Raw genomic sequence first — 56,176 nt, forward strand, 5'->3', positions numbered from 1 at the left:
CGTGAGCGTTTGTGCTGTGTTCAAACTAGCCCGTGCCAGGGGGCACAGGACAGGGTGGGTCAGGGATCCAGGGGCTTCCGAATGTGACTGGCAGCGTGGCGTCAGGCGGCCAAGGCCTCAGGGGTCGACCCAGCGGCCGTCTTCCTTGATCAGAGCGATCAGCGCTTCCACACCCTCCGCTTCCGGCACACGGCGGATCTCTTCGCGGCCGCGGTAGAGAGAGATGGTGCCGGGGGTTTTGCCCACGTAGCCGTAGTCGGCGTCGGCCATCTCGCCGGGGCCGTTGACGATGCAGCCCATCACGGCGATGTCGAGGCCGGTGAGGTGGGCGGTGGCGTTGCGCACCACGTGCAGCACCTCCTCCAGGTTGAACAGGGTGCGGCCGCAGCTGGGGCAGGCCACGTACTCCACCATCGTCTTGCGCAGGCCCAGCGCCTGCAGGATCGAGTAGCAGACTGGGATCTCCTTCTCTGGGGCCTCGGTGAGGGACACCCTGATCGTGTCCCCCAGGCCCTCGGCCAGCAGGGTGGCGATGCCGGCCGTGCTCTTGATGCGGCCGTAGTCGCCGTCACCCGCCTCGGTGACGCCCAGATGCAGCGGGTAGTGGAAGCCTTCGGCGTCCATGCGGTCGGCCATCATCCGGTAGGCCGCCAGCATCACCGGCGCCCGCGAAGCCTTCATCGACACCACGATGTTGTGGAAGTCGAGGCGGTCGCAGATGTGGATGAACTCCATGGCGCTCTCCACCATCCCCAGCGGGGTGTCGCCGTAGGTGAACAACATCCGCTCCGCCAGGGAGCCGTGATTCACGCCGATGCGCAGGCCCTTGTCCTGATCTTTCAGCAGGCTCACCAGCGGTTCGAGCGTCGCCTGGATGCGCTCACCGATCGCGGCCACCTCCTCGGGGGTGAACTCCGTGCGGTTGGGGTCGGGTTTGTCGAACACATACAACCCGGGGTTGATGCGCACCTTGTCGACGTGCTGGGCCACCTCAAGGGCGATCTTCATACCGTTGTGGTGCACGTCAGCCACCAGCGGCACGGGGCGGTAGCTGTCTTCGAGGCGCTTGCGGATCTCTCCCACCGCCTTGGCGTGGGCCAGGCTCGGCACCGTGAGCCGCACGATCTCACAGCCGGATTCATGGAGGCGACGGATGCCGGCGGTGGCACCCGCGATGTCGAGGGTGTCCTCATTGATCATCGACTGCACCACCACCGGGTGGTCGCTGCCCACCCACACATCGCCCACCCGCACGCTGCGGGTCTTGCGGCGGCGGATCACCGTGTCGTAGCGCGGGTTGCTGGCCCAGTCAGTGGGCAGACCTGCCGGGGCGGTCTGGGGACGGGCCACGGTGCCGGTCATCGGAGCTGGAAGCCGGGGAACTGGCCCCAACACTGCCACAGACAGGCGTGCAAGCGGGGTGCTCAGTCGGCGGTAATGTCCGCTGCCGGAGTGGTCGCGGGGGTCGCCCCAGCTGAGGCCCCGTCTGCATCCAGATAGGGAGAGCCTGCCTCCAGCTGATTGAGACGGCGGCGCACGTCCTGGAGGTCCTGCCAGGTGAGCCATTTGGGGGTGCCGCGCTCGCGCGATGGGTTGCGCAGCAGATAGGAAGGATGAAAGATCGGCAGGCACCACAGCCCCCGCCACTGCCGCCACTGGCCGCGCAGCTTGGTGATCCCCCCCTTCAGGCCCAGCACCCCCTCCATCGCCGTGGCACCGGCCAGTACCAACACCTTGGGCTGCACAAGCTCGATCTGCTCCAGCAGCCAGGGCAGGCAGGCGGCCATTTCCTCCGGGGTCGGCTTGCGGTTCTCGGGTGGACGGCACTTCACCACGTTGCAGATGTAGGCGTCCTGGCGGGTGTCGATCGCCACGCTGGAAAGCATCTGATCGAGCAACTGGCCGGCGCGGCCCACGAAGGGCGAGCCGCTGGCATCTTCCTGGGCGCCGGGACCCTCGCCGATCACCATCAGCGAGGCGGCCGGATTGCCGCGGCTCACCACCACCTGCTGCCGTCCCAGGGCCAACCCGCAACGGCGGCAGGCTTCGCAGGCGCCGTGCAGAGCGGACAGGGCCGCCGTTGGATCGGGGGGCTCAGCGGCGGCATGACGGGGGGCGCTTGCAATCACGGCCTCAACCAACGGCATCCCGCCGGACACTTGCCCTCCGGCATCCACCGCCCTGCCGCCGAACAGGCTGGGTTGCACCACAGCTCCAGGCAGGGGTTCGCTCGGTTCCATCCCCGCCTAACCCCAGCGTGAACGGAATCCTATGGAACGGATGCAGGGGCCGCTGATGACAACCTGCGCGGGGACGAAGCCAAGCGGCCACTACGTCAGGCAGGATGTCTAATCCCCTTATCGAAGGCATTCCAACGCTGGAGTGCCCCGGCGCCCATGTCGCGGCCGATCGCACCGCCTCCGCTGATGACCAGCCCGTTGGCACTTTCAGCCCGGGCCCGGGCCCTGCAGCCGTCCCTGACCCTGGCGATCACCGCCCGTGCGCGCGAGTTGCGGGCCGACGGCCATGACATCTGCAGCCTCAGCGCGGGTGAACCGGATTTCGAAACGCCCGCCTTCATCCGCCAGGCCGCCAGCCGGGCGCTGGAGGAAGGTGCCACGCGCTATGGACCCGCCGCCGGCGAACCCCTGCTGCGGCAAGCCCTGGCCCAGAAGCTGAGCGAGGAAAACGGTGTGCCCACCGCGGCCGATCAGGTGCTGGTCACCAACGGCGGCAAGCAGGCGCTCTACAACCTCTTCCAGGTGCTGCTCGACCCCGGCGACGAGGTGCTGCTGCCGGCCCCCTACTGGCTCAGCTATCCGGAGATGGCGCACCTGGCCGGCGCCACGGTGCGCGTGCTGCCCACCGCACCCGCTCAGGGCTTCCGGCTCCAACCCGACCAGCTCGAGGCCGCCATCACGGCCAACAGCAAGCTGCTGGTGATCAACAGCCCCTCCAACCCCTCGGGTCTGGTGCTCAGCCGGCAGGAGTTGGAGCAGCTCGCTGCCGTGCTGCGCCGCCATCCGCAGGTGGCGGTGGTGAGCGATGAGATCTACGAATTCCTGTTGGCACCTGGCCTGGAGCACCACAGCCTGGCGGCCCTGGCCCCCGACCTCGCCGACCGCATCTTCATCGTCAACGGCTTTGCCAAGGGCTGGGCGATGACCGGCTGGCGGGTGGGTTACCTCGCCGGCCGCAAGGATGTGATCGCCGCCGCCAGTGCCCTGCAGAGCCAGAGCACGAGCAACGTCTGCACCTTCGCCCAGTACGGCGCGCTGGCGGCGATCACCGCCCCGCGTGACTGCGTTCATGCCATGGCCCAGGAGTTCAACCAGCGCCGGGCGCTGCTGAGTGCCGGCCTGATGGCTCTGCCCGGCCTCACTCTGCAGCAGCCTGAAGGGGCCTTCTACGCCTTCCCGGACATCAGCGGCCATGGGCTTGATTCCATGACCTTCTCCAACCGGCTGCTAGAGGACCAGGGGCTGGCGGTGGTTCCCGGGGTGGCCTTCGGCGACGACCGCTGCATCCGGCTCTCGTGTGCAGCGTCTCCAGCCACCATCGACGACGGCCTGCAGCGCCTCAGCCGTTTCCTGAACCGTCTCTGACTCTCCCGGCACCCGGCACTGCGGCCTCACCCCCGCCCCGCAAGCTGATCGTGCTGGGCGACAGCGGGGTGTACGGCTGGGGAGACCCCGATGGGGGCGGCTGGTGCGAGCAGCTGCGGCGCCACTGGATGGAGATCCCGGGCGGGCCCGTGCTCTACAACCTCGGCGTGCGCGGCGACGGCCTGGAGCGGCTGGCGGCACGGTTGGAGGCGGAAGTGCGCTGCCGCGGTGAGCTGCGGCGCCAGGGGCCCCAGGGGATCCTGCTGGGCATCGGGCTGAACGACACGGCCCGCGTGGGGCGCCCAGATGGGCGCCACCAACTGGCCCCGGAGGCGTTCCTGTTCGGCCTGCAGCAACTGCTGCACCAGGCCGGGCAGCTGGCGCCGGTGATGGTGATCGGCCTCACCCCAGTGGATGAGGCGGTGATGCCCTTCGCCGGCTGTCTCTGGTACGACCTGGCCACCGTGCGCCACTACGAGGGCCTGCTGGAGGAAGCCTGCCTCGAAGCGGATGTGCCGTTCCTACCGCTGCTCGATGGCCTGCTGGAGGATCCGCACTGGCTGCGGCTGCTCGACAGCGACGGGCTGCACCTCAACAGCGCCGGACACCGGCGTCTCTATGAGCGTCTGAAACACTGGCCGGCCCTGTTGCGCTGGGCCTCACTGGAGCCGCAACAGAGCCGCACCCCTGCCTGAGCGAGCTGCTCATCACCCGCCTGACTGCCCGCCAGAGCAAGCGGCAACCTCCTTGATCTCACCCCTACGGGGGAGGCGAAATCACCGGGAGTGGGGATGGTGGGGAAGGGCCACCCGGCGAGAAGGTGATTCCAAGGACTTCCCATTGGCACCTCCGGTTCCCCACCATGACGCTCACCATCTTTCAACGCCGCAATCCCGAGCTGCTGGCGCAATACCAGCGCAGCGGCCATCCACGCGATCGCAACAAGATCGTGGAATTCAACCTGCCCCTGGTCCGGCAGGTGGCCAACCGCCTCCGGCCCCACACCGCCGTGCCGTTCGACGATCTGGTGCAACAGGGCTCGATCGGTCTGATCCGCGCGGTGGAAGCCTTCGATCCGGCCCAGGGCACATCCCTCAGCAGCTTCGCCGTGCCCTTCATCCGCGGGGCCATGCAGCACCACCTGCGCGACAACGAACAGCCGCTGAAAGCCTCACGCCTGCTGCGCGACCTGCATCAGCGCGGGCAGACCCTCCAGCAACAACGCCTTCACCAGCAGAAGCCCGCGCTCCGCGACGCGGAGCTGGCGGCCGCCCTGGGCTGCCCTGTCGCCCAGTGGCAGGAGGCCTGCAGCCTGCACTGGGCCCTGCAGTGCTCCAGCCTCGATGCGCCGGTTGGCACGGCTGAAGCCTCCAGTACCCCTCTGGTGGAGAAGCTCAGCGCCCGGGAAGCCCCCCATCCCTGCCGCGCCGATCGTCTGAGCGAATCCTCCTGCTCCGAGCCGGAACCGCAGCATTGGCTCAGGCAGCGGCTGCAAGACCTGGAGGTCAGCGAGCGGCGATTGCTGGAAGGGCGGGTGCTGGATGGGGCCTCCTGGCGCCAGCTGGGCGAGGAGCTGGGGATCCGGGCGCGGGTGGCCCAACGCCGCTTCGAACGGCTGGCGGCGCGGCTGCGCCAGGAACTGAGCAGAGAATGGGGGGATCTGTTCGCCCAGGCCTGAGTCAAGCGCCCCTGAATCAGGCGGCCAGGCCCAGCGCCACGGCGCCCCAGGCCAGCCCCATGGCGATCAACGCCGCCAGCAGCGTCTGGATTCCGTTCACGAGCTCGTTGGTCAGCCAGGCGAGCCGCGCCTGCAGGGTGGCGCCGATCCAGCTCTCCAGCAGGGTGGCCAACACCCCCACCAGCAACACCAACAGCAGCGCGGGGGGCGATCCCAGCAACCCCAGCAACTTCAGCACCAGCACCATCACCGCGCTGCCCACCAGGCTGGCACCCGTCCCCTCCAGACTGACCGCCCCTTCCGTACCGGCGGGTACCGGCCGCAGGGAGGTGATCAACACGGTGTGACGCCCCCAGCGCTTGCCGATCTCACTGCCGCAGGTGTCGGCAAGTTTGGCGACGAAACTGGCCCCGAAACCAAGCAGCAGCAGCGGCACCGGCGCTCCGGGCACGGTGGTGAGCAGAGCCAGCACGGCCCCGGTGGCTGCGGAGCCCCACACGTTCTCCGGCCCCCGGCGTCCACCCCGCGCTTCGGCCAGCCCCTGCTGCTGCTTCTGGCGAAAGCCCAGCCGGGTCACCAGGGAGCCCAGCACCAGATAGCCCACCACCGCAAGCCAGCCGCGCCAGCCGAGCGCGCCCCACAGCAGTGTGCCGAGCACACCCGCGTGTACCCAGCCGGAGCGGGTGAGCAGGGGGAACCGCTGTGCAGCGCTGATCAACAGGCCATGCAGCGCCAGCGCCAGCAGCCAGTGCTGGAGGGTCTGGGCCGGCAGCAGCGGTGGCGCCCCCAGCAAAGCCTCCAGGCCCGTGAAGGGGGACACCGGCACAGGCACGGCAGACAGCAGCAGAACGCTCAAGGGGGCAGACCGCACAGGCCCCAGTCTCTTCAGCAGCGGCGTGGCCTGCCGCTCTCTGTTGCACTCCCCTAAGCGGCGTCGGTCCCCTGCAGGTGCCGGCGGATAATCACAGCCAACGTTCCGTCTTCGGATCACCATGCTGTTCAAGCGCAAGGGCTCGTTCTTCATCGACTTCGACAAGAACGCCACCGCTGAGCCGGTGACAGTGGCCCCTGTGACGGTGGCTCCGGCGGCTCCTGTGGCTCCATCCACCAGCGCGGATCCCGCTGCAGCCACCGCAGGGCCAGCAGCAGAGGCCGGCGTCGCTGCAGCGGGCAGCGTGCTCACCACCGCAGAAGCGATGGCTGCCGAGCTGCGGCGTGAACAGGACAACCTGCCGCCTCCTTCGCTGGTCACCTTCTCGCCCGATTGCCTCACCCCCGCCGGCGCCCTCTCCCGCCGCCGCCGGCTGGCCGGGGCCAACATCGGCCCGTTCAAGGCGATGGCCGCCAGCCTGATGAAGAGCTGAGCGTGGCAATCTGCGCCCCAGGGATTCAGCCGCCGCTCGATCTTGCTCGCCTGGATCCCGCTCGCCAGGCGCTCAGCAGGCTCAGACCTGCCACAGCCGCCGTTGAGGTGCGCAGGATCGTCGGGCCCAGGCTCACCACTTGCCAGCCCGCGTCCACCGCCACCTGCTCCTCCGCCGGCGTCCATCCCCCCTCAGGCCCGATCGCCAGGCGGGCGATGCCAACACAATGCGCACCCTGGGCTTGAGCGCCACCCAGCTCTAACCCGGTCCGCTGTACTGCTCCACCGCCCAGCTCTGCCACGCCGCGCAGCTCTGTGCCAGCAGGCAGGGCTCCCGACCCCAGCAGCTCACTCAGCAGCGGCAGGTCGGCCGCCCGGGTGGTGGCCAGCCAGCAACGCTGGCCGGGCTCTGAGCGCGCTGCAGCGCTGGACGGCGAAGCCGGATTCCGGAACCAGGCGGCGGCGGCCATGGGCTCCAGCAGCTGCGGCAGCCACAGACGCTCGCACTGCTCACAGGCCTCCCGCACGATCGCCTGCCAGCGTTCCCACCGGCCCGGCCCACCGGTTTCCGCCCCCCGCACGCCGCGCTCGGCCAGCAGCGGCTGAAGGCGGTCGACCCCCAGTTCGCAGCTCATGCGCAGCACGGTGTCGAAATCGCGGCGCGGCACTGCCACCGCCAGCTCCAGCAGGGGGGAGGGCAAGGGCTCGACCGCAAGCGGTGCCTCCAGGGGCTGCTCCAGCCGGGCGCTGCTGCGGTCGGTCAGCAGCGCGCTCCACAGCTGGCCGGCACCGTCGACCACCGCAAAGCGATCGCCGGGGCCAAAGCGGAGCACCCGCGTCAGGTAGCGGCTTTCGCCGTCTTCCAAGCGGAGGATAGGCAGAGCACCCTCGCAGCCGGGCGCTGCAGCTTGCCCGCTGGCAGCGACTTCCGCAGCCGAGGAATCTGGCGGCTGAGCCGCCGCCCGGGCGAGGCGCCCGGGCTCGATCAACAGACGACGCAGCTCCCGGGTCACACCGCGCTCAATTGACCCCGGGGGCGAACATCGCATCGGGCTGGTCTTCCACCGGCCAATCGTCGTTGAGACCGCCGATCACCAGTTCCTCAATCTCCACCACGTCGTTGTCGAGCTGCCGCAGGGCGTTGATCAGCACATCAAGGGCAACGCCATCGCTGGTGCCGAGATCCACCCAGCAGCGGGCCCAGTCCTCCTGGTATTCCAGTTCGCCCATGTTGTGCATCAACGCCGGCAGGGCCCGTTCAGCGTCGTCGCCGTCGTAGGTCATCCAGCTGAGATCCACGCCCTCCTCATGCACCTGAAGGTTCTCGGCATTGAAGCCGCCCAGCTTGCCGAGAAAGAACCAGCTCTCAAAGGTCGTATCGATGTAGCCGCGCTCCCCCTGCCCGGGCGGAGCAGCAAAACGCACCCAGATCCAGCAGTTGAAGGGATCCACATCCCGAAAGCGGACGTCCATGGGAGAAGGCAGCGTGCTTGCCCCCATCAAACACGCATCCAGCAAGCTGGGGGAAGCGAAACCCGCCATGCTCGAGCTTCGATCCCTGCACTACCACCCGGCCACCACCCCAGCCGCCCTGCTCGACGGGGTGGAGCTGCGCCTGGAGCCGGGCCGGCCCGCCCTGGTGGCCGGGCAGAGCGGCTCGGGCAAGACCACCCTGCTGGAGCTGATCTGCGGTCTGGCGGACCCCGATGGCGGCGCGATCCTGTGGGAAGGGCAGGCGTTGAACGCCAGGCAGCGGCGCGGGCTCTGCGGCCTGGTGTTTCAGTTTCCCGAGCGCCATTTCCTCGGCCTCACGGTGGGCCAGGAGCTGAAGCTGGGTCAGCGGCGGCTGCCGTCGGAACGGGTCGAACAGGTGCTCACCCGGGTGGGGCTGCAGGGGCTGTCGCTGCAGCAGCCGCCGGAGCGGCTCAGCGGCGGCCAGCAGCGGCGACTGGCGCTGGCGGTGCAGTTGCTGCGCGATCCGCGTGTGCTGCTGCTGGATGAACCCACCGCCGGCCTCGACTGGTCGGTGCGGGAAGAGGTGCTGCAACTGCTGCAACTGCTGGCGCGGGACCGGGTGCTGCTGGTGGTGACCCACGAACCGGAGCTGTTCAAGGGCTGGGTGAAGGAAGGCTGGCGGCTGCAGGGTGGGGCGCTTCAGCCCCTGCCGAGGCTCCGTACGATGCCCTGAGTTGGGGCGGGGCGATGCCCGATCGATTGGTACGGGCCACGGCCGCCGGTGGCGGCATCCGCATGGTGGCGGCCCTCACGACCGTCACCACACGCTACGCCCGTCGTCGCCACGGCCTCTCGTACCTCACCACCGCCGTGCTGGGCCGGGCGATGACCGCCGGCCTGCTGCTGGCCAGTTCGATGAAGGTGGCCCACGGACGGGTGAACCTGCGCATCCAGTCGGACGGACCGCTGCGCGGCCTGATGGTGGATGCGGGCCGGGACGGTACCGTGCGCGGCTACGTGGGGGCGCCGGGCCTGGAGCTCGATCTGGTGGAAACGCCCGAGGGCCTGCACCGCTTCGACTTCCGCAAGGCCACGGGCACCGGCTATCTGCACGTGGTGCGCGACCAGGGCAAGGGCGAGCCGTTCAGCAGCACGGTGGAGCTGGTGAGCGGCGGCATCGGTGATGACGTGGCCTCTTACCTCCTCCATTCCGAGCAGACCCCGTCGGCGGTGTTCGTCGGTGAGCAGATCGACAGCAGCGGTGTGCGTTGCGCCGGTGGGGTGCTGGTGCAGGTGCTGCCCAAGGCGGCCCGGGAACCGGCGCTGGTGGCCCTGCTGGAGGAGCGCTGCCGCGAGATTCAGGGGTTCAGCCAGCGGCTCGCCGACTGCAGCGGCGATCTGCAACGCCTGCTGGAAGACATCTTCCCGGACCTCGATCCCCAGCTCCTGGAGGATGCGGAGGCCAGCCAGAACGTCACCTTCCACTGCCCCTGCACCCGCAGGCGCAGCGTCAATGCCTTGCGGCTGCTGGGGCGTGACGAGCTCGACACGATCCTGCGCGAAGACGGCCGCGCCGAGCTCACCTGCCATTTCTGCAACGAGGTGTACGGCGTGGAGGCGCCCGAGCTGCGGGAACTGATCGAGGAGCTGGCGGCTGTCTGAAGGCCACAGGCGCCTGAGCCGGAAGCGGACTGCAGCCTCACAGCCCTCAACTGGGCGTGCGGAGGCAAAGTCTGCACCCGGCAGGCATGGAAGCCTGCACGGGCTGTGAGCGTGCCGTGCCCTAGGGGCATCACTGGCGTGACCCCACCAGACTCAACCAGGGGGGCGACACAAACCTTCGGCAGCCGTCAGGCCAGCAGCAGGGCACCCAGCAACAGCAGGATCAGTGCCGGCAGGCTCTGAAGCTGTTCGCCCGCCAGCGGCAGCCCGAGCGGCAGGGCCGGATCAACGAGCTGGGCGAGCACGCCGCCCATCAGCAGGCCGAGGCCCAGCAGAGCGAAGCTCCAGCCCACCGCCGCCAGAAACCGGCCGTTGCGCCGCTGCAGGTTCACCACCGTGAGCAGGGTGGAGAGGGCGAGCAGCACGGTGTCGGAGGACGGGGGGGACACCAGGAGCAGCAGCAGGATCGCCCCCTGCCCGGCCAGGGGCACCCAGCGCTCACGGCCCTCGGCCAGGGCCAGGCGGGGCATCGAGAACTTCGGCCGCGTGAGTTTGCCGCCAGAGAGCTGGGGCAAGGAAGGCATGGCCGGCAGGGCAGGCCTGGAGGGGGCCCGGGCGATCACGGCCGGCTTCACCTCTTCCCGCTTCGAGGCACTGAGGGCGGCGCTGCTGACCCGCCCCTGTTGCCGCTCCCGCAGCCGTTCCATCAGTACGGCGTCGTAGGCGGCTTCCACACGGGCGCGGGCCTGGGGGTCGTCTCCTACCGCATCAAGGCAATGCTGACGCGCTCCCTGAACTTCGTCGAAGCTGGCATCAGAAGCGATGCCGAGCCGTTCGTAGGGGCTGGAACCATCGCTGGGGCCGCCGGTCGCGCCGGGGGGCAGGGCAGAACCGTTGGTCATGGCCTCCGGTGCGGTGAGCAGGATCGTGGTACGAGCGTATCGAGGCGCGCCCCATCCGGAGGCCTCCGCTGCCACCGAACCAGTGGTTCAGAACAAAGGTTCGCTGGAGTGGAAACCGCCTTCCTGCTGAAGATGCCGGCGGCAGGCTTCTGCCTCTTTGAGCGGCAACCACTGGCGCCGCTTCAGTAAAGGCATCTGGGGCGGGAGGTGGCTGCCTTCGCGCACCTCGACGGCTTCCTGGCTGGGGAGGAAGCGCACGTAATCGGAGCCTCCGTCGTGGCGGGGGCGAACCAGCCAGAAGGGCTCGGCCATGGCTGTGATCTTTCGTTGCAAAGATTCTGGCGGGCCGGGAGCAGCGCCGTGGGCACCCGCATCAGCAAATGCTCAGAGGGCGATCGGCTCCACGCCGCTCACCACCGGCGCCACGGCGCTGAGCTCGAAGGCGGGGTGGTCTTCCCGCAGCTGGTTGAGATTCCACTCGTTCTTGAACAGCAGCACCGGCCGGTCCCAGGCGTCGCGCACGGTCTTGCAATTGAAGATGCGCCCCACCGCCTCCAGCGCCGCCCAGCCGCCCACCACCCAGCGGGCCACGCTGAAGCCGAGGGGCTCGAGGCGCGTTTCGACTCCGTATTCGTTCTGAAGCCGGTATTGCACCACCTCCATCTGCAGCTGGCCCACGGCCGCCAGGATCGGGTCGCGCTTGCTGGCATCAGTGTCATACAGGATCTGCACGGCTCCCTCCTCCCGCAGCTCGTTCACCCCCTTGCGGAAGCTCTTGAACGCCGATGGGTTGGGGTTGCGCAGCCAGGCGAACAGTTCAGGGCTGAAGCAGGGGATACCTTCGTATTCCACCTTGCTGCCGGCATAGAGGGTGTCGCCGATGGCGAACATGCCGGGATTGTTCAGGCCGATCACATCACCGGGATAGGCGTCCTCCACCACCTCACGGTCCTGCCCGAACAGCTTCTGGGGGCGAGAGAGGCGAATGGTGCGGCCGCTGCGGGCATGCCGCACGCTCATGTCCTTCTCGAAGTGTCCGCTGCAGACCCGCACGAAGGCAATGCGGTCGCGGTGGCGTGGATCCATGTTGGCCTGCAGCTTGAACACGAAGCCGCTGAACTCCGGCCGTAGCGGATCCACCGGGCCGTCGCTGCTTAGCCGCGCCACCGGCCGCTGAGCCAGTTCCAGGAACGCATCCAGGAAGGGACGCACGCCGAAGTTGGTCATCGCCGAACCGAAGAACACCGGGCTCAGTTCACCGGCATGCACCAGCTCCAGATCGAGCTCGGCGCCGGCACCATCGAGCAGCTCCAGTTCCTCCAGCGCCGCCGCCAGCAGTTCCGGTTCCACCAGCCGAGCCAGCTCGGGGCTGCCGGCCGCCAGGCGCTTCTCCGCCGACTGGCGGCCCCGCTCCGCCCGCTCGAACAGGATCACGTCCTTGCTGCGGCGATCGATCACGCCACGGAAACGATCACCGCTGCCGATCGGCCAGTTCACCGGCCAGCAGGTGAGGCCCAGCTCACTTTCAATCTCATCGATCAGCTCGAGCGGCTCGCGGCCCGGCCGGTCCATCTTGTTGATGAAGGTGAAGATCGGCACCTTGCGCAGCCGGCAGACCTCGAACAACTTGCGGGTCTGTGGTTCGAGGCCCTTGGCGGCGTCTTCCAGCATCACTGCGTTGTCGGCAGCGGCGAGGGTGCGGTAGGTGTCTTCCGAGAAATCCTGGTGGCCTGGCGTGTCGAGCAGGTTCACCGTGCTGCCGGCGTAGTCGAACTGCAGCACGGTGGAGGTGATCGAGATGCCGCGTTGTTTCTCGATCTCCATCCAGTCGGAGGTGACCTTGCGCTGCTCTCCCTTGGCCTTCACCGCACCGGCCTGCTGAATCGCCCCCCCGTAGAGCAGCAGCTTCTCGGTGAGGGTGGTCTTGCCCGCGTCCGGGTGGGAAATGATCGCGAAGTTGCGCCGCTTCGCCACCGCTTCAGCCAGGGCAACCCCGGCCAGGTCGTCGCTGGGGGAAACGGGTGGGGGGGAGGCGCTGGTCATGGTCTCAGCCTGCCAGGCCGAGGCGGCTGTCCGGCCGGCAGAGGCTGCGCAGCAGGTGGGCGCCGAGGGCCAGATCCCGCTGATGACTGAAGGCCTCCAGCTCCAGCTGGCGCACCAGGGGGGGGATGCGGGCGTAGAGAGGCTGTGCGAGCAGTTCCCGCGCTTCCGGCGACAGGCGTACCGGCAGGCCCAGGGGGGTGGGCGGCCGCCTGAGGCCGCCGGCTCGGCAGCTCTGGGCCACATGGATGGCCTCGTGGTTGAGCACAGCGGCGAAATCAAGGGTGCCGCGGTCGGGCACATCCGGCCGGATCCGGATCACCGCCTCACGGGGCACCCATTCGCCGGCCGCCGCCGCCACCCGCGGGGTGGTCAGCTCCACCCGCACCCCCAGGCCCCACAGCTGGGCGAGCAGGGAAGTGATGGCGGTCCGCTCGGCGGTATAGCGGGGCGGATTGCGCAGCAGGTCGTGGATCTGGGCCATGGTGAGATCTCTTTCACCACGGCGCTGCCGGTACACGTAGCGGAGTCGGCCATCGGGCAACCGTTGCGGGCGGGGCAACCAGGCCTGATCACCGGCATCGAGCCGGACGAACAGCAGCGCTTCCCAGGTGGGCTGGATCGGACCGATGCTGGCCGGAGGCGCCTGCAACCAGGCGGGGGGGCGCAGAGCCTGTGCCACCACCGGCGCGCTCGCCAGTGGCACAAGGCCCATGGCTGCTGCCGCGATGGCAAGAACAGCCGCGGTGGCGGCGCCGGTGGCTGGGGCCAGCGCCAGGGCAGGCCCCCAGGGCCGGCGCCAACGGCGGGCGTGGGGCAGCACGGAGAGAAGTGCAGCAACGACGGAGCCCCTTTGGTTTAGCGGCAGCCGGTGGCTCCCCGCCGTTCAGGCCAATCGTCCCCAGACCTCCAGGTAGCGGTCGTCGAGCTCCCGCACCGCCAACCCCTCGATCCCCGCCTGCTGGAGCTGCGCCTCCACCTCCACGCGGCGAAAGGCCGCCCGCAGCGACTGGGCGTAATCACGCCGCAGCACGGGCGGAGCACCTGCGGCATGGCGCTGCACCAACTCTTCCAGGGCCGCTGGATCCGACGGACGGCGCAGATCCTTGATGCAGATGGCCGCTCCGGGGGCCGCCAGCCGGCGCACCGCCTGCCACAGCACCAGCGGATCGTGCAGATGGTGCAGAAGGCTGTTGCTGACCACCGCCGTCCAGCGGCCCTCCTGCGGCAGGGCACCCCCCGGCGTCAGCAACAGGTACTGAAAGCTCAGCCCTGGCAAGCGATCCGGGGTGGCCTGCAGGCGCGCGGCGGCGATCGCCAGCATGGCGGGGGCGCCATCGAGGCCCAGCACCCGGGCCGTGGGATAACGCTCCGCCAGCAGGAAGCTGATGTTGCCGGGTCCGCAACCCAGATCGATGATCCGCGGCCCCAGCTGTGGCCCGAACAGGTCCTCGGTGCGCTTGAGCAGGGCGCGGTCACCGGCAGCGAAGTCGGCGTCGGCATAGGCGCGCGCCTGCTCGGCGTCGTCCATCAGCTCGGGCTCGCAGATCCGCTCCATGGCCACCACCGCAGCGCCGCCAGCCTGGCGCAGCCCCGGCGGGGCGGCAGCCGGCGCTGGTGGGGCGGTCAGCCCCTGGCGAGCCGTACAGACACTGCCGCTGGTGCAGGATGAACCTTGCGCACCCCACAGGTGGGGTTAAGGTTTCTCCACGCGCCACGCTGCCCCTGTTTCCGTGACCCTCTCCGCCACGCCTGCCACCGCAGCCGAGCTCACCCGGCTGGCTGGCCTGCCAGAAGCCGCCGCTGCGGATTTCCCCGTCACGGCGCCGGCGGCGAACCCGGTCTTCTACCGCACCTACAGCCGCAAGACTCCGAACGGGCGCGAAAGCTGGCAGGAGGTGAGCGAGCGCAACCTCGAAGGGCTGCGCAGGCTCGGCAACCTCAACGCCGAGGAAGTGGCCCTGTTGCGCCGGATGCATAAACGGCAGCAGGCGCTGCCCTCAGGGCGTTGGCTGTGGATCGGTGGCACCGACTGGATCGAGCAGCCCCAGAACTTCTCCGGCGCCTACAACTGCACCTCCACCAACCTGATCGACTGGGAAGCCTTCGGTCTGATGATGGACCTGGCGATGATGGGCTGCGGCACGGGCGCCATCATCGAGCCTCGGCTGATCGATCGCTTGCCTGCGGTGCGCAACCGCCTGCGGATCACCTCCGTCACCGACATCGGCGCCACTCCCGCCGGCCAGCGCCAGGAGCACACCACCCACACGATTACGGGCCACGACGTGGCGATCAAGGTGGGCGACACCCGGCGCGGCTGGGTGGACAGCTACCAGCTCCTGCTGGAGCTCAGCAGCGATTCCCGCTTCGACGGTGAGGTGACGGTCAGCGTTGACCTCTCCGATGTGCGTCCTGTGGGCGAAACGCTCAAGGGGTTCGGCGGCATGGCCAACCCGGTGAAGCTCAAAGACCTCTACGGGCGCGTCGCCGAGATCCTCAACAAGGCCCATGGCCGCCAGCTCAGCTCAGTGGAATGCTGCCTGCTGATCGATGAGGCGGCCGTCACGATCGTGGCCGGCAACATCCGCCGCAGTGCGGGCATGCGGCAATTCTGCGCAGACGACGCCTCCGCGGCCGGCGCCAAGGAGAACCTCTGGCAGCAGGACGCGGACGGCAACTGGCGCATCGACCCCGAGCGCGATGCGCTGCGCATGGCCAACCACACACGCGTGTTCCATACCCGCCCCAGCCGCGAGGTGGTGCGGGAGGCGGTGCTCAAGCAGTTTCAGAGCGGCGAAGGCGCCATCCAGTTCGCCCCCGAGGCGATCGCCCGCTCGAATGCCGACCTGCTTTCCACCCCTGAACTGCGCAGCGAGTTCATCACCATCTACTGCGATCAGGGCCGTGAGGAAGCGGGCCGCTGGCTGCAGCTGAACCATCCGCAGATCACGGACGCCGAACTTGAGCACCGCCTCAGCCGCTACGGCCTCAACCCCTGCGGCGAGATCCTCGGCGCCGATTTCCACTGCAACCTGGCGGAGATTCACCTCAACCAGATCGACCCCGCCGACCACGAGGGCCAGGCGGATGCCTTCCGCGCCGCCGGTCTGGCGGTGGCCTGCCTGCTGAACCACCGCTTTGAGGTGGAGCGTTACCGCCAGAGCCGTGCCTGGGATCCGATCGTGGGTGTGAGCTTCACGGGCCTGTTCGATTTCTTCGTGCATGCTTTCGGCACCCCCTGGCTCAATTGGTGGGAGGAGGGCCGTCCGGACAGCGAGGCCGGGCTGGCGTTCAAGCAACAGGAAGCCGCCTACCTATCGCGCTGGAAGACGGCGGTGAACGAGGCCGTGTGGGACTACTGCGACCGCCATGGTCTGCGCCGCCCGAACCGCTGCACCACGGTGCAGCCCGCCGGCACCAAGAGCCTGCTCACCGGCGCCAGCCCCGGCTGGCATCCGCCCAAGGCCCAGCGCTTCATCCGCCGCATCACCTTCCGCAAGAACGATCCGGTGGCACTCGCCTGCATGGATTACGGCTACACGATCGTGCCGAGCCAAAGCGACAAGGATGAACACGGCCGCCTGCTGGATGATCCGTTTGATCCCCGCTGCACCGAGTGGCTGGTGGAAATCCCCACCGAAGTGAGCTGGGCCAACCTGCCCGGCGCCGACGCCGTGGAGATCAACAGCTTCTCGGCGCTGGCCCAGTTTGACTTCTACATGCAGGTCCAACAGCACTACACCGCCCACAACACCTCAGCCACGGTCGAGTTCCGCGAAAACGAAATCGAATCTCTCGCTGAAGCCATTCACGCAGCGATCGATCAAGGCAAGGGATACATCTCGGCGGCGCTTCTGGCCCGCTTCGATGCCAACGCCACCTTCCCCCGCCTGCCGTTCGAGCCGATCGACCAGACCACTTACCAGCGCCTACAGGAGGAGGTGGCGGCGCGGCGCCGCGAGTTCGATTTCTTCGCCTCCCTGCAGCGCTACGACAACGGCGAACTGGTGGAGGCGGGTCCAGCCGGCTGCGACTCCGACAAATGCCTGCTGCCGCTGGCCAAGCCCCAGAAACCATGAAAGAGCTCTACTTCGCAGACAGCACGCTCGCCGGCCAAAAAGTCGCCACGGTTCTCGCTACCGTTCGGCGGCTGTGCTGGGAGGCGGCGGCCATCCTGCGGGCTTATGCCCGCGGCGACACCCCTCCGTTCGGCTATCCGCCGATCCTCTCGGTGGATGAGGATCCCAAAGGGCCAGTCACGGCAGCCGATCTTGCCGTCAACGAGCATCTGATCAAGGGGCTGCAGAGCGACTTCCCAGCAGCCTCCTGGGCCATCCTCAGCGAGGAGACCACGGGTCAGTGGCCCGCCGATCAGGCCATCGCCAACGACTGGCTCTGGATCCTCGACCCCCTCGATGGCACCAAGGACTTCCTTCAGGGCACCGGCGAATACGCCGTGCATCTGGCCCTGGTGCACCAGCAGCGGCCTGCCCTCGGGGTGGTTCTGCTGCCAGAGCTCGATGAGCTCTGGTTCGGGTGGCTCGACCCCGACGGGATCGAGCCACCCGTCGCCTGGAAGGAAGCGCCGGACGGGGAACGTCATGCCCCTTCCCTGAGCGGGCGCACAGCACTGTCGAGCCTGATTCCGGTCACCAGCCGCAGCCACCGCGACGACCGGCTGGAACAGCTGATGACCTCACTGCCGATCGCCAGCGGCATCGCGCGCGGGAGTGTGGGGGGGAAGGTGGCGTCGATCCTGCGCGGCGAAACCGACCTCTACATCTCCCTGTCCGGAAAGACAGCTCCGAAGGACTGGGACATGGCTGCTCCCGAAGCGGTGCTGCTGGCAGCAGGTGGCGCCTTCACTCACGCCGATGGGCGGCCTTTGCTGTACAACACTGGGGACTTCCGCCAGGCCGGTTGCCTGATTGCCAGCCACGGACCCGCCCACCAGGTTCTCTGCGATGCCGCGGCAGCAGCCATGGCCCGCATTGATCCGGCGGCAGCGCTCTGAACTGGCGGTGCTCTCCACTCCTGTACCCTGCAGATCCTTCCATGCCTGTGAATGCAAGCGGTGAAGCCAGCAACGTGATCAAATCCAGCAACATCGTCTGGCATCAGGCCTCGGTGGATCGCAGCAGCCAGGCGGAGAGGCAAGGTCACAACAGTGCCATCCTCTGGTTCACCGGGCTCTCGGGCAGCGGCAAGAGCACCCTTGCCAATGCGGTGAATGCGGAGCTGTTCACCCGCGGGCTCAGCAGTTACGTGCTGGACGGCGACAACATCCGCCACGGCCTCTGCAAAGACCTGGGGTTCTCGGATCACGACCGGGAGGAGAACATCCGGCGGATCGGAGAAGTAGCAAAGCTGTTCCTCGACGCGGGCGTGATTGTGCTTACGGCGTTCGTCTCCCCCTTCCGCGCCGATCGCGACAAAGCCCGGGGGCTTGTCGGTGAGGGAGATTTCATAGAGATTCACTGTGCCGCCGACCTGCAGGCCTGCGAAAATCGGGACCCGAAGGGGCTTTATGCCAAAGCACGTGCCGGTGAAATCAAAGAGTTCACGGGAATATCCAGCCCCTATGAGGCTCCGGCTGCCCCGGAACTGCGCGTGGAAACCGGAACATTAAATGTGGACCAGTGCGTAGATCTGGTGATGCGCGAGCTGGAATCCCGAGAGATCCTGTCATCACCAGCTGGCAGTTGACACCACAAGCTTGACTCTGATCCTTATCGCTCTGCACGCTGCTGGGGTCATTGACACTCTGTAGCAAGCACAGCTTGTGCAGCCAATAAAGATCACGCCGCAGCCCCCATGGCGACTCCCACGAAATAATCATGCGTTGATTTCCAGCGACGCAACACACATAAAGCATGCTTTAATACAACAATGACACTGTAGAACACAAGCAAAGCTCAATCAACGCATCAACAAGCTCCACCTCATCCAAACAGAAAAGGAATCATTCTTGCCGGTGGAAGTGGAGCTCGCTTGGCGCCGCTGACCACAGCCATCAGCAACCAACTGATGCCTGTTTATGGCAAACCCATGATCTACTACCCACTCAGCACCTTACTACTGGAAGGAATCACTGAAATCCTTATCATCACCACCCCCAACGACCAGGAAGCTTTTCGAAGGCTGCTGGACAAGTAAAAACAATGGGGAATCACGATTGAATACGCCATTCAACCCAGCCCTGGTGGGTTAGCGCAGGCTTTTTTATCGGCGAGCAATTTCTGGGCAACTCTCATGCCGCGTTGGTGCTCGGGGACGACCTCTTCCACGGACACGACCTAGTGCCACAACTGTTGTGCGCAGGGGTCGGAGAACCTGAAGCCACCGTGTTTGCCTATCCAGTTAGCGACCCTGAACGCTATGGGGTTGTGGAGTTTGAAGCCAACGGAAAGTGCGCTCCATTGAAGAGAAGCCGGCCAAACCAAAGTCACGCTACGCGCTGACGGGGCTCTATTCATTTGACAACACTGTGGTTGAACGAGCCAAGAGTCTGCACCCCTCCTCACGTGGCGAACTGGAAATCACAGATCTAAATCTGCTCTACCTCAACGACGGCATGTCATTGCAGCCAACCAAAGGAAACCCCAAGGATGGTCACTCATCAATGTGAACTCATTCGCGATCGAAGGCCCACTGCTGTTCACTCCAAAGCTGATCAGTGACGAGAGGTTTTTTCTCCAAAAGCTGGAAGATCAAGAGTTTTGCCATCTGCCTGGGCATGGACATGGACCCCAACGTGACCCCCTTTATCGGTCCAGGCCTTATGAGAGTGGATGGTTGTGGTCATGCGGCAGCTCCCTGTTGAGCTGCCTCCAGGGGCGTACGCCCCTGGAGGGCCGAGTGTGGCCTGTAGACGAAGTCGAGCAGAGCTCATACGACTCCGCAAACCCGTTCTCCCACGGGGATCCTGGCTCGATGGTGGCCGTGGTTGTTCCGCTGGTCTCGCACCAGCCACGTAAGGCCTGGGAGATGAATTCCGGGCTGTTGTCTGACCGGATGAACGCTGGTGCCTGGTAGAGGCCGGTGAGCTCCTTCAGCACCGCCACTACGTCCTTGGCCTTGCAGCGCCTGCGTACCCGGATGGCCAGGCAGAGGCGGCTGTGCTCGTCGATCACGTTCAGGAATTTGAGCCGACGGCCATCGGCGGTGGCGTCGAACTGGAAGTCCATGGCCCATACCTGGTGGGGATGTTCCGCCCGGTAACGCCTCACCGAGCCGTCGGCGGGCCGTGCCCGCTTCCGTGTCCTGGGAATGGGCACGCTGTAGGCCTTCCTCCCACCAGAACCGTTGCACCCGCTTCTGGTTCACCGCCCAGCCCTCCCGCCGCAGGAGGCGGTAGGTCATGCGGCGGCCCCAGCGAATGTGGTCAGCCGCGATCTGCCGCAAGCGATGCCGCAGCTTGACCTCCTCCAGTTCGATCACCTTGCCCCCATGGCGATGGGTGCTGCGGTGCTGGCCCACCACACGGCAGGCCAGCCGCTCCGAAACCCGGAAGCGTGCGCGCAAGACCTCAACAGCCCAGCGCCGACGTTCCGGGCTCAGAAGTTTCCCGTCGCACCGCAAGGTCCTACTGCTTCTCTTCGAGAAGGCTTCGCCTACGCAGAAGCCAAGGGCTAGAGCCTCGCCTTCTCCAGCTACGCCTCCGCCAGAAGCATCCACTCCTTCGGAGAAGCCTTCGGCTAGAGCCGGGCGTTCTCCTTCTCCAGCTGAGTCAGCCGTCTGGCTTCCTCGGCCTGCATCCCCCGTACTGCTTGCTGTCTCCAGCGGTGGTACGTCGGCTGCGTCACCTCGATGACGCGGCAGACCTCCGCGACGGTCTTGCCCTGGGCGATCAGTTGCTCCGCCGTTTTGAGCTTGCGGATGATCTGCTCGGCTGTGTGCCTGGTGCGTTTCATGGTCGAATCCCCGGCCCAGTCTGGCCGGCTGAGGATCTCATTCACCCTGGACCGGTTTTCGGGGTCCACGTCACTTCCTCCATTTGTAGGGGGTGACCACATGAATGCACAGCTCCTGGGAAATCCTGACCACGCTTTGCCGGTGCGGCGGGATCATCCGTGTGGAGAGGTGTCATCTCTACTGGCAGAGAGGAGTCCTGTGGGTCGCTCAGATTGTTGGACGTTTTCTGATACGCCACCAGATCCATCTCCGCCAGAAACATCTCGCGACAGAGGCTTCGCCAAGCCCTCGACCACAGGAAGCGTGCGCGTCTTGGCAGTAATCTGATCAGAGTTACCGTAGGCGCAGACTTCCAAGAAGCGGATCCGGAGCTATTGCCACCGATTGAGCCCAGCTCTCATCTGCAATCACAAGGGGGATTTCGAACGAGTGCCTGGAATTTGCAGGTTCTCCCTAAGCACGTGTAGGCGATGGTCACGAAGCTGATCCCACAGAAGCTTATGATTGCCGTTGATCGAGATGAATGGAAGTCTTACCCACCCAGGCCACTATTCCACCCCTTTAGATCATTCATCTGTAAGCGATGGGGGAGAGGGTGCTGCTGGAATGGTGATGGCTGGATTGGGGGCTGCAGAGGCAGTGGCACCGGGTAGATCCTGAAGCTCACACACCGGGAAGCGGTTGATGGCATTCAATGCCTTTCGCGCCGTTGTTCTCAGTAGTTCACTGAGGGCTTCGGCGTAAGGCACCTGGGCGAGCAGATCCACCGTGCGGCGCAGGATGCGCACCACATCTCCCTCGTCCAGCGAGGTGTTGGCCATCACATCGACCCAGCTGGTACCGGACGCCCAGGCATGCACGAGGCCCATCAGCTCCGGCTCCCACCAGGCCGGAACCACCACAGCCGCCTTCTCCTGCTGACGCAACAATTCCCGCCGCAGGCCGCCAAGGTCGCGCAGAGCTTCCTCCGCCAGCGGTGGCGGGTCGTAGGCACTCCAGAGATCGGGGCGGTTCACCTCGGTGCTGATCGCTTCGAACACGGCGGCCAGCTCGGCCGGACTGAGTTCGTCGAGATGGCCGCTCATCAGTGACAGCCCGAGCCAGAGCTCGTTGTCGCCGCGCAGGGCCGCAACGGTGCGGCCCACCTCCGTGGGCACCAGACCATCCGGCCCCGCCAGCGCGCCGAAGAAGCGCAGGATCTCGATCAAGGACAGGAAGGTGTCCCAGTGACGGTTGGAGCGGTGATGGAGCAGCCGCTGCCGCTCCTCGATCTCCGCGTCCAGCTCCTCCATGCGGCGCCGCTGCTTCTTGAGCTGGCGGCGGTCACCCCAGGCGTGAGCAGGGTGACGCTCCAGCTCCGCTTCCAGCTGCTGCACCCGCAGGGCCTGATCGCGCACCTCACCGGCCAAGTCGTACTGGGGTGTGGTCATGTCGTGGCGGCGGGCCATCGATCCCACCGCCAGCGCCAGACCGCCACTGTGCTGATCGCCATGACGAAGCTCGCCAACGTGGCGCAGCTCCGGGGCCTCGATCGTGGTCACCTGCAGGCAGCTGAGCTCCGCATGCAGGCTCACGACCGCATTGCAGGGCACCAGGATCCAGATGTTGTCGTCAGTGAGGCAGAGCAGCAGCGGAAACTGACCGGGCCCCATGGGTTTCTCCACGATCACCGCCGGGGTGACCCGGCCCCTGAGCTGCGGGCACTTCAGGCTCACAAGCGTCCCTTCGCTGGCGAACTGCAGCGCCAATGTGAGCTCGTGGGCAAGGGTCTCCTCGGCCTGCTGCTGCAGGATGCGCAGCAGCCGGCGCTCCTCGCGCAGGTGGTCGCGTTGTTTCTCATAGGCCTCAAAGGCCTCCCAGGGGACGTCGTCGCCGAGACCCGTGAGCTGCTCCAGCTGCTGGCGCAGTTCAGCGATGCGGGCCTCGTCTTCTAACAGGTCGATGTTGGCGAGATAGCGGCCGAAGCTTCGCTCAACCAGCTGCCGGGCTTTGGCCAAGTCGTAGCGCTGCAGCAGGTTGAGCACCATGCCGTAGCTGGGCGTGAACTGGCTCACCAAGGGATCCGCGGGGCTGGTGGCCAGCGCCCCCGCCTCACGCACCCCCTCGAAACGGCTCTGCACCGTGACCACATAGCCCTGCACATCGAGGCCACGGCGGCCGGCCCGGCCCGCCATCTGCAGGAATTCGCTGCCCATCAGAGGTCGATGACCCCGCTCGGTGCGCTTGGAGAGCGCAGAAATCACCGTGGTGCGCGCCGGCATGTTGATGCCCGCCGCCAGGGTTTCGGTGGCGAAGACCACCTTCACCAGACCCTGCTGGAACAATTCCTCGATCAGCTCCTTCCAGGCCGGCAGCACGCCGGCGTGATGGGCGGCGATGCCGCGCAGCAGGGCCTCGGCATGGCCCCCCTCTCGCACGGCCTCCGGGGTAACGGCCACAAAGGCGTCGAGACGGCGGCGCACCACCTCCGCCTCCTGCGCGTTAAGCAGATTGCTGCGGCCAAGATCCCGCACGGCCTTGTCGCAGCCGCGGCGGCTGAAAATGAAGTAGATGGCCGGAAGCATCTCGCGCTCGGCCAGCTGGGCCACCACGAAAGGCAGCGGCGCTGGCTCCGGCTGGGGTGGCCGGGGTGTTTTGCCCTTGCGGCGATCGCCCTTGGGGGCACGCCACACCTTGCAGTTCGGGTGGAGCCCGGTGCCCTCGTCGTTGAGCAGCGGATGGAGGCCCTTGGCGCTGCAAAAGCTGAAGGCCAGCGGCACGGGCCGGTGGTCGCTCATCACAAGCGTGGTCGGACCGTGCACCCGCTCGATCCAGTCAGTGAGCTGGCCCGCGTTGGCCACCGTGGCCGACAAGGCCACCAGCTGGACCGCCGGTGGACAGTGGATAATCGACTCCTCCCAGACTGTGCCGCGCTGGCTGTCATTCATGTAGTGGCACTCATCAAGCACCACCGCCTCCACGTCAGCGAGCGGATCGTCGCCCCGATCCACCTCCGCATAGAGCATGTTGCGGAAGATCTCCGTGGTCATCACCACGATCGCCGCTTCCCGGTTCACACTCAGATCGCCGGTCATCAGGCCGACGCGCTCCTCGCCGAACTGCTGGCGGAAATCGCGCAGCTTCTGATTGGAGAGGGCCTTGAGCGGCGTCGTGTAGAAAACGCGCTGCCCGTGGGCCAGCGCCCGATGGATGGCGTATTCGCCCACCAGGGTTTTACCGGAGCCAGTGGGGGCACTCACCACCACCGAATGCCCCTGGTTGAGAGCGTCGATCGCTTCCAGCTGGAAGGGATCGAGCGGGAACGGGAACAGCTCCTCCACCGGAGACACAGGCTTCGGCTCGTGGTGGGGCTCCGGAACAGGCACCGCGGGGGGAACCGTCGTCGCAGCGGACGGAGCGTCGGTACCGGCAGTGAGCATGCAGAGATTCTATGAGCCCCGGCGCGGCTGGGCAGACTGGTGGGCCCCGTGGCCCCCAGTGGGTGGTGAACGTGCTCCCGGCCGGCGATCCTGCCGATCCCCTCAGCTCCCTGTGGCCATCCCTCAGCCGCGTCCCCCCCGACCGGCGCCGGCGGCTGCGCAGCTTTGCCACCACGGCCGGCGGCGGGCTGAAGGCCGTGGTGGGCGCCGGTGAGGCGGCAGCGCCACTGCTGGACCTGGCCAGCAACGACTATCTGGGCTTCAGCCATCACCCCCTTCTGCAGCAGGCAGCCTGCGACGCCATCGCCAGAGACGGCACCGGCTCCGGCGCCTCTCCCCTGGTGACGGGCACCCGGCCGGTGCACACCCTGCTGGCCGAAACCCTCGCCAACTGGCTCGGGCGTGGGCAGGTGCTGCTGTTCCCCAGCGGATTTCAGGCCAATCTGGCGGCTGTGCTCGCCCTCACAGGGCGGCACGGGGTGGTGCTGGCGGACCGGCTGATCCATCACTCGCTGCTGCTGGGGGTGCAGGCCAGCGGCGCCCGCTTGCTGCGGTTCCGCCACAACGACAGCGCAGACCTTGAACGGCGGCTGATCCAGCAACGGACAGCGGAGCCCCAGCGCCCGACGCTGGTGATCACCGAGAGCCTGTTCAGCATGGAGGGCACCAGCCCGGATCTGGCGGCCATCGCCCGCATCTGCCGGCAGCAGAGGTCGAGGCTATTGGTGGATGAAGCGCACGGGCTCGGCGTGTTGGGGCCGGGCGGACGGGGCCTGGCCCATGGCCTGGCAGGGGTGAGCCTGGTGAGCGGCACCTTCGGCAAGGCCTTCGGCAGTGGCGGCGCCTTTCTGGCGGCTGATGCCCCCCTGGCCGACTGGCTGCTGCAGAGCTCAGGCGCTTTCCGCTACTCCACGGCCTTAGCGCCCTGCCTAGCGGCGGCTGCCCTGGCGGCCCTGGAGCTGCTGCAGCAGGATCCCGGCCTGGGGCAGACCCTGCTGACCCGGGCGGAGCGCTGGCGCTGCGGCCTGGCCGCAGCAGGCTGGCAGCGCCCGGAAGGGACCGGGCCGGTGCTGCCGTTGCTGGTGGGCAATGACGGGGCCGCCCTGGCGCTGCAGGCACAGCTGGAGCGGGCCGGTCTGCTCAGCGTGGCGATCCGCCCGCCCACGGTGCCTGAGGGCACCTCCCGCTTGCGGCTGGTGCTGAGCCGCAGCCTGCCCACCGGCACGCTGGCGCGGTTGCTGGCCGCCCTCGGCACGCCGGTGGCCGGTGTCGGCCGATGAGCGGGCAACTGCTGGCGATGCATGGCTGGGCCGGCGACAGCCGGGCCTGGGAGCCGTGGCGGGCGGCTGCCGAGCCACGCGGCTGGAGCTGGCACTGCGGCGAACGGGGCTACGGGCCGCTGCTGCCCCGGATCCCCGCCTGGGAGAACGGATCGCCCCCCGGCAGGCGCGGTGTGCTTGTCCATTCACTCGGGCTGCACTTACTGCCTCCAGCCGTGCTGGCCTCCGCCGATGCGGTGGTGCTGCTGGCGAGCTTCGCGGCCTTCGTGCCGTCAGGGAGGGAAGGCCGCCCCCTGCGCGCTGCCCTGGCCGGCATGGAAGCGCGGCTGGCCGGCGGGCAGGCCGCGGACCTGCTGGCGGACTTCCTTCGCCAGGCGGCAGCACCCGATCCCGCCGACCTGCTGCCACCGGGCCCGGGGAGCGAGCCACTGACGGCAGCGGGCATCGAGCGCCTGCGCAGCGATCTGGACCTGCTGGGGCGGGTCGACAGGCTGCCGGCAGCGTTTCCACCCGCGGCCCGGGTGCTGCTGGTGGAAGCCGAGGATGACCGGATTGTCGCCGCCGCCAGCCGGGCCGCCCTGCGGCGGGGTCTGCCCGCGGCCACCGTCTGGCAGATCGCCGGAGCGGGCCACAGCCTGCTGCGCGCGCCCCTGATCGAGCCGGTGCTCAGCTGGCTGGAGGCGCCATGACCCTGCAGGAGCAGGTGCGCAAGGCGTTCGGCCGCCACGCCGGTACCTATGAGCAACGGGCCAGCCTGCAGCGGGCGGTGGCCTGGCGGCTGGCCCGCCACTGCCGCGAGCTGCCGTTGGTTGCCGGCCCCTGCGCCGACCTCGGCGCCGGTAGCGGCCTGCTGAGCAGGGCGGTGCAGCAACTGCGGCCGTCACTTCAGCCCCTGCGCCTCGACCTCTGCGCCGAGCTGCTGCACCAAGGTGCAAGGGACGGGGGGGAATCGCTGCTGTGGGACCTCAACACCGGCCTGCCGCCCCAGCTGGAGAACGCCTCGTTGCTGGTGTCGAGCTTTGCGTTGCAGTGGCTCGAGTGCCCGCAGGATCAGCTGGAGCACTGGTGCCGCCGCCTGGCCCCGGGCGGCTGGCTGGTGCTGGCGGTGCCCACGGCCGGCAGCTTCCCCCAGTGGCTCCAGGCGGCGGCGGGGGCGCGGGGGCCCTGCAGCGCCCTGCCGCTGCCCGATGCCGGCGCCTTGGTGCATGGCGCCCAGCGCCACCTGAAGCTCAAGGCACAGCGGCGCCTGCGCTTCAGCCGCTTCGCGCCGACGGCGCTCACCTTTCTGCGGCAGATCCAGGCGCTCGGTGCCGGCAGCACGCCTGCGGCGCCACTCACACCCGGCCAGTGGCGCCGGCTGGAGGCCGCCTGGCCGGCGGAGCCCGCCCTGAGCCCAGCCGGCCGGCCGCGCAAGCTCCTCACCTGGGAGGTGCTGGTACTGATCGGTCAGCGGCCCGTTCCCAGCCCGTGGCGCCACGCTGGCACTGTGGCGTCATGAAGCAACCCCGGCAGGAGGCAGCAAGCTCATGCACCAGCAGCATCTGAACGAGGCAGCACGTTCATGAAGCAGCAACTGATCGTCTGCGGCACGGACACCGACGTGGGCAAGACGGTGGTCAGCGCCCTGCTGACCCTGGGGCTGGGCGCCCACTACTGGAAGCCGGTGCAGTGCGGGCTCGAGGGCGGCGGCGACCGTGACCGGGTGGGCCGGATGCTGGGGCTGACCGCCGCGCAGATCGAGCAGCGATTACTGCCGGAGGCCTACCGCTTCGCCGCGCCGGTCTCGCCCCACTGGGCTGCCGAGCTGGAAGGGGAGCATCTCGAGCGGGAGCGGCTGGATCTTCCCGCCGTGGACGGACCGTTGGTGGTGGAAACGGCCGGCGGGCTGCTGGTGCCCCTGCGCCGTGACCTGATGCAGATCGATCAGATCCAGCGCTGGGGGTTGCCGGTGGTGCTGGTGGCCCGCAGCGGACTGGGCACCCTCAACCACACCCTGCTGTCGGTGGAGGCGCTGCGGAGCCGCCAGATCCCCCTGCTGGGCCTCGTGCTCAACGGCCCCCCGCATGCCGACAATCCCGGCACCTTGGGCGAGCTGAGCGGTGCGCCGCTGCTGGGCTGCCTGCCGCCGCTGCCGCTGCTGGGGGCCGCCGCGCTGGCCGAGGCCTGGGAGACCAGCGGCCTCAGCAGCGCCCTCAGCAGCGCCCTCGGCGCCCCGTAACCTTGGCGCATGACCCGAAAGCACGCGCTGGTCAGCACTGTGGTGGCAGCGACCTGCACCGCCGTGCTGGTGATCTTCACCGACATCGAGATCTCGGTGGTGCGGTGGGTGAACTGCGGCCCCCTGGCCGCCGAAGGTGAGCGCGAAGCCCGCCGCTGCCGGTGAAGGCCGCCGTTCCTGCCCGATGAGCTGGCATCCCCATCTCTGGCATCCGACCACCCAGGTGGCCACGAGCGAGCCGCCGCTGCGGGCTGTGCGCGGCCGGGGCGCCCTGCTGGAACTCGATGACGGCCGCCAGCTGATCGACGCGATCAGTAGCTGGTGGGTGACCCTGCACGGGCATGCCGAGCCCACGATCGCGGCAGCGGTAGCCAGCCAGGTGGCGGAGCTGGAGCAGGTGATCTTCGCCAACTTCAGCCATCCCCAGGCCGAGCAGCTGGCCACAAGCCTCAGCGCCGCCAGCGGGCTGGAGCGGCTGTTCTTCTCCGATGACGGCTCCACGGCCGTGGAGGTGGCCCTGAAGATCGCCTGGCAGTGGTGGCTGAATCGTGGCGAGGACCGCCCGCAGTGGATCGCCTTTGACGGGGCCTACCACGGCGACACCTTCGGGGCGATGGCGATGGGGGAGCGGTCCCTGTTTTCGGCGCCCTTCGACCCGCTGCTCTGCCCGGTGGCGCGGGCCCCCTGGCCCTCCACCTGGTGGCACGATCCGCTGGTGGCAGAGAAGGAAGAGGCAGCGTTGCAGGCGCTCGAAAGCCTTCTGGAGCGTCCCACGGCGGCGGTGATCCTGGAGCCGCTCGTGCAGGGGGCCAGCGGCATGGCGATGGTGCGTCCCGGCTTTCTCCAGGCGGTGGAGCAGCGGGTGCGCCAGGCGGGCGCCCTGCTGATCGCCGACGAGGTGATGACCGGCTTCGGCCGCACCGGCGCGCTGTTCGCCTGCCGCAAGGCGGGGATCCGCCCCGACCTGGTGGCGCTCTCCAAAGGCCTCACCGGAGGCTTCCTGCCGATGGGGGTGACCCTGGCCAGCGAGCAGCTTTACCAGGGGTTCATCAGCGGGGACCCCACCCACACCTTCTTCCACGGCCACAGCTTCACGGCCAACCCGCTGGGCTGCGCCGCGGCCAACGCCAGCCTGGCCCTGCTGGCCGGAGCTCCGGAGCGGTATGCGGGCTTCGAAGCGCGGCACCGGCCGCATCTCGAAGCGCTCGCCGCCGATCCGCGCGTGGAGCGGCCGCGCCTGTGCGGCACCATCGCCGCCTTCGACCTCAAGGTGGCCGACCCCGGCTACCTGAACCGCAGCGGGCGGGTGCTGCAGCGCCTGGCGCTGGAACGGGGCGTGTTCATCAGGCCCCTGGGGCAGGTGGTCTATCTGCTGCCGCCCCTGTGCCTCACTGACGACCAGCTGGCCCACTGCTACGCCGTGATCCAGGAGGGTCTGGCCGCCCTGTGAGCGCGGCTCAGGGCCCGGCCAGGATCGCTGATTCCACATCGGCGCGGGTGAGGCCATAGGGAAACAGCCGCACCGTGCTGCGCCCGTCCTGGTGCCAGGTCACGCGGATGTCCTCGACCGCGAACTCGATCAAGGCACTCCAGTGCGGCTGATGAAGATCCCAGGAGCTGCGGTCACTGCGGCTGGGGCTCGCTCCCAGCTGCCGCAGCCATTGCTCCAGGGCCGGCAACGGATGGTTGTAGAGGGGCGTCTGAAGCGGAGGCAGGGCGTTCATCCCCAGCGGTATCACCGGATGGAGGGGCAGTCTGCACGGACACGGGCAACACCAGCAGATCAACTCCACGCCACCAGGCCAGACCAATCCCCAGCACCAGGCTGCACACCAGGGCGGCACCGAGCAGCACCAGCGCGAACCACTCACCGCCCGAAAGCGCCCGGCGTGCGGAGAGGGCGCGCTGCCCAGCGGGAACCCCCAGGCCGGGGGCGGCGGGGGCGGCCGTGGCCTGCTGGAGCGCTGCGGCTTTCTGCAGCTGCAGCAGCCGCAGCTGCCGGTCGTAGGCGTGGCGACTGTCGGGGTCGCTGAGGGTGGTGTAGGCCGTCTGCAGGCGCTGAAACTGCTGCTCTGCTTCCGCAGCCGGCAGAGTGGTGGTGTCGGGGTGGTAAAGCTTGCTCAAGGTGCGGAACGCCAGGCGCAGCTCCTGAGCCGTCGCCGTGGTCGACAGACGCAGCAACTGGTAGTGGGTCTGCCCCCCTCCTGGACGTTCGCCTGCAGCCACCAAGCCCGCACCGGGTCTGCGAGATCCTAGAGATCTCAGTCGGTTCTGCCGGCGCGGATGGTGACCTCCTAGGGAATGAACGCTCCGCTCGATCCCCCCAGCCCCCCGGTACAGGCCAGAGACCTGACGTCGATCTGGCCCGCACTCGGCTGGCAGCCCGACGCGGCGCAGTTGGGCGCACTCGAAGCGCTGCAGCAGGAGCTGCGCCAGTGGAATGGCCGCCTCAACCTCACCCGGCTGGTGGAGGGCGACGACTACTGGATCGCCCAGGTGTTCGACAGCCTCTGGCCCTGGCGCTCCCTGCTATGTAGCCCGGCGGCGCCGCTGCAGCTGGTGGACGTGGGCACCGGCGGCGGCTTCCCCGGCCTGGTGCTGGCGATCGCCCTGCCCCAGGCGCGGCTCACCCTGGTGGATTCGGTGGGCCGCAAGGCGGCGGCCGTACAGGCGATGGCCGCCGCGCTGGATCTGGGCGAGCGGGTGGTGGTGCGGTGCGAGCGGGCGGAGCTCACAGGCCACAGCCGTGATTGCCGCGGCCGCTTCGACTGGGCCCTGGCCCGCGCCGTGGCCGCGGCGCCGGTGGTGGCCGAATATCTGGTGCCGCTGCTCGGGCCCGGGGGCCAGGCGCTGCTCTACCGGGGCCAGTGGGGCGCCGAAGACCAGCAGGCCATGGAGCGGGCCGTGCTGCCCCTGCGGGCCGAGCTGCGGCGGGTGGAGCGGCAGGAGCTGCCGTCAGGCCGTGGTGTGCGCCATGCCGTGGTGGTGGCTTCCACTGGACCGTGCCCCAGGCTCTACCCCCGTCCCGTGGGCGTACCCGCCAAGCTGCCGCTGGGCTAGGCGGCCGCCTCCCCGGCCATCAGCCGCTGGTGCGGGGTACCTCCGAGCCGACGCCGCAGTCGGCGCAGCAGCTCGGGGATCTGGGCGGCCCAGGGGCTGGCCCGGAGAGCCGCCAACAACGCCGCCTCGCTCACCTCGGCATCGAGGGCATCGGCATTGGCACCGGGGAACCAGTGCCCCCCCTGCCCCAGCAGGCCGTAGCGAGCGCGGCCGAAGCTCTCGAGGTCCCAGGCTTCCAGCAGGTTGTACAGCCAGAGCAGCACCGGCACGTTGATGCCACCGGGGGTGTCGCTCCAGTCGGGCAGCCCCTCCTGCCAGCTGGCCAGCCAGGCAGCGCCGAGCGCATCGAGCCGCGCTTGTTCCAGCCGCTCCAGCACCGGCGGCAGCAGCTGATCAGCCTCGGGGAGCCGCTGCACAGCCTCCAGGTGCAGGTCGAGGTCCTGGGGGCAGGCCGCTCCGACGCTGAGTGTGTGCACGTCGGCGTTGGCGAGGCAGAAAAGATCGTTGAACACGATCGGATGCAGTGGCGCGCACAGCTCACACAGCCGCTCCGAGGGGCTGTGCAGGTGCCCCCCCTTGTCGGTGGGGCTGATCAGGAACACGCCCATGTCGTGGCGGCGGGCGGCCTCGATCGCCGCGCTGTTCTGCTGGCGGATGAAATACCAGTGCAGGTTGATGTAATCGAAGGCATCACTTTCGATCGCCTCCAGGATCAGCGGCAGCGGAGCATGGGTGGAGAAGCCGACAGAGCCGAGCCTGCCGTCGCGCTGCCAGCGGCGCACCACCTCCAGGCAGCCGCCCGGGCGCAGGGTCTGCTGCAGGTGCTCCGGCAGGTTGACGCCATGGATGGCCAGCAGATCGAGCCGCTCCACCTGGAGCCGCGCACAGCTGAGTTCCAGCTCAGCATCGAAGGCGGCGGGATCCTCGTGCGGCGGCACCTTGGTCTGGAGGATGCGCTGCGGATCCGGCGTGGGCCCCAGCAGCCAGCCCAGCTGCCGTTCAGAGGTGCCGTAGTGGCGCGCCGTTTCGATGTGATGCAGGCCATGGGCGCGGGCCCGCTCCAGGGTGGCCGCCACATTCGCCTGGCTGGCCGGGGTGATCTGGTCGCCGGGAAGGTCGCTCCAGCTCTGCTGGTAGCGCATGCCGCCGAGGGAAAGCACCGGCATGGGCAGACCGGTGCGGCCGAAACGGCGCGTGGGGATGGGCGGCATCACCGGTGCTGCTGCGGGACGGGTGGGGAGATTCAGGGCCGCGGCAGGGTGCGCTTGACCCGTGCCGCGCAGGGCAGGCCCAGAGGGTGAAGCTCCTGCTGGCGCAGTTGCTCCTCCAGCGCCGGGATCTCCTCGTAGGCCACCCAGTGAATGCAGTCGACCGGGCAGGTATCGATCGCTTCTTGAATCGTCTCGGTGCTATCACCGTCCTGACGGATCGCACGTGAGCGTCCCCACAGGGGCTCCACCAGAAAGGTGTTGCCGGCCACGTGGGCGCAGTAACGGCAGCCGATGCAAACGGCCTCGTCGACCCAGACGGCCCGCTGACGCAGACGCCCGCCCAGCAGCGGTTCACGCCCGGTGGGCACAGGGCGTGCCGTGGCCGCGGCCGTGAAAGCCAGCGAAGGATCAGCAGCTGCAGCAGCGCCCGGGACTGCAGCAAAGCTGGTGGCTGCCGTGGCGGACTGGGGCCGGTCAGGCGGCACGGACTCAGGCGTCCCAGCGGGACACGACCAACTCGATGCTGCCGTCGACGGCCTGGGTCTGCTCCGTGACCTGGAAGCCTTCCGCTGCCGAAGCGGCAAGAATGGAACGGAGTGCGTAGCGCTGGGTGACCTGGGCCAGGAAGCGCTCCACAGGCACGGGCTGCTTCCACAGATCGAGGTCGGTCACCAGCTCGTAGCTGTTGCTGGTGGCATTCCAGCGGAAGCCGATGTCGCCGCCACCACTTTGCGCCACGCAAAGGTCGGCGAGGACGGTCTGGCCGCGATAGCCGCGCACCGGACGCTCGCTCGGATCGGGCTCATGGCCGAGATCACGCAGGGCGCCGAGAAGGGCCTCACGGTCGCGGAGCTCGGTCTTGACGGTGCTGAAGTGCGACATCGAAACAGGGGGCGAACGGTGAAGGGTTCAGGCGGAACGCTGCTCGACCGGCAAAGCCGCCGAGGAGGTCTGGATCTGGCTCTGGAAGGCTTCCGCCGTGCTGCTGCGTTGCTGAACGCTGCCGAGGCTGGATTCGATCCGCTCGGTCAGCTGCTGGCAACCCTCACCACGAAATCCATGGACCAGCTCCTCGACGGTGCCGTCGGGCCGGATGCGAAATCGGATGGTGTGCTGAGCCATCCTGCGGCAGAAAGCGTGGCCGGATGCTAGCCGGATCGATCAAACCGTGCGGCGCTTCAGTTCAGCAGGCCCTCATCGACCAGTGTCTGCAACCGTTCCAGCACGGAGGGATCCTCCAGTTGCTCCAGGGCCACGCGGGCCTCGTCGCGCACGGTGGCGTCGTTGTCGTTCAGCAACACGTCCACAAGCACACCCACCAGCTCCGACTGGCGTGGGGGGACGAGATGGTCGTACAGGCGGCCGAGTGACCAGGCGCTGTTGCTGCGCACCACCGGCTCGCTGTCGATCCGCAGACTCAGCAGCAGCTGGGCAGCCGCCTGATCCGCCTTGGCCGCTCCCGTGCTGCCGGCGTCAGCCAGCGACCCGGCTGCCCAAAGGCGCACAGCGGCGATGTCGAGCTGAAGCGCCCGGATCAAGGGGTTGAGCACCGGCGCTTCCGGGTAATTGCCCAGACTCCAGGCCACCGCCTTGCGCACGTAACCGTTGGCATCGTCCTGAAGGAGGGCCAGCAAGGGCTCCACCGCCCGCGGATCGGGGTTGCGTCCGAGGGCGTACACCGCGCTCATCCGCAGGATCGGGCAGGTGGAAGCCAGCAGCGGCAGCAGCCGTGGCACGGCGCGAGGATCGCGGTGTTCGCAGAAGATGCGCAGCCCCTGCATGCACTGGTCGTGGCTGCCGGCCAGCAGCTCCAGGCCCAGATCGCACTCAGCGGCGATGTCGCCTTGGCCAGGCTCGAGCGTGTCGATGGCATCGAGCGGATCGAGAGCCAGTTCCTGAGCCAGCTCGCCGGCCAGCAGCTCCGGATCGAACGCCAGTTCCGCCGGGCTCCTTGAGAACGGCGGCACGGATTCGCTGCTGGCTTCGTCTTCCATGGGCACCAGACTGCCCCTCCTCATCCAATCGGCGCAGGCGCTGCCATGTCGCCGGGAAGCCAGATCCTCGCACTCACGGCGAACAGGGCCAGGCCGAAGAGCAGCACGATTCCGGCCGGCAGCAGGGTGGAGCGAAAGAACGACACGGAAAGTCCTGGTGGTGTTGGCATTCTGAAGGCATAGGGTTCGCCCAGTCGTGAACGGGACCCTTGCCGCCTGTTTCCAGCCCTGCCCCCACCATTCCGTCCTGGCGCCGGCTTGTGGCCGTGGCGGCCGCCGGTGTGGCCAGCGGTGCTCCCTACATGGTGGGCAGCCGCCTGCTGCAGGGCTGGCTGAGCGCCAGCCAGGTACCGCTGGGGTTGATCGGCCTGATTCCCCTGGCCGAATTGCCCTACACCTTGAAGCTGTTCTGGGCGCCGCTGCTGGATCGCTGGCCGATCCCCTGGCCCGACCGGCGCCGGGGCTGGTTGGTGCTGCTGCAGCTGGTGCTGGTGGTGGTCACCGCCGCGATGGCGCTGCTGCGGCCGAGCACCGACGCCACCAGCCTCGCCGCCATCGGCGTGATGGCGCTGGTGCTGGCGATCTGTAGCGCCACCCAGGACATCGCCGTGGATGCTTACCGGACCGACCTGCTGTCGGAACTGGAGCGGGGGCCCGGTGCGGCCGCCGCCTCGCTGGGCTACCGGGCGGCGATGCTGGCAGTGGGGGCAGGGGGATTCCTGCTGGCAGGGCGCTTCGGCTGGCCGGCGGCCTTTCTCGGCTCGGCGGTGCTGATCGCCGCCATGCTGCCGTTCACCCTGACGGCACCGCGGCTGCCCGCCATCGACCATCCGGTCACCAGCCTGCGCCAGGCGGTGCTGGGCCCAGCCCGGGAATTCCTGCGGCGCAGCGGCCCGAACCGCTCCTGGCAACTGCTGCTGCTGGTGCTGCTCTACCGCTGGCCGGATGGCCTGCTGAGCGCCATGGCGATCCCGTTCCTGACCAGCCAGGGCTTCAGCCCCGCCGACATCGGCCTGGTGCAAGGCGGCTGGGCGGTGGCCGCCACGATGGCGGGCACGGTGCTGGGGGGCGTGCTGTTCAGCCGGCTGGGCATGAACCGCTCCCTGTGGCTGTTCGCCGTCGCCGGGGCGCTAGGCAATCTCAGCTACTGGGCACTCGCCCAGTTCGGCGGCGGGCTGGCAGGGCTGATCACGGTGGTGAGCCTGGAGAATCTCTCCGGCGGGATGGTGGGCGCGGTGTTCGTGGCCCTGCTGATGAGCCTCTGCAACCCGCGCTTCTCCGCCACCCAGTACGCCCTGTTCTCCGGCGTCTACGCCATGAGCCGCTCGGTGCTGGCGGCACCCGCCGGGCTCGTGGCCGAGCGGGCGGGATGGGGACCGTTCTTCCTGTTCACCGTGGCGGCAGCGCTGCCAGCCTTCCTGCTGATGCTTCAGCTCACGCCCTGGAGCGAAGCGGAAGCCCGCGGGGCGTTCGATCCCTCCCGCGATGCCACCTGACGGGTGACCCACGGTCGTTGTTGGCTGGGGGTGAGAGCGGCCCTGATCCAGCGGCTTCAGCGTGCCTGGGTGAGGCCGTCTGCAAAAGACGCGCTGGCATGCCGTACAACGGCGGCGCGCCTGTCTCATCCACGCGCCACAGCGGCGTGGCCTCAGGGGAAAGGCCTCAGCCGGTCGGTGCCAACCGTCGCCGCAGTTGCCCGCAAGCGGCGTCCTGATCCAACCCCCGACTGGCCCTGACGCTCACGGCCACATGGCGGTCCTGGAGGGCACGCCGGAAGGCCTCGACCCGCTCCAGGCTGGGGCGTTGGAACTGCTCTTCCTCAATCGGGTTGTAAGGGATCAGATTCACGTGGCTCTGGAAACCGCGCAGCAGCTGGGCCAGGGCCACTGCCTGACGCGGGTGGTCGTTGAGCCCGCCCAGGAGGATGTACTCGAAGCTCACACGCCGACCGGTCAGAGCCACGTAGCGGCGGCAATCGTCCAACAGCCGTTCGAGTGGGTAGGCGCGGGCCGTGGGAATCAGCTGCTCCCGCAGCGACTGATCAGGCGCATGCAGGCTTACCGCCAGGGTGAACTGGGCGCGGCCGAGCCGTTCGAGGGCCCGCTCGGCCAGCTGCGGCAAGGTCTGGGCGACCCCAACGGTGCTCAGGGTGATCTGGCGCTGGGCCATGCCGAGATCAGTGCACAGGCAGTCGATCGCGCCGAGCACGGCCTCGATGTTGAGCAGCGGCTCACCCATGCCCATGAACACCACATGGCTGGGGCGCTCCCCCATCACCTCGCGCACCGTGAGCACCTGATCAACGATTTCATGCACCGCCAGGGAGCGATCAAGGCCGGCCTTGCCTGTGGCGCAGAAGCGGCAGGCCATCGGGCAGCCCACCTGGCTGGAGACGCAGACCGTGAGCCGGTCACGGCTGGGGATGCCGACGGTCTCGAGGCTCAGCCCATCGGCGGTGGCCAACAACAGTTTGGTGGTGCCGTCGCTGGCCACGCTGCGAATCAATTCGCGCGAACGGCCGATCGGATCGGCCTGCTCGACGTCGGGATTGCCGCCGAGCCGCTCACGCCAGAGCTTCGGCAGCACGGTGACATCGGCAAAGCGCCGGGCGCCCTTCGCGTAGATCCACTCGTGAAGTTGGCCGCCGCGGAAGGCGGGCTGGCCCTGGGCCACCGCCCAGGCTTCCAGGGCCTCAAGCTTGAGGCCCAGCAAGGGAACTGTGGGAGGAGCCGTCAGGGCCACACCAGCAGGCCATGACCCAGCTTCCACTCCACGGCCAGCAGGGCGATGAAGCCAAGCATGGCGAGGCGGCCGTTCAGCAGCTCGGTGTGGTGGTGGAAGCCGAAGCGCGGCAGGCGGCGCTGCGGGACGATCGGGGGTTGGAGAACCATGGATCAGTCGTCGCTCAGGAGACCTTCTTCCAGCAATCCTTCCACGGCGGCTGGATCAGGAATCAGCTCCTCTTCCAGACCTTCCTCGACACTGGGCCGGGCGAAGGCGGCAAAGGTGCTGGCCGTGGCTTCGATGCCCCGCTTGCTGCGCACCGCATCGAGCTCGTCCTCGGAGGGGTCATCGAGCACCGCGGGGGCGGCGACAGCCGTGGCGGCCGGCATCTCCACGGTGTAATCGGGACGCAGGTTGGCCACGCGGCGGTAACCGCCGGACTCCTCATCAAGAATGTCGGGATGGGGGCCAGCTTCGCTGCGCAGCTCTTCCTCGAAACCACCGAAGCCAGTACCGGCGGGGATGAGCCGACCAATGATGACGTTCTCCTTGAGCCCGCGCAGCCAGTCGCTCTTGCCTTCGATCGCTGCTTCGGTCAGCACCCTGGTGGTTTCCTGGAAGCTGGCGGCAGAGATGAAGCTGTCGGTGTTGAGCGACGCCTTGGTGATACCCAGCAGCACTGGTGTGAACTCCGCGGGAGCACCACCGGTGATCGCCATCGCCTGGTTCACCTGCTCCACCTGGCGCAGTTCGATCAGTTCGCCCGGCAGCAGGGTGGTGTCACCGGCATCTTCGATGCGCACCTTGCTGGTCATCTGACGGACGATGACTTCGATGTGCTTGTCGTCGATGGTGACGCCCTGGGATTTGTACACGTTCTGCACTTCCTGCACCATGCGGAACTGAAGCTTGGAGATGGCTTCCTGAGCCGCTTCCATCGAAGGCTTGCGGGAACGCAGATCCTCGAAGTAGCACTCGAGCAGTTCGTGTGGGTTGATCGGGCCGTCGGTGAGCATCTCACCGGCACTCACCTGCTGCGCGTCGTTGACCATGGCATTGCGGCCATGGGAGAGCTGGTAGTCGGTCTGGGCGTCGTCGGATTCGATCACCGTCACCGTCACAGTGTCGTCGTCTTCGCCCTGCTTGATCTGCACCGTGCCCGACCTGCGCGAGAGCACCGCTGATTCACGTGGACGGCGGGCTTCGAGCAGTTCTTCGATGCGGGGCAGACCCTGAACGATGTCACCCGTTTTCTGGCGCTCAAACACCAGCAGCGCCAGAGCATCACCGCGCTGCACCAGTTCACCGTCGCGGACGTGCAGGACCGAATCGGGGGACACCATGTAGGGGCGGCCGAGACGGATCGTGATCGTGCTGCCGCTGATCGCCTCCACCTGGCCGCAGCAGTCGGCGCGGATGCCTTCGGCGAGGAGCTCACCATCGACGAGGCGCTGACCGACCGTGACTGCGATCGCGGCCGAGCCGCAGTCGACGTCTTTGGTGTCGTGAGCACGCTCGACGATCAGACGGCGGACGGGCTCCCCATCCACCGGGTCAGGCAGCTGAACCAGGCCGTTCTCCTTGCAGAGGATCTGGGTGGTGGCGACCACGTCGCCGCTCTTGACGGCCACGCCGTCCTCAACCTGGAGCTTGGTGTGGGTGGAGCCGTGGCTGGCGTCGGAGAGGGTGTCGCGGCGCACGAGCAGGGTTTCGAGAATCACCAGCTGCAGGCGTTCGATCGTCTTGGCACGTTTGTCGGGCACCACTTCCACATCCACCGTCATCTGGGGGGTGGTGTCGAAGGTTTCAAGAATCAACTGGGTGCGCAGCAGTTCTACGCCCTCCACCGACTTGATCACCTCACCGTCTTTGTAGGTGAGACGCTGGGTGGCTTTGAGACCGAGCGACGGTCCGCCGTTCTGCTTGATGGTACCCAGTTCAGGAAGGTGGGCCTGATCGGGAATGGTGTATTCCTCCACCGGACGCAGCAGCAGCGCTCCTCCTTCGGGAGTATCCACTGCCTCGACATACACCATCGCCTCGGTGACAAGGCCCGGAGCGATTTCCTCCCCAGGATTGTGCAGCTTGCCTTCATCGGCGTAGCGGCCCAGCACCTTGCTGTCCGAGACAAGGTGGAGAGTGCCGGAGCGAACGATGATCTCGCGAAGGATGTCGTTCTTCTGGGTGACGGTGACGATGCCAGCGATCTGGCTGAAGATGTCCTTGACGACTTCAGTGCCGGCTTCAATCCACTGGCCGTCCTCAATCATCAACAGGGAGATGTCCTTGTTGATCTCATGGGTTTCGGTGGGAATCCACAGCAGGGTGCCGCCTTTGGACACCTCGTAGCCGTTCTTGGCCGACCGGGCCTTCTTGATCGAGAGGCCGGGGGCGTACTTCACCATGCCGCCCGTCTGGGTACGGAAGCGGTCATCTGCCAGCTCGGCAATCACTTCGCCGGTGCCGATCTTGCTGCCAGGGTGGGTGCGCACCACGTAGCGGGAATTGTCCTTGCCTTCCAGGTGCCAGGTTTCCCCCGAATGGGTGGATTCATGCACCAGCTTGCAATCCTTGAGGGTGAGGCTCGCGGTGACGATCTGCACTTCACGCGAATCGCCCGCCGATTCCCGCAGGCGCACAGCACCACCGTGCTCACTGACGAGCCGGCTCTCGGCGAGCACATCGCCGGTGGTGACGGGCTTGTTGCCGGCCACCACGGGCTGGGCATTGGGAGGAAGGTTGTACACATCGCCGGCCAGCACCCACATCCGGCCCAGGCGCTGAGCCTTGAGGGTGATGTTGCCCTGGCGGTCGGTGACTTCCCGAGGTTGGATCACGTCCTCATAGCGCACCTGCCCGGCCAGGTCACAGATCACGTCTTTGGTTCCCTTCTCCACGCTCTTCTTGACGGACGTGCCGGCCGAGATCTGGGCCAGGACCGTGTCCGCCGGGATCGATTGGCCGTTGGAGACGAACAGGATGGAGCCGCTAGTGACATCCACCTTCTGCACCTTGCCCTTGGCACTCGGAATCACCGAAAGGGTGAAATCGGTTTCGGCGATCTGAGCCTCCACGCCATGGGGCGTGCGGTGCTGACGCACCCGGGCCTTGGGGCCGAATTCCGCCACCCCTTCCAGCAGCGAGCGCACCACGCCAGTTTCGGCCGTGGACACACCACCAGTGTGGAAGGTGCGCATGGTGAGCTGGGTGCCGGGCTCACCGATCGACTGAGCAGCGATGATGCCGACGGCTTCACCCAGATCCACCAGCTGGTTGTGGGCCAGAGCCCAGCCGTAGCACTTGCGGCAAACCGAACGGGCGGCCTCACAGGTGAGCGGAGAGCGCACCAGCACGGTGCGCACACCGGCGGCTTCGATCAGCGCCGTGATCGGCTTATCGATTTCGCCATCACGCTCGACCAGCACCTCGCCGGAGGAAGCCACCACGGGCTCCGCGGCCAGGCGGCCGACCAGCTTGGCCTGGAAACGGCCCTTTTCATCGGCCTGAATGGGGATGCCGCGGGTGGTGCCGCAGTCGTCTTCCCGCACGATCACGTCCTGGGCCACGTCCACCAGACGGCGGGTGAGGTAGCCGGAGTCGGCGGTACGCAGAGCCGTGTCCACCAGACCCTTGCGGGCGCCGTAGGACGAGATCACGTACTCGGTGACCGTGAGCCCTTCGCGGAAGTTGGTGCGGATCGGCAGGTCAATGATCTCCCCCTGAGGGTTGGCCATCAGGCCGCGCATGCCCACCAACTGCCGCACCTGGGACATGTTGCCCCGGGCGCCGGAGTTGGCCATCATCCAGACGGAGTTGAGCGGGTCGTTGTCGTTGAAGTTCTTCTTGACTTCCTCGACCAGACGCTCGTTTGTTTCGGTCCAGGTGTCGATCACCTTGGTATGGCGCTCCACCTCGGTGATTTCGCCGAGCCGATAGCGTTCTTCGGTATCGGTGATCTGCTGCTCGGCTTCCTCGAGGAGGCGCACCTTCTGAACCGGAATCCGCAGATCTTCCACCGAGATCGACACGGCCGCCTGAGTGGCGTAGTGGAAGCCAAGGTCCTTCAGCTCATCCGCCATCGAGGCGGTGGCCGCTGTGCCGTGGTGCTTATAGGCCCACGCCACCAGGTTGCGCAACGCCTTCTTGTTGATCTCCTTGTTGATGAAGCGGGGGGCTTCTTTGGTCAGGGGAGCGTTGCGGCGACCCTGATCGGACGTGGAGGTGGAAGGTGTGCTGGTCATGGGGGGGCGCGGAGGAAGGCGGGTGGAGGAGGGCAGAAACAACTCGGGCGGAACTGAGCCTTCAGACGGCGGCCACCGCATCGATGATGGTGACGTTCATCACGACGCGGCCGACAGTGGTGAGCAGGTAGCGGCTGATGAGAGCACCGTCTTCATCGAAGCGGTCGCGGCGGTATTTCCATTGCTCGATGCGGGTGCCATCGCTGAGCGTTTCCTGCTTGAGGGGAACATCACTTTCGTCCTCGTCGTCGATCTCACCGGAGAAGCGAACCCACACCCAGTTGTGCAGGGCGAGGTGCTTCTCATCGAAGGCATTGAGCACATCGGCCAGGCCAGCGAAGGTGCGGCTCCTGTCACCGAAGGCCGGCTTCGCCTCATTGCGATCGAGAGCCGTGAGGTAGTAGATGCCCAGCACCATGTCCTGGGAGGGGGTGATGATCGGCTCGCCGGTGGCCGGCGAGAGGATGTTGTTGCTGGCCAGCATCAACATGCGAGCCTCCGTCTGAGCTTCGATCGCCAGTGGCACGTGCACGGCCATCTGGTCACCGTCGAAGTCGGCGTTGAACGCAGGGCACACCAGCGGGTGCAGCTGGATGGCGCGACCATCCACCAGCTTGGGCTCGAACGCCTGAATGCCGAGACGGTGCAGCGTGGGGGCCCGGTTCAGCAGGATCGGGTGACCTTCAATCACCTCCTGAAGCACCTGCATCACTTCGTCGTCGGCGCGCTGAATCAGCTTCTTGGCCGCCTTGATGTTATTGACGATGTTCTGACGGATCAGCCGGTGGATCACGAACGGCTGGAACAGCTCGATCGCCATCTCCTTGGGCAGACCGCACTGATGCATCTTCAGCTTGGGGCCCACCACGATCACGGACCGGCCGGAATAGTCGACCCGTTTGCCCAGCAGGTTCTGGCGGAAGCGCCCCTGCTTGCCCTCAATGATGTCGCTGAGGGACTTGAGCGGCCTGTTGTTGGCGCCCACCACGGTGCGGCCCCTGCGGCCGTTGTCGATCAGGGCATCGACAGCCTCCTGCAGCATCCGCTTTTCGTTGCGGACGATGATCTCGGGAGCCAGGATCTCCTGCAGCCGCGCCAGGCGGTTGTTGCGGTTGATGACCCGGCGGTAGAGATCGTTGAGGTCGGAGGTGGCGAAACGGCCACCATCGAGCTGCACCATCGGGCGCAGATCCGGCGGAATCACGGGGATGGCATCAAGCACCATCCACTCCGGCCGGGCATTGGTGGCGATGAAGTTGTCGATCACCCGCAGGCGCTTGATCAGCTTGGCCCGCTTCTGACCCTTGCTGCCGGCGATGTCCTCGCGGAGCTGTTCAGCGATCTCGGTGAGGTTGAGGTCGACAAGCAGCTGCTTGAGAGCTTCCGCACCGATGCCCACGATGGGCTCGTTCTCGATCTCCGAGTCCTCGGCGTAGATCTGATCCTCGATCTCCAGCCACTCATCTTCCGTGAGCAGTTGCTTGTAGGTGAGGTCCTTGTGGTCGCCCTTTTCGAGCACCACGTAGCAGTTGAAATAAACGATCTGCTCCACATCCCGCAGGGGCATGTCCAGCAGGATCGCCACGTAGCTGGGGATCCCCTTCAGATACCAAACGTGCGACACCGGAGCCGCCAGCTTGATGAAGCCCATGCGGTGACGACGCACCCGGCTCTCGGTGACCTCCACCCCGCAGCGCTCACAGACGATGCCGCGGTGGCGCACCCGCTTGTACTTGCCGCAATGGCACTCCCAATCCTTGGAAGGGCCGAAGATCTTTTCGCAGAACAGCCCGTCCATCTCGGGCTTGAGCGTGCGGTAGTTGATCGTCTCAGGCTTGGTGACCTCACCGACCACCTGACCGTTCGGCAGGGTGCGTTGCCCCCACTGCATGATCCGCTCGGGGGAGGCGAGCGTGATCTTGACGTAGTCGAAGTGGTTTTCGGTGCGGAGGTTGCTGTTGGTCATGGCCGGGGTGTCGCGCGGACGTCAAGGAGTACGGAACGGATCAGGCGTGGATCTTCAGTCGTCGTCGAAATCCGCGACGCCGAGCGACTCGTAGGTGGGCCGGTTGGGGGTGCTGCGGCGAGGATTGACGTCCTGCATGAGGTCAACCTCGACGCCTTCGTCGGTGTACACCGCGATGTCCAGACCCAGGGACTGGAGCTCGCGCATCAGCACCTTGAACGACTCAGGTGTGCCGGGGCGAGGGATGGGCTTGCCCTTGACGATGGCGTTGAGCGCCTCGTTGCGGCCCTGCATGTCGTCGGACTTGACGGTGAGCAGCTCCTGCAGCGTGTACGCGGCGCCGTAGGCCTCCAGGGCCCAGACCTCCATTTCCCCGAGCCGCTGGCCGCCCTGTTGGGCTTTGCCGCCGAGAGGCTGCTGGGTGACGAGCGAGTAAGGGCCGGTGGAGCGGGCGTGGATCTTGTCGTCGACAAGGTGCACCAGCTTGAGGATGTGGGCATAGCCCACGGTGACCGGTTGGTCGAACTTCTCGCCGGTGCGACCGTCGATCAGCTGGATCTTGCCGGGGTTCTCGGGGTCATAGACCCAGTCTTTGCCGGGTTGATTGGCAGCTTCTTCGAGGTACTTCTGCACGGTGTTCTTGGAGGTTTCATCCCCGTGCATCTCATCGAAGGGCACCACCTTCACGCGGCAACCCAGGTGGGAGGAAGCCCAGCCCATCAGGCACTCGAACACCTGGCCGACGTTCATCCGGGAGGGCACACCCAGCGGGTTCAGCACGATGTCGATGGGGGAACCATCGGGAAGGTAGGGCATGTCTTCACGGGGAAGAATGCGGCTGATGATGCCCTTGTTGCCGTGGCGACCGGCCATCTTGTCGCCCACCTGAATCTTGCGGCGCTGGGCCACATAGACGCGCACCACCATGTTCGCGCCCGGCGGCAGTTCATCGCCCTGCTCGCGGGTGTAGATGCGCACGTCCACCACGCGGCCCCGTTCGGTGTTGGGCACCCTCAGAGAGTTGTCGCGCACATCGCGAGCCTTCTCACCGAAGATCGCACGCAGCAGCTTCTCTTCCGGCGGCTGATCGGATTCCCCTTTGGGCGTGACCTTGCCGACGAGGATGTCACCCGATTCGACATAAGCGCCGATACGGATGATGCCCATTTCATCGAGATTACCGAGGCTCTCTTCCGCCACATTGGGGATTTCCCGCGTGATCTCCTCGGGTCCGAGCTTGGTCTGGCGGGCTTCGATCTCGTACTTCTCGATGTGCACCGAGGTGTAGAGGTCGTCCTGCACGAGCCGTTCGCTCACCAGGATGGCGTCTTCGTAGTTGTAGCCCTCCCAGGGCATGTAGGCGATCAGCACGTTCTGGCCCAGGGCAATCTCACCCCCCTCGCAGGCAGATCCATTGGCCAGCACCTGGCCGGCGATCACCGCATCACCCTGCTTGACGATCGGGCGCTGGTTCAAGCAGGTGTCCTGGTTGGAGCGCTGGTACTTCTGCAGCAGGTGGGGATGGTCGACACCGTCGACATCGCGGATCACGATCGCCGTGGCATCCACGAAGGTGACCACACCGTTGACACGGGTGATCGGCACCATGCCGGAGTCGCGCGCGACCTGGGTTTCCAGACCAGTGCCCACCAGCGGCCGCTCGGGCCGGAGCAGGGGGACCGCCTGACGCTGCATGTTCGAGCCCATCAGGGCACGGTTGGCGTCGTCGTGCTCCAGGAAGGGGATCAAGGAGGTGGCCACCGAAATCACCTGCACCGGCGACAGCTGGACGTAGTCCACCTGGGTGGGAGGAACGGTTTCGAAATCCTGGCGGTAGCGGACCGGAACCAGTTCGGCCTGAATGCGTCCCTCGGCGTCGGTGGCCACGTCGCCAGGAGCAACGCGACACTCGTCTTCGAGGTCGGCCGAGAGATAGATCGGGTCGCCCTGCTTCAGGACGATGCCATCCTCAACGCGCCAGAAGGGAGTTTCGATGAAGCCGTATTCGTTAACCCGCGCGTGGGTGGCGAGCGAGCCGATCAGACCGGCGTTCGGCCCTTCCGGCGTCTCGATCGGGCAGATGCGGCCGTAGTGGGAGGGGTGAATGTCACGCACGGCGAAGCCGGCGCGCTCCCGCGTGAGGCCCCCAGGGCCGAGGGCGCTGATGCGGCGTTTGTGGGTGAGCTCGGCCAGAGGATTGGTCTGGTCCATGAACTGGCTGAGCTGGCTGGAGCCGAAGAACTCCTTGATCGCCGCCACCAGGGGCTTGGGGTTCACCAGCTGAGCCGGGGTGAGCGACTCGGTCTCACCGACGGTCATGCGCTCCTTGATGATCCGCTCCAGCCGGTTGAGGCCGACGCGCACCTGGTTCTGGAGCAGCTCGCCCACCGAGCGGACACGGCGATTGCCGAGGTGATCGATGTCGTCGACTTCGTAGCCGGGCTGTCCGAGCTGCAGGCCGATCAGGTAGTCAAGGGTGGAGAGCAACTCCTCCTTGGTGAGCACCCGGGTTTCGTCGGGAACCGTGAGCCGGAGCTTCTTGTTGATCTTGTAACGGCCGACCCGGCCGAGGTCGTAGCGCTTGGCATCGAAGAAGCGGGAATCCAGCAACTGCTGGCCACCGCTTACCGACGGGGGCTCGCCTGGACGCAGCTTCTTGTAGAGCTCCAGCAGAGCCTGATCCTGGGAGGTGATCAGCTCGACGTTGGTGGCTGTTTCGATCGTCTTGCGGTAATAGTCGGGGTGCCGCAGTTTGTCGAGCACGTCGACGTCTGAGAGGCCCATGGCCCGCATCAGCACGTGAGCGTTGATCTTGCGGGTCTTGTCGACCCGGACGTGCATGAGCTCGTTCTTATCGGTTTCAAACTTCAGCCAGGCACCGCGGTTGGGGATGACACTGGCGTTGTAGGTCTTGCGACCGGTCTTGGGGTCGGGCTCTTCCTTGAAGTAGACGCCGGGGCTGCGCACGATCTGGTTGACGATCACGCGCTCAGCGCCGTTGATGATGAAGGTGCCGCGCTCGGTCATCAGCGGCAGCTCACCGATGAAGACCTCCTGCTCCTTGATCTCACCGGTTTCCTTGTTGACCAGCCTGCAGGTGACATACATCTGCGAGGCGAACGTGGCGTCACGACGCTTGGCGTCTTCCACATCGTGGCGGGGGCGCTTCAGCCGGTATTGATCGCCGACGAAATGCAGCTCAAGCTTTCCCGTGTAGTCGGTGATCGGGGAGAAGCTGTCGAGCTCCTCGATCAGCCCTTTCTCCAGGAACCATTTGAAGCTCGCCCTCTGTACCTCCACGAGATCGGGCAGGTAAGTGGCGGTCTTGGCGACCTGGATCGCGCTGCTCATGCGGGGACCTGCAGTACGGAGGGGGAGGAGTGACCTGGAACGGGGGCGTCAGCGGCTTGAAATGCCCTGGGGGGCTCAAGACAAGGGGGAATGAGCCGCCTGCGCGCTGGAAACGGGCGGATCAGGCGGGTGGGGCCGGAAGGGGCGGCCCGCCTGAATCCGGCCTATGGAGCTCGGTTCAAGACTGCTGACGTCGACAATGGAGCGCTCGCTCTGCCAGACCAATAAAACATCATACACATTGAGGAATGGATGTCACAGGAAGTCGAAAAAGACCTACCGCATTGGCGGTGCTGCAAGCCGCCACTTCTGTGAGGGTTTCCCCGCGCAACACAGCCATCCGCTCGGCCACTGAGGCCACAAAGGAGGGTTCATTGCGCTTGCCCCGACGGGGGACCGGTGCGAGGAACGGGCAATCGGTTTCCACCAGATAGCGGTCGGCCGGCACCTGGCGGGCACAGGCGTGGGTGGCTTCGGCTTTGGCGAAGGTGACGGTGCCGCTGAAGCTGATCAGCAGCCCCAGCTCCAGAAAACCTTCCATTTCTTCAGGGGTTCCGCCCCAGCAGTGCATCACCCCGCGGGGGCAGCGTCCTTCGCTCTGCCGGGCTCGCAGCTCGGCCAACATGGGTTCGGCCGCATCGCGGCAGTGGATGATCACCGGGAGATCCAGCTCCACGGCCAGGTCCAGCTGCGGACGCAGGATGTCAAGCTGCACCTGAAGATTGGTGGCGCGGAAGCTGTCAAGGCCCAGCTCCCCGATCGCCACCACCCGCCCATCGGCCTGAGCGGCAGCGCGCAGCACCGCGGGGGTGTCGTCCTGCCAATGCTCGGTGTCGAGCGGATGAACCCCCACGGAGTAGCGCAGCTCAGGGATGCGATCGGCAAGGGCGCGAATCGCCGGAATCTCGGCAGGTTCGACGCAGGCGTGAAGCACGGAGACCACCCCGGCCTGGCGCCAACGCTGAATCACTTCCTCGAGATCGTGCTCGAAGTTGCGAAACACCAGATGGCAGTGGCTGTCGATCAGTGCTGGCGTGGTCAGTGCTGGCGCGGACTGGCCTGTCATGACGGCGGCGTGGAAGGGCAGCGGCGTAGACCGGACAGAGAGGTGGAGACGAGGTAGTGCCCTGGACTGCAAGGAGCCCTGCAGGGGAGGGCAGCTTGGAGGAGGGGGTGGCACCTGTAGGACATCTGCCGGGGCTGCAGTGCCTGCAAGCTCAGGCAGTGAGCTGCGCTGATGGACAAAGGAGAGAAACCCCGGCGGGCGATCAGGCCTTCGGGGCTGTCGCCGGCTCGATCGCCTGTTTCACGGCGTGGCTGAGCCGGGACTTCTGGTTGGCGCCGGTGTTGCGGTGAAGAACGCCGCGCTTGACGGCCTTGTCGATCTTACTGAAGGCCGCATTCATGGAGCTGCGAACCGCTTCCTTGGCCTCATCGCCAGGCTGCTGCTCGTAGCTGGAGACGGCGGTGAGGCAGCGCTTCATGAGCGTGCGCACAGCCGACTTATAGGAGCGGTTCTTCAGCCAGTTGCGCTCGGCAACCAGGATGCGCTTCTTCGAGGATTTGTTATTGGCCACAGGCGGGTTCGGCGCTGAATCGGCAGTCGCTGATCCTACCTTCAACCCTGCCGACCTGCCCAGGGGCGGGGATCTAGCCTCAACCGACACGCACGAGGCCCCCGGTGACCAACGCACCAGCAGCTCTGGCGATGCAGGTGCTCCAGGAACCGGAGGCGATCGGCAGCCGGCTGGAGGAGATCGCCCAGCGCACCGGCAGCGCCGAGATGAGCGAGGCCGCACGGCAGGTGGACGCGATCCTCGAGCGGGTGCGCCTGGAAGGGGATCAAGCGCTGCTGGATCTCACCGAACGCTTCGATGGTGTGCGGCCCGACCCCCTGCGCATTCCGGCGGAAACGCTCGCCGAAGCCTGGCGCACCTGCCCCGCAGACCTGCGCAGTGCCCTGGAGCTGGCCCATCGCCGCATCCTCGATTTCCACCAGCGCCAGCTGCCCCGCGACATCAGCGTCAGCGGCGTGCATGGCGAGCGCCTGGGCCGGCGCTGGAGCCCGGTGGATCGGGCCGGGCTGTATGTGCCTGGCGGCCGGGCCTCTTACCCCAGCACCGTGCTGATGAATGCGGTCCCCGCCACTGTGGCGGGCGTTCAGCGCCTGGTGATGGTGACCCCACCGGGTCCCGACGGCTGGCCCAACCCGATCGTGCTGGCAGCGGCCCACCTGGCCGGCATCCGTGAGATCTACCGCGTCGGAGGGGCCCAGGCGATCGGGGCGCTCGCCTACGGCACGGATTCGATCCCGCGCGTGGATGTGATCACCGGCCCGGGCAACCTTTACGTGACCCTGGCCAAGAAAGCGGTGTACGGCCGGGTGGCGATCGATTCCCTCGCCGGCCCGAGCGAGGTCCTGGTGATCGCCGACCAGAGCGCCAATCCCACCCATGTGGCGGCCGATCTGCTGGCGCAGGCGGAGCACGACCCGATGGCGGCGGCAATCCTGCTTACCACCAGTGCCGCCGTGGCCAAGGCCGTGCAGCATGAGGTGGAAGCCCAGTTGCGCAACCACCCCCGGGCGGAACTGGCGGCCACCGCCCTGCGCGACTGGGGGCTGATCGGCATCTGCGCATCGCTGGAAGAGGCGGCTCGGCTCAGCGACCGCTTCGCTCCGGAACACCTTGAGCTGCTGGTGGAGCGGCCAGCCCCACTGGCCGACCACATCCGTCATGCCGGAGCGATCTTCCTCGGCCCCTGGAGCCCTGAGGCGGTGGGCGACTACCTGGCCGGCCCCAACCACACCCTGCCCACTTCAGGCACGGCCCGCTTCGCCGGCGCCCTCAGCGTGGAAACCTTTCTCCGCCACACCAGCCTGATCCAGTTCAACCGCCAGGCCCTGGAGGCCACCGGCCCCGCCGTGATCGCCCTGGCGGACAGTGAAGGCCTGCACAGCCATGCGGAATCGGTGCGGCTGCGGCTGAACTGAAGCCCGCCGCAACCGCTCTTGTCACACCGCCACAACCGCTGACGCCGGTCAGCGCTTCGGCAGGTCTTTCACCTCGGGCACGCCATCGGTGATCTGACCCACCAGCACCTGGTCGGCCAGGTTGACGAACAGACCGTTTTCAAGCACGCCGGGGATGTTGTTGATCTCCTGCTCCAGCGAAACCGGGTCGCCGATCCCGCCGGGGAACTTCAGGTCGAGCACGAGATTGCCCTGGTCGGTCACCACCGGGCCGGCCTTGCGCACGGCCATGCGCAGCTCCACCTCCGCGCCGATCACCTCCAGCTCCGACTTCACCTGACGCCAGGCGGCGGGCAGCACCTCCACCGGCAGAAGAAAACCCAGATTGAGCCGTTCCACGAGCTTGGTGGAATCCACCACCACAACGAAGCGCTGGGCACGGCGCGCCACCAGCTTTTCCTGCACATGGCAGGCACCGCCGCCCTTGATCAGCTGGAAGTTGGGGTCGACTTCATCGGCACCGTCGATCGCCAGGTCGATCCGCTCCACCGCGTTGAGGCTCTGCAGCGGGATGCCGAGCTCCGCAGCCAGCACTTCGCCTTGAAACGACGTGGTCACGCCCACGATGTCGGTGAGTTCACCCCGGCTGAGCTTGGCGCCCAGCTCCTTGATCATCAAGGCAGCCGTGGAGCCTGAGCCCAGACCCAGCACCATGCCATCCCGGATCTGGTCAACGGCCGCAGCAGCCACCGCCTGCTTCATGCGGTCCTGCAGATCTGACATCGAAGGCGCGCCAAAGGCCGTGACCGTAGCAAGGGCGCTGCCAGGCTCAGGCGGGGTGGGGCAGGGCGCCGGGACGGATCGAGAGCTGCAGTTCGCGGGCACCACGCACCACTTTCAGCGGCAGGCTTTCTCCGACCTTGGAAGCCTCCACCTGCTCCAGCAGGCTGGCTGGATCCCGCACCGGCCGATCGGCCGCCGCCACCACCAGGTCGCCGCGGCGCAGGCCGGCGGTTTCGGCCGGGCTGTCGGGCAGCACACGCTGCACCAACGCGCCATCGCGCTCCGGCAGCTGGAGAATCGCATCGGGATCACGGTTGTTGTCACGGGCGCGGCGGGCAGTGAGCGGCACCAGCTGGAGGCCCAGGTAGGGATGCACCACCTGGCCACCGGTGCGCAGCTGGTCGGACACCCGCCGGGCCAGGTTGATCGGGATGGCGAAGCCCAGACCCGCACCGGGACCGGAGCGCACCAAGGTATTGATGCCGATCACCTCTCCGCTGGCATTGATCAGTGGCCCCCCGGAATTGCCGGGATTGATGGCGGCGTCGGTCTGGATCAGATCAAGCCGCTTGTCGGCGAAGCCAAGGCTGGTGATGTTGCGGTGCAGGCTGCTGACGATGCCGAGTGTGACCGTGCGCTCCAGTCCGTAGGGGCTGCCCAGGGCGATGGCCCAGTCACCCACTTCCAGGGCCTCGGAATCACCAAGGGGAGCGGCAACCAGATCGGGCGAGGCGTCGATGCGCACCACCGCCAGGTCGGTGACCGGATCGGCGCCCACCACCCGGCCATCCAGCTGGCGGCCGTCAGCGAGGGTGACCTCCACCAGATCGGCCCGATCCACCACATGGGCGTTGGTGAGCACCAACCCGGAGGCATCGATCACCACGCCGGAGCCCTGACCCCGCTCCCGGGTGCTGCTGGAGGGGTCACCGAAGAGATCACGCAGCAATGGATCGAGCAAGGCGGGGTCGAAGGCCTGGCGCGCCACACTGCGCTCGGTGTCGATCCGCACCACCGATTCCCCCACCCGCCGGGCGGCCTGCGACACGAAGCTGTGGGGTGGAACCATCGCAGCCGCTGGGGACGGGGCACTGGGAGGCGCGGCCGTATCGGCTCCGGCTGTGCTGGCTGCAGCCGTGTTGGACGTAGCTGGGACCGGGACGGTGGCCGCTGGCGCCGCCGCTGAGGGGGGGGCGACGGCCAGGGCGGATCCCGGGCCCGCCGTGATCAGCAGCAAGGCCAGCGGCAAGGCCAACAGGCGCAGCCACAGGGTACGGAGCACGCTGGAGTCGGAGGACACGGGCCCGAGACGTGAGGCCACTGACGCTAGGGGGGTGACGCTTCACTCGCTGGCGCCGAGCCGGGGGCGGCGGCGGCAGGCCAGCGCCGCAGTTGCTGCTGCCAGCGGCCGTCCGGGGCCAGCTCCCAGACGCGCCCGCCGGGATCGCAGGCACGGCCCAGCGGGCAGGCCTGCACCGCCTCAAACTGGCGGTGGGTGGAAGGACACCCCAGCAGCTGCACGTCGGGCCGGCCGGGCAGCACCCCCCGCCAGTGCTGATGGATGTGCCCGAAGGTGACCGCCCTGAGCCAGGGGCAGGCCGCCAGCAGCTCAAGCAGGGCAGCAGGGTGCCGCAGGGCGATCCCATCCATGACGCCGTGGCCGATGGGCACCGGCGGATGGTGCAGGGCCACCAGCAGGGGGCGGTCGGCCGCTTGCAGTTGCGCTTGCAGCCAGCGCAGCTGATCCGGGCCGAGCCCACCATCGACGCGGCCAGCCAGGTGGGTGTCAATCATCAGCAGCCGCCATTCACCCAGATCGACGGCGGCCGGTGCGATCACGGCCTGCCGGCCCAACGCTGCCCGCAACAGGGCCGGGTGGTCGTGGTTGCCGGGCAGCAGCGCCACCGGCCAGCCCCGGGCGCTCAGCAGCTGGCCCAACCGCACATAGCCACCCCACGACTCGTCCTGGCAGAGGTCGCCGCTGATCAGCAGCAGATCGAAGGGAGCTTCGCCCGGCGCAAGGGCCTGCTCCAGCGCACTGGCCAGCGACGCGTTCGGCTGAAAGCCATGAAGCCAGCCGTGCGGATCGGCGAGCAGATGGGGGTCACTGAGCTGAAGGAGGCGCACAGCTGGCAACGGGAACTTTTTGACGTCGCACCTTTTCGACGTCGCAACAGTGGGGCCCGGGCCCGCAGATAGCAGCCTAAGTTGCCTCCAACCGCCGCCATGCCATGGCTTCGATCCCCCCCGGCACCCGCGTGCGCTGCGCACTTTGTCAGGTGGAGATCCAGGGGATGGTCGGTGGCAATGACCAGGTGCTCTTCAGCCAGGGCGCTCCCGGCACCCGCGCCAAGCTCTGGGCGAGGGTCTGCCAATACGTGAAGGAGCCGCAGCGCTGCATCAACCAGGACGCGGCCCTGCGCGGTGAAGCAGGGGTGGACGACTTTTACGGGGAGGCCCCCAGCCTCGGCCTGTTCGGCGGCGCCCCGAGCACCAGCCTGGGCACCACGGAGTGAGGCGTCGCCTGGCCGCTGGGCGGTGCTGGAGCACCGACCTCTAGGATGACGAAGTGCCCGGCGGGCATACCCAGGCGCACGAGCTTGCTCCAGCGTCCGGGGCAGTTCTCTGCAGGAGCCGGTCGGGCTCGCTCCACTGCTCCTGACCCGGCCCGGTGCCCCACCCCCTTCTTCCCGCACTGGAATCCCTCGCGCGCCGGGTGGCTGACACAACCGGATTTCGCGTGGTGGAGGCGCAGATCCAGACCCATCGCCATCCCTGCATCGTTCTGGTGCAGATCCGCACTGGTGATGGCGGCGATGTGACCCTCGACGATTGCGCCGCATTCAGTGGTGCCCTGGCTGAGGCGATGGAGGCCGAAGAGCTGCTGAGCGAGGCCTATGTTCTCGAAATCAGCAGTCCTGGTCTCAACGACACGCTGGTTGAAGACCGTGACTTCCACAGCTTTCGGGGTTTCCCGATCGAGGTGCGGTTCCGGGATTCCAGCGGAGCTGAATGCACCCGTGCCGGGCTGTTGCTGGAGCGCGACGACGCCTTCCTGCACCTCAACGTCCGTGGCCGCCGCCAGCGGATTCCCCGCCAAGACGTGCTGACCGTCAGCCTCACCCGGCCGAGCGAGTGACTCCGCCCGCAGCCTGAGCGGCGCGCCGCTTCCCAACCCGATTGTTGTTCCAACCCCTCTTCCCATCCCATGGCGCTCGTTCTTCTCCCCGGTCTGCAGAACCTGATCGAGGACATCAGCGATGAGAAGAAGCTGCCCACCCAGGTGGTGGAAGCGGCCCTGCGCGAGGCGCTGCTGAAGGGCTACGAGCGTTACCGCCGCACCCTCTATCTCGGCATCAGCGAGGACCCGTTCGAGGAGGACTACTTCAGCAATTTCGATGTGGCCCTCGATCTTGATGAGGAGGGCTACCGCGTGCTCGCCAGCAAGATCATCGTCGAGGAGGTGGAGAGCGAAGACCACCAGATCGCCCTCGCCGAGGTGCAGCAGGTGGCGGAAGACGCCCAGATCGGCGACACCGTGGTGCTCGATGTCACCCCCGAGAAGGACGATTTCGGCCGCATGGCCGCCTCCACCACCAAGCAGGTGCTGGCCCAGAAACTGCGCGACCAGCAGCGCCGCATGATCCAGGAGGAGTTCGCCGATCTGGAGGATCCCGTGCTCACCGCCCGGGTGATCCGCTTCGAGCGCCAGTCGGTGATCATGGCGGTGAGCTCCGGGCTTGGCCGGCCGGAGGTGGAGGCGGAGCTGCCTCGTCGCGACCAGCTTCCCAACGACAACTACCGCGCCAATGCCACCTTCAAGGTGTTCCTCAAGGAGGTGAGCGAGGTGGCGCGCCGCGGGCCGCAGCTGTTCGTCTCCCGGGCGAACGCCGGCCTTGTGGTGTACCTCTTCGAAAACGAAGTACCGGAAATCCAGGAAGGTTCCGTGCGCATCGTGGCGGTGGCGCGGGAAGCCAACCCCCCGTCACGGGCCGTGGGGCCACGCACCAAGGTGGCAGTGGACAGCGTGGAGCGCGAAGTGGACCCCGTGGGGGCCTGCATCGGTGCCCGCGGCTCCCGCATTCAGCAGGTGGTGAACGAGCTGCGGGGCGAGAAGATCGACGTGATCCGCTGGTCTCCCGATCCGGCCCAGTACATCGCCAATTCGCTCAGCCCGGCACGGGTGGAGATGGTGCGGCTGGTGGATCCGGAAGGGCATCACGCCCACGTGCTTGTGCCGCAGGACATGCTCAGCCTGGCGATCGGCCGGGAAGGCCAGAACGTGCGCCTCGCCGCACGCCTCACCGGCTGGAAGATCGACATCAAGAACGCGGCCGAATACGACCAGGTGAGCGAGGACGCCCGCGCCGCCGAGCTGATCGCCCTGCGCGAGGAAGACGAGCGCCAGCAGGCCGAGGCGGAAGCCCGCCTGGCGGTGGAGCAGGCCAACCGCGCGGAGGAGGATGCGCGCCTGCGGGAGCTCTATCCCCTGCCCGAAGACGAGCTCGACCTCCAGGAAGAAGACGAAGAGCCTGTCTATGAAGGTGAAGCCGAGCCTGGGGAAGACGCTGAAACAGAGGCCGACGCGGAAGCGGCAGCTGACCTGGAGCCCGAAGGCGAACCCGATGCGGAAGCTGAGCCGCTCAACGGCTGAGGGTCACCCGATGGCGACCTCCCCCACCCTGCGGCTTTGTGTGAGCTGCCGCCTGCTCGCCGACCGGGACCAGTTCCTGCGGGTTATCCGCCTGGCGGGTGGCGGCATCGCCCTGGATCAAGGCATGGGCCGCTCGGCCTATCTGTGCCCCACCCGGGCCTGCTTTGACGAGGCGAAGCGGCGAAAGCGGCTGCAACGCGCCCTGCGCTGCGCGGTGGCGGAATCCACCTATGCCGCGCTTGAACAGCGGCTGAACCGCTCTCCGGCAGCAGCCTCTGAGGCAAGATGATTGATGGCTGCACCGCGTGTGGGGCCCGGCGGCACCTGCGGCCCCGACCGATCGGAGACCTGAATGACCAGCAGCGGCAAAGTGAGAATCTATGAGTTGTCCAAGGACCTGGGCCTGGACAACAAGGACGTGCTCGACGCTGCCGAAAAGCTGTCCATTGCCGCCCGCAGCCACAGCAGCTCGATCAGCGATGACGAAGCTGCCCGCATCCGGAAGCTGATCCGCCCCAACGGCAGCGGCATCTCCCGACCCACGCCGCCCTCCATGACCGCCCCGAAGCCCGCGACACCGCCGCTGGCGGAGCCTGGCAAAGCGATCCTGGCCGTGAAGAAAGCGGCTCCTGTAACGCCGCCGGCCACCGCGGCCGCCTCATCTGTTGCCGCACCTGAACCCCCCCCGGCCCGGCCGCCAGCTCCTCCGGTCATCGTTGCCCAGCCGGCCCGCCCTGCGGTTTCCCCGCCAGCGCCGGTGAAACCTGTTCTGGTGCAATCTGCCGCGCAGCCTGCGGCTCAGAAGCCCCCCTCCACCACTCCGCCACCAGCCAGGCCCACGGCGCCGCTGCCCACACGTGCGCCGGCCGCCGGCACATCGCCTCCCTCCCGGCCCCCTGCCGCGCCCCCTTCGGCTGCCGCACCTTCGGCTGCCGCCAAGCCGGCACCCTCACGGCCGGTGGCCCCTCCCGCGCGCCCTGCCACCCCGGTGAGCAAGGCCCCGGCCATGCCGGCACGCAAACCCGAAGCGCCTGCGGCCAGCACGCCCACCAGCCCCCGTCCGGTCGCCGCACCCGCCACCAGCCCCCGGCCCAGCACCAGCCCCCGGCCCGTGCCCGTGCCCCGCGGCAATGCCCCGTCGAGCCGTCCGGCGCCGCCCCAGCGCCCCAGCGTGCCGACCCGCGCCGACGGTGGCGGCAAACCCCAGGTGATCGGACGGGTGGCACCCGGTCAGCCCCAACCACGCCCGGCCGCGCCCAGCCCCTCCGCCGGCACAAGCAACCGGCCGGCTCCGCCTTCGGGGCGGCCAGCCCTCAGCCAGCGCCCGGCCGGCGCCCCGCAGCGCACTCCAGCGCCGAGCCCCCGGCCGGTGCAGGCCCGCAGCCCCTTGGAGCTGGTGGGCAAGCCGATCCGCCGCGACGCTGCCGGTCCTGGTGCTCCCGGCAAGCCGGGCCCGCCGATCCGGGCCGGCGGCATGCCTCAGGGCATGCGCAAGCCGGTGGCGCCCGGCGAGCTCATGCAGCTGCAGAAACCCGGCACCCGCCCCACTGCCCCGCCCCCGCGCCGGCCTGAACGCGGCGAGATCGCCAGCCCTGCCGATGCCGGCCCACGGCCCACGGCCACTCCACCGGCCGCGCCGCGGCGCCCGGGATTCCGCACGCCCCAGCCGGCCGGGAAGGCCC

General features: G+C 67.5%; 54 protein-coding genes and 2 pseudogenes (1 of these 56 only partly in view). 24 read left to right on the forward strand and 32 right to left on the reverse strand.

Going from position 1 to position 56,176, the window contains the following annotated elements; genetic code table 11:
* Nucleotides 1-117: 117 nt before the first annotated feature.
* Both ispG and KQ303_RS01460 read right to left on the reverse strand, forming a co-directional pair.
* Nucleotides 118-1,362 (reverse strand): (E)-4-hydroxy-3-methylbut-2-enyl-diphosphate synthase, encoded by a 1,245-nt coding sequence (ispG, locus tag KQ303_RS01455; RefSeq protein WP_259728850.1) that lies wholly within the window; start codon nt 1,360-1,362, stop codon nt 118-120.
* A 62-nt stretch (nt 1,363-1,424) separates the two neighbouring features.
* The gene (locus KQ303_RS01460) at nt 1,425-2,240 is read right to left on the reverse strand and encodes a uracil-DNA glycosylase family protein (RefSeq protein WP_259728851.1); all 816 of its coding nucleotides are present in this window, start codon (nt 2,238-2,240) and stop codon (nt 1,425-1,427) included.
* Nucleotides 2,241-2,426: 186 nt separating this feature from the next.
* Here KQ303_RS01460 and KQ303_RS01465 point away from each other — a divergent pair, with 186 nt between their 5' ends.
* The 3 genes from KQ303_RS01465 to KQ303_RS01475 all read left to right on the forward strand — a co-directional run bounded on the left by KQ303_RS01465 (nt 2,427) and on the right by KQ303_RS01475 (nt 5,283).
* Nucleotides 2,427-3,605, forward strand: coding sequence for a pyridoxal phosphate-dependent aminotransferase (locus tag KQ303_RS01465; protein WP_094510246.1), 1,179 nt, complete (start codon nt 2,427-2,429; stop codon nt 3,603-3,605).
* A 50-nt stretch (nt 3,606-3,655) separates the two neighbouring features.
* Complete coding sequence (locus tag KQ303_RS01470; RefSeq protein WP_233132693.1) at nt 3,656-4,300, forward strand: GDSL-type esterase/lipase family protein; 645 nt, start codon at nt 3,656-3,658, stop codon at nt 4,298-4,300.
* A 167-nt stretch (nt 4,301-4,467) separates the two neighbouring features.
* Entirely contained in the window at nt 4,468-5,283 is an 816-nt protein-coding gene (locus KQ303_RS01475) for a sigma-70 family RNA polymerase sigma factor (RefSeq protein ID WP_094510245.1), read from the forward strand.
* Nucleotides 5,284-5,299: 16 nt separating this feature from the next.
* Here KQ303_RS01475 and KQ303_RS01480 read toward each other — a convergent pair whose 3' ends face one another.
* Complete coding sequence (locus tag KQ303_RS01480) at nt 5,300-6,076, reverse strand: DUF92 domain-containing protein (protein WP_399232613.1); 777 nt, start codon at nt 6,074-6,076, stop codon at nt 5,300-5,302.
* Nucleotides 6,077-6,275: 199 nt separating this feature from the next.
* Here KQ303_RS01480 and KQ303_RS01485 point away from each other — a divergent pair, with 199 nt between their 5' ends.
* On the forward strand, nt 6,276-6,647 hold the full coding sequence (locus tag KQ303_RS01485; protein WP_259728852.1) for a hypothetical protein: 372 nt from the start codon (nt 6,276-6,278) through the stop codon (nt 6,645-6,647).
* 25 nt (nt 6,648-6,672) lie between these two features.
* Here KQ303_RS01485 and KQ303_RS01490 read toward each other — a convergent pair whose 3' ends face one another.
* Together KQ303_RS01490 and KQ303_RS01495 are read right to left on the reverse strand one after the other, a co-directional pair.
* On the reverse strand, nt 6,673-7,512 hold the full coding sequence (locus tag KQ303_RS01490; RefSeq protein WP_259728853.1) for a 16S rRNA (uracil(1498)-N(3))-methyltransferase: 840 nt from the start codon (nt 7,510-7,512) through the stop codon (nt 6,673-6,675).
* 154 nt (nt 7,513-7,666) lie between these two features.
* Nucleotides 7,667-8,119, reverse strand: coding sequence for a DUF3531 family protein (locus KQ303_RS01495; protein ID WP_094510241.1), 453 nt, complete (start codon nt 8,117-8,119; stop codon nt 7,667-7,669).
* 67 nt (nt 8,120-8,186) lie between these two features.
* Between KQ303_RS01495 and KQ303_RS01500 the strand changes: the two genes are divergently transcribed.
* Both KQ303_RS01500 and hslO read left to right on the forward strand, forming a co-directional pair.
* A complete protein-coding gene (locus KQ303_RS01500) occupies nt 8,187-8,834 on the forward strand; it encodes an ABC transporter ATP-binding protein (protein WP_259728854.1) in 648 nt (215 codons plus the stop codon).
* A gap of 14 nt (nt 8,835-8,848) precedes the next feature.
* Entirely contained in the window at nt 8,849-9,763 is a 915-nt protein-coding gene (hslO, locus tag KQ303_RS01505) for an Hsp33 family molecular chaperone HslO (RefSeq protein WP_259728855.1), read from the forward strand.
* Nucleotides 9,764-9,951: 188 nt separating this feature from the next.
* Here the strand turns inward: hslO and KQ303_RS01510 are convergent, their stop codons facing one another.
* From KQ303_RS01510 to KQ303_RS01530, 5 genes are all read right to left on the reverse strand, one after another.
* Nucleotides 9,952-10,665 carry a CPP1-like family protein gene (locus KQ303_RS01510; protein ID WP_259728856.1) on the reverse strand — a complete coding sequence of 238 codons (714 nt, stop codon included), beginning with the start codon at nt 10,663-10,665 and terminating at the stop codon, nt 9,952-9,954.
* Nucleotides 10,666-10,752: 87 nt separating this feature from the next.
* Nucleotides 10,753-10,977, reverse strand: coding sequence for a hypothetical protein (locus tag KQ303_RS01515; protein WP_094510238.1), 225 nt, complete (start codon nt 10,975-10,977; stop codon nt 10,753-10,755).
* 72 nt (nt 10,978-11,049) lie between these two features.
* Nucleotides 11,050-12,708 (reverse strand): peptide chain release factor 3, encoded by a 1,659-nt coding sequence (locus tag KQ303_RS01520; RefSeq protein WP_259728857.1) that lies wholly within the window; start codon nt 12,706-12,708, stop codon nt 11,050-11,052.
* A gap of 4 nt (nt 12,709-12,712) precedes the next feature.
* Nucleotides 12,713-13,528, reverse strand: coding sequence for a hypothetical protein (locus tag KQ303_RS01525; protein WP_259728858.1), 816 nt, complete (start codon nt 13,526-13,528; stop codon nt 12,713-12,715).
* A gap of 63 nt (nt 13,529-13,591) precedes the next feature.
* A complete protein-coding gene (locus tag KQ303_RS01530) occupies nt 13,592-14,263 on the reverse strand; it encodes a class I SAM-dependent methyltransferase (protein ID WP_259728859.1) in 672 nt (223 codons plus the stop codon).
* A gap of 220 nt (nt 14,264-14,483) precedes the next feature.
* On the opposite strand from KQ303_RS01530, the gene nrdJ reads away from it, so the two are divergent.
* From nrdJ to KQ303_RS01550, 4 genes and pseudogenes are all read left to right on the forward strand, one after another.
* Nucleotides 14,484-16,787 carry a ribonucleoside-triphosphate reductase, adenosylcobalamin-dependent gene (gene nrdJ / locus KQ303_RS01535; RefSeq protein WP_259728927.1) on the forward strand — a complete coding sequence of 768 codons (2,304 nt, stop codon included), beginning with the start codon at nt 14,484-14,486 and terminating at the stop codon, nt 16,785-16,787.
* Nucleotides 16,784-17,722, forward strand: a complete 939-nt coding sequence (locus tag KQ303_RS01540; RefSeq protein ID WP_259728860.1) for a 3'(2'),5'-bisphosphate nucleotidase CysQ — start codon at nt 16,784-16,786, stop codon at nt 17,720-17,722. Before nrdJ ends, KQ303_RS01540 begins: the two co-directional genes overlap by 4 nt.
* 41 nt (nt 17,723-17,763) lie before the next feature.
* Nucleotides 17,764-18,414 (forward strand): adenylyl-sulfate kinase, encoded by a 651-nt coding sequence (cysC, locus tag KQ303_RS01545; protein ID WP_094510233.1) that lies wholly within the window; start codon nt 17,764-17,766, stop codon nt 18,412-18,414.
* Nucleotides 18,415-18,669: 255 nt separating this feature from the next.
* Nucleotides 18,670-19,285: pseudogene (locus tag KQ303_RS01550) on the forward strand (sugar nucleotidyltransferase); the annotation flags it as partial.
* 202 nt (nt 19,286-19,487) lie between these two features.
* On the opposite strand, the gene KQ303_RS01555 reads toward KQ303_RS01550, so the two are convergent.
* From KQ303_RS01555 to KQ303_RS01565, 4 genes and pseudogenes are all read right to left on the reverse strand, one after another.
* On the reverse strand, nt 19,488-19,985 hold the full coding sequence (locus KQ303_RS01555; RefSeq protein ID WP_311134097.1) for a DDE-type integrase/transposase/recombinase: 498 nt from the start codon (nt 19,983-19,985) through the stop codon (nt 19,488-19,490).
* A gap of 10 nt (nt 19,986-19,995) precedes the next feature.
* Nucleotides 19,996-20,385 (reverse strand): annotated as a pseudogene (locus KQ303_RS14690) (IS3 family transposase); the annotation flags it as partial.
* A 20-nt stretch (nt 20,386-20,405) separates the two neighbouring features.
* On the reverse strand, nt 20,406-20,666 hold the full coding sequence (locus tag KQ303_RS01560; RefSeq protein WP_259728862.1) for a transposase: 261 nt from the start codon (nt 20,664-20,666) through the stop codon (nt 20,406-20,408).
* Between the two features lie 522 nt (nt 20,667-21,188).
* Nucleotides 21,189-24,041: an RNA helicase gene (locus tag KQ303_RS01565; RefSeq protein ID WP_259728863.1), complete on the reverse strand. Its 2,853-nt coding sequence runs from the start codon at nt 24,039-24,041 to the stop codon at nt 21,189-21,191.
* A 65-nt stretch (nt 24,042-24,106) separates the two neighbouring features.
* Here KQ303_RS01565 and KQ303_RS01570 point away from each other — a divergent pair, with 65 nt between their 5' ends.
* The 6 genes from KQ303_RS01570 (at nt 24,107) to bioA (ending at nt 28,989) form a co-directional block, all read left to right on the forward strand.
* Complete coding sequence (locus KQ303_RS01570) at nt 24,107-25,321, forward strand: aminotransferase class I/II-fold pyridoxal phosphate-dependent enzyme (protein ID WP_259728864.1); 1,215 nt, start codon at nt 24,107-24,109, stop codon at nt 25,319-25,321.
* Nucleotides 25,318-26,010 carry an alpha/beta hydrolase gene (locus KQ303_RS01575; RefSeq protein WP_259728865.1) on the forward strand — a complete coding sequence of 231 codons (693 nt, stop codon included), beginning with the start codon at nt 25,318-25,320 and terminating at the stop codon, nt 26,008-26,010. Before KQ303_RS01570 ends, KQ303_RS01575 begins: the two co-directional genes overlap by 4 nt.
* Entirely contained in the window at nt 26,007-26,819 is an 813-nt protein-coding gene (locus KQ303_RS01580; RefSeq protein WP_259728866.1) for a methyltransferase domain-containing protein, read from the forward strand. Before KQ303_RS01575 ends, KQ303_RS01580 begins: the two co-directional genes overlap by 4 nt.
* Before the next feature lie 63 nt (nt 26,820-26,882).
* Entirely contained in the window at nt 26,883-27,539 is a 657-nt protein-coding gene (gene bioD, locus KQ303_RS01585; RefSeq protein ID WP_259728867.1) for a dethiobiotin synthase, read from the forward strand.
* 9 nt (nt 27,540-27,548) lie between these two features.
* Nucleotides 27,549-27,704, forward strand: coding sequence for a hypothetical protein (locus KQ303_RS01590; protein WP_259728868.1), 156 nt, complete (start codon nt 27,549-27,551; stop codon nt 27,702-27,704).
* Between the two features lie 19 nt (nt 27,705-27,723).
* Nucleotides 27,724-28,989 carry an adenosylmethionine--8-amino-7-oxononanoate transaminase gene (gene bioA, locus KQ303_RS01595; RefSeq protein ID WP_259728928.1) on the forward strand — a complete coding sequence of 422 codons (1,266 nt, stop codon included), beginning with the start codon at nt 27,724-27,726 and terminating at the stop codon, nt 28,987-28,989.
* A 7-nt stretch (nt 28,990-28,996) separates the two neighbouring features.
* Here bioA and KQ303_RS01600 read toward each other — a convergent pair whose 3' ends face one another.
* A complete protein-coding gene (locus KQ303_RS01600; RefSeq protein ID WP_094510223.1) occupies nt 28,997-29,263 on the reverse strand; it encodes a DUF3143 domain-containing protein in 267 nt (88 codons plus the stop codon).
* The gene (locus KQ303_RS01605) at nt 29,163-29,765 is read right to left on the reverse strand and encodes a J domain-containing protein (RefSeq protein ID WP_259728929.1); all 603 of its coding nucleotides are present in this window, start codon (nt 29,763-29,765) and stop codon (nt 29,163-29,165) included. The genes KQ303_RS01600 and KQ303_RS01605 overlap by 101 nt, the downstream gene beginning before the upstream one ends.
* A 75-nt stretch (nt 29,766-29,840) precedes the next feature.
* Between KQ303_RS01605 and rsmG the strand changes: the two genes are divergently transcribed.
* A complete protein-coding gene (gene rsmG, locus KQ303_RS01610; protein ID WP_259728869.1) occupies nt 29,841-30,599 on the forward strand; it encodes a 16S rRNA (guanine(527)-N(7))-methyltransferase RsmG in 759 nt (252 codons plus the stop codon).
* Here rsmG and KQ303_RS01615 read toward each other — a convergent pair.
* The 6 genes from KQ303_RS01615 to KQ303_RS01640 form a co-directional block, all read right to left on the reverse strand.
* Complete coding sequence (locus KQ303_RS01615) at nt 30,596-31,810, reverse strand: aldo/keto reductase (RefSeq protein ID WP_259728870.1); 1,215 nt, start codon at nt 31,808-31,810, stop codon at nt 30,596-30,598. The two genes, rsmG and KQ303_RS01615, sit on opposite strands and share 4 nt — an antisense overlap.
* Nucleotides 31,811-31,842: 32 nt before the next feature.
* Entirely contained in the window at nt 31,843-32,211 is a 369-nt protein-coding gene (locus tag KQ303_RS01620; RefSeq protein WP_255140986.1) for a ferredoxin, read from the reverse strand.
* A gap of 88 nt (nt 32,212-32,299) precedes the next feature.
* Nucleotides 32,300-32,692, reverse strand: a complete 393-nt coding sequence (locus KQ303_RS01625) for a DUF1257 domain-containing protein (RefSeq protein ID WP_094510220.1) — start codon at nt 32,690-32,692, stop codon at nt 32,300-32,302.
* A gap of 27 nt (nt 32,693-32,719) precedes the next feature.
* Entirely contained in the window at nt 32,720-32,932 is a 213-nt protein-coding gene (locus KQ303_RS01630; protein WP_259728871.1) for a DUF2997 domain-containing protein, read from the reverse strand.
* Between the two features lie 56 nt (nt 32,933-32,988).
* Nucleotides 32,989-33,804 carry a HEAT repeat domain-containing protein gene (locus KQ303_RS01635; protein WP_094510218.1) on the reverse strand — a complete coding sequence of 272 codons (816 nt, stop codon included), beginning with the start codon at nt 33,802-33,804 and terminating at the stop codon, nt 32,989-32,991.
* Nucleotides 33,805-33,824: 20 nt separating this feature from the next.
* Nucleotides 33,825-33,950: a hypothetical protein gene (locus KQ303_RS01640; RefSeq protein WP_255099860.1), complete on the reverse strand. Its 126-nt coding sequence runs from the start codon at nt 33,948-33,950 to the stop codon at nt 33,825-33,827.
* Nucleotides 33,951-34,013: 63 nt separating this feature from the next.
* On the opposite strand from KQ303_RS01640, the gene KQ303_RS01645 reads away from it, so the two are divergent.
* Nucleotides 34,014-35,300: an AmpG family muropeptide MFS transporter gene (locus KQ303_RS01645; protein WP_259728872.1), complete on the forward strand. Its 1,287-nt coding sequence runs from the start codon at nt 34,014-34,016 to the stop codon at nt 35,298-35,300.
* Between the two features lie 166 nt (nt 35,301-35,466).
* Here the strand turns inward: KQ303_RS01645 and rlmN are convergent, their stop codons facing one another.
* The 7 genes from rlmN to rpsT form a co-directional block, all read right to left on the reverse strand.
* Nucleotides 35,467-36,516 carry a 23S rRNA (adenine(2503)-C(2))-methyltransferase RlmN gene (gene rlmN / locus KQ303_RS01650; RefSeq protein ID WP_259728873.1) on the reverse strand — a complete coding sequence of 350 codons (1,050 nt, stop codon included), beginning with the start codon at nt 36,514-36,516 and terminating at the stop codon, nt 35,467-35,469.
* A gap of 20 nt (nt 36,517-36,536) precedes the next feature.
* Nucleotides 36,537-36,695 carry a chlorophyll a/b-binding protein gene (locus KQ303_RS01655; protein WP_094510217.1) on the reverse strand — a complete coding sequence of 53 codons (159 nt, stop codon included), beginning with the start codon at nt 36,693-36,695 and terminating at the stop codon, nt 36,537-36,539.
* A gap of 3 nt (nt 36,696-36,698) precedes the next feature.
* Complete coding sequence (locus tag KQ303_RS01660) at nt 36,699-40,769, reverse strand: DNA-directed RNA polymerase subunit beta' (RefSeq protein ID WP_259728874.1); 4,071 nt, start codon at nt 40,767-40,769, stop codon at nt 36,699-36,701.
* Between the two features lie 61 nt (nt 40,770-40,830).
* Nucleotides 40,831-42,735, reverse strand: coding sequence for a DNA-directed RNA polymerase subunit gamma (locus tag KQ303_RS01665; protein WP_094510215.1), 1,905 nt, complete (start codon nt 42,733-42,735; stop codon nt 40,831-40,833).
* Between the two features lie 54 nt (nt 42,736-42,789).
* Complete coding sequence (gene rpoB / locus KQ303_RS01670; protein WP_094510214.1) at nt 42,790-46,086, reverse strand: DNA-directed RNA polymerase subunit beta; 3,297 nt, start codon at nt 46,084-46,086, stop codon at nt 42,790-42,792.
* Between the two features lie 232 nt (nt 46,087-46,318).
* A complete protein-coding gene (locus KQ303_RS01675; RefSeq protein ID WP_259728875.1) occupies nt 46,319-47,152 on the reverse strand; it encodes a TatD family hydrolase in 834 nt (277 codons plus the stop codon).
* 202 nt (nt 47,153-47,354) lie between these two features.
* On the reverse strand, nt 47,355-47,663 hold the full coding sequence (gene rpsT, locus KQ303_RS01680; protein ID WP_094510212.1) for a 30S ribosomal protein S20: 309 nt from the start codon (nt 47,661-47,663) through the stop codon (nt 47,355-47,357).
* 131 nt (nt 47,664-47,794) lie between these two features.
* Here rpsT and hisD point away from each other — a divergent pair, with 131 nt between their 5' ends.
* On the forward strand, nt 47,795-49,078 hold the full coding sequence (gene hisD, locus KQ303_RS01685; protein ID WP_094510427.1) for a histidinol dehydrogenase: 1,284 nt from the start codon (nt 47,795-47,797) through the stop codon (nt 49,076-49,078).
* Between the two features lie 48 nt (nt 49,079-49,126).
* Here the strand turns inward: hisD and rpiA are convergent, their stop codons facing one another.
* From rpiA to KQ303_RS01700, 3 genes are all read right to left on the reverse strand, one after another.
* Nucleotides 49,127-49,840: a ribose-5-phosphate isomerase RpiA gene (rpiA, locus tag KQ303_RS01690; RefSeq protein ID WP_259728876.1), complete on the reverse strand. Its 714-nt coding sequence runs from the start codon at nt 49,838-49,840 to the stop codon at nt 49,127-49,129.
* Nucleotides 49,841-49,886: 46 nt separating this feature from the next.
* The gene (locus KQ303_RS01695; protein WP_259728930.1) at nt 49,887-50,909 is read right to left on the reverse strand and encodes a trypsin-like peptidase domain-containing protein; all 1,023 of its coding nucleotides are present in this window, start codon (nt 50,907-50,909) and stop codon (nt 49,887-49,889) included.
* A 257-nt stretch (nt 50,910-51,166) separates the two neighbouring features.
* Complete coding sequence (locus tag KQ303_RS01700) at nt 51,167-51,967, reverse strand: metallophosphoesterase (RefSeq protein ID WP_259728877.1); 801 nt, start codon at nt 51,965-51,967, stop codon at nt 51,167-51,169.
* Nucleotides 51,968-52,071: 104 nt separating this feature from the next.
* Between KQ303_RS01700 and KQ303_RS01705 the strand changes: the two genes are divergently transcribed.
* The 5 genes from KQ303_RS01705 to infB all read left to right on the forward strand — a co-directional run.
* Entirely contained in the window at nt 52,072-52,356 is a 285-nt protein-coding gene (locus KQ303_RS01705) for a hypothetical protein (protein WP_094510209.1), read from the forward strand.
* A gap of 155 nt (nt 52,357-52,511) precedes the next feature.
* Nucleotides 52,512-52,979, forward strand: coding sequence for a ribosome maturation factor RimP (rimP, locus tag KQ303_RS01710; protein WP_259728878.1), 468 nt, complete (start codon nt 52,512-52,514; stop codon nt 52,977-52,979).
* A 69-nt stretch (nt 52,980-53,048) separates the two neighbouring features.
* Nucleotides 53,049-54,494, forward strand: coding sequence for a transcription termination factor NusA (gene nusA / locus KQ303_RS01715; RefSeq protein ID WP_255099869.1), 1,446 nt, complete (start codon nt 53,049-53,051; stop codon nt 54,492-54,494).
* Between the two features lie 10 nt (nt 54,495-54,504).
* Entirely contained in the window at nt 54,505-54,783 is a 279-nt protein-coding gene (locus tag KQ303_RS01720; RefSeq protein ID WP_259728879.1) for a YlxR family protein, read from the forward strand.
* A 63-nt stretch (nt 54,784-54,846) separates the two neighbouring features.
* Nucleotides 54,847-56,176 carry the beginning of a translation initiation factor IF-2 gene (gene infB, locus KQ303_RS01725; protein ID WP_259728880.1) on the forward strand. Its footprint extends 2,105 nt past the window's final position, so only the first 1,330 of its 3,435 coding nucleotides appear in the window; it begins with the start codon at nt 54,847-54,849; its stop codon lies beyond the right edge, outside the window.

It is taken from the genome of Synechococcus sp. CS-1333 (assembly GCF_025128015.1).
Taxonomy (GTDB): Bacteria; Cyanobacteriota; Cyanobacteriia; order PCC-6307; family Cyanobiaceae; genus MW101C3.

Excerpts from the sequence above, each read along its gene's own strand:
- KQ303_RS01495 (WP_094510241.1), bottom strand. The coding sequence starts at position 8,119 with ATGGACGTCCGCTTTCGGGATGTGGATCCCTTCAACTGCTGGATCTGG.
- KQ303_RS01485 (WP_259728852.1), top strand. The coding sequence starts at position 6,276 with ATGCTGTTCAAGCGCAAGGGCTCGTTCTTCATCGACTTCGACAAGAAC.
- KQ303_RS01475 (WP_094510245.1), top strand. The coding sequence starts at position 4,468 with ATGACGCTCACCATCTTTCAACGCCGCAATCCCGAGCTGCTGGCGCAA.
- hisD (WP_094510427.1), top strand. The coding sequence starts at position 47,795 with ATGCAGGTGCTCCAGGAACCGGAGGCGATCGGCAGCCGGCTGGAGGAG.
- KQ303_RS01540 (WP_259728860.1), top strand. The coding sequence starts at position 16,784 with ATGAAAGAGCTCTACTTCGCAGACAGCACGCTCGCCGGCCAAAAAGTC.
- KQ303_RS01565 (WP_259728863.1), bottom strand. The coding sequence starts at position 24,041 with ATGCTCACTGCCGGTACCGACGCTCCGTCCGCTGCGACGACGGTTCCC.
- KQ303_RS01675 (WP_259728875.1), bottom strand. The coding sequence starts at position 47,152 with ATGACAGGCCAGTCCGCGCCAGCACTGACCACGCCAGCACTGATCGAC.
- KQ303_RS01665 (WP_094510215.1), bottom strand. The coding sequence starts at position 42,735 with ATGACCAACAGCAACCTCCGCACCGAAAACCACTTCGACTACGTCAAG.
- KQ303_RS01615 (WP_259728870.1), bottom strand. The coding sequence starts at position 31,810 with ATGCCGCCCATCCCCACGCGCCGTTTCGGCCGCACCGGTCTGCCCATG.
- KQ303_RS01590 (WP_259728868.1), top strand. The coding sequence starts at position 27,549 with ATGACCCGAAAGCACGCGCTGGTCAGCACTGTGGTGGCAGCGACCTGC.
- KQ303_RS01625 (WP_094510220.1), bottom strand. The coding sequence starts at position 32,692 with ATGTCGCACTTCAGCACCGTCAAGACCGAGCTCCGCGACCGTGAGGCC.
- nusA (WP_255099869.1), top strand. The coding sequence starts at position 53,049 with ATGGCGCTCGTTCTTCTCCCCGGTCTGCAGAACCTGATCGAGGACATC.
- bioD (WP_259728867.1), top strand. The coding sequence starts at position 26,883 with ATGAAGCAGCAACTGATCGTCTGCGGCACGGACACCGACGTGGGCAAG.
- KQ303_RS01460 (WP_259728851.1), bottom strand. The coding sequence starts at position 2,240 with ATGGAACCGAGCGAACCCCTGCCTGGAGCTGTGGTGCAACCCAGCCTG.
- KQ303_RS01705 (WP_094510209.1), top strand. The coding sequence starts at position 52,072 with ATGGCTTCGATCCCCCCCGGCACCCGCGTGCGCTGCGCACTTTGTCAG.
- KQ303_RS01600 (WP_094510223.1), bottom strand. The coding sequence starts at position 29,263 with ATGAACGCCCTGCCTCCGCTTCAGACGCCCCTCTACAACCATCCGTTG.
- KQ303_RS01630 (WP_259728871.1), bottom strand. The coding sequence starts at position 32,932 with ATGGCTCAGCACACCATCCGATTTCGCATCCGGCCCGACGGCACCGTC.
- KQ303_RS01720 (WP_259728879.1), top strand. The coding sequence starts at position 54,505 with ATGGCGACCTCCCCCACCCTGCGGCTTTGTGTGAGCTGCCGCCTGCTC.
- KQ303_RS01520 (WP_259728857.1), bottom strand. The coding sequence starts at position 12,708 with ATGACCAGCGCCTCCCCCCCACCCGTTTCCCCCAGCGACGACCTGGCC.
- KQ303_RS01530 (WP_259728859.1), bottom strand. The coding sequence starts at position 14,263 with ATGGAGCGGATCTGCGAGCCCGAGCTGATGGACGACGCCGAGCAGGCG.
- rsmG (WP_259728869.1), top strand. The coding sequence starts at position 29,841 with ATGAACGCTCCGCTCGATCCCCCCAGCCCCCCGGTACAGGCCAGAGAC.
- KQ303_RS01580 (WP_259728866.1), top strand. The coding sequence starts at position 26,007 with ATGACCCTGCAGGAGCAGGTGCGCAAGGCGTTCGGCCGCCACGCCGGT.
- rpoB (WP_094510214.1), bottom strand. The coding sequence starts at position 46,086 with ATGAGCAGCGCGATCCAGGTCGCCAAGACCGCCACTTACCTGCCCGAT.
- KQ303_RS01510 (WP_259728856.1), bottom strand. The coding sequence starts at position 10,665 with ATGACCAACGGTTCTGCCCTGCCCCCCGGCGCGACCGGCGGCCCCAGC.
- KQ303_RS01465 (WP_094510246.1), top strand. The coding sequence starts at position 2,427 with ATGACCAGCCCGTTGGCACTTTCAGCCCGGGCCCGGGCCCTGCAGCCG.
- bioA (WP_259728928.1), top strand. The coding sequence starts at position 27,724 with ATGAGCTGGCATCCCCATCTCTGGCATCCGACCACCCAGGTGGCCACG.
- KQ303_RS01695 (WP_259728930.1), bottom strand. The coding sequence starts at position 50,909 with ATGGTTCCACCCCACAGCTTCGTGTCGCAGGCCGCCCGGCGGGTGGGG.
- KQ303_RS01575 (WP_259728865.1), top strand. The coding sequence starts at position 25,318 with ATGAGCGGGCAACTGCTGGCGATGCATGGCTGGGCCGGCGACAGCCGG.
- ispG (WP_259728850.1), bottom strand. The coding sequence starts at position 1,362 with ATGACCGGCACCGTGGCCCGTCCCCAGACCGCCCCGGCAGGTCTGCCC.
- cysC (WP_094510233.1), top strand. The coding sequence starts at position 17,764 with ATGCCTGTGAATGCAAGCGGTGAAGCCAGCAACGTGATCAAATCCAGC.
- KQ303_RS01500 (WP_259728854.1), top strand. The coding sequence starts at position 8,187 with ATGCTCGAGCTTCGATCCCTGCACTACCACCCGGCCACCACCCCAGCC.
- KQ303_RS01655 (WP_094510217.1), bottom strand. The coding sequence starts at position 36,695 with ATGGTTCTCCAACCCCCGATCGTCCCGCAGCGCCGCCTGCCGCGCTTC.
- rpiA (WP_259728876.1), bottom strand. The coding sequence starts at position 49,840 with ATGTCAGATCTGCAGGACCGCATGAAGCAGGCGGTGGCTGCTGCGGCC.
- KQ303_RS01515 (WP_094510238.1), bottom strand. The coding sequence starts at position 10,977 with ATGGCCGAGCCCTTCTGGCTGGTTCGCCCCCGCCACGACGGAGGCTCC.
- hslO (WP_259728855.1), top strand. The coding sequence starts at position 8,849 with ATGCCCGATCGATTGGTACGGGCCACGGCCGCCGGTGGCGGCATCCGC.
- KQ303_RS01635 (WP_094510218.1), bottom strand. The coding sequence starts at position 33,804 with ATGGAAGACGAAGCCAGCAGCGAATCCGTGCCGCCGTTCTCAAGGAGC.
- KQ303_RS01660 (WP_259728874.1), bottom strand. The coding sequence starts at position 40,769 with ATGACCAGCACACCTTCCACCTCCACGTCCGATCAGGGTCGCCGCAAC.